This window comes from Actinacidiphila epipremni, assembly GCF_012034175.1.
Classification (GTDB): Bacteria; Actinomycetota; Actinomycetes; order Streptomycetales; family Streptomycetaceae; genus Actinacidiphila; species Actinacidiphila epipremni.
Genome location: NZ_JAATEJ010000025.1, coordinates 1 through 55,547, shown reverse-complemented (window position 1 = coordinate 55,547; position 55,547 = coordinate 1). Strand labels below are relative to the sequence as shown.

Genomic DNA, 55,547 nt, shown 5'->3' with positions numbered 1-55,547 from the left:
GGGCGACCCTGACCCTGCCCCCTCGGTCGTACGTCCGCCGGGTGACCGCGCACGTCGTACCGGCCACGTCACCGGGCCGGGTCGTACGGCCCCGTCGCCCGGCCGGCGGCCCCGGCCGTTAATCCGTTCGCAACCCGCACGCCCCAGGCGTAAGATCGCGCGTCTTGCCCGCCTCCCGGACGGGAGTGCCGCCGACCGGACGGAAACCGGCCGGCCCTCGTCACGTACCGCAGACCAGCGCCGACCAGTCGGAGGCAGAGCCGTGCCCTCGCACGCCCAGAACCAGCGCACCACCCCCGTCCCGTCCGGAGCCGCCGAGGTGCCGGCGGACACCTCCCCCGCGCCCCTGCGGCGCGAGCGAGACCACCTCGCCGCTTCCCGCGCCGCACTGCGGGCCATGCGCGAGGACGTCGAGGCGCTCGACATCAGCGACGTCACCGGCAACTGGGTGGACGCCAAGATCCTCGCCTCCACCATCGACGCCCGTATCAAGGCGCTCGCGGACCTCTCCGACACCCCGCTGTTCTTCGGCCGGCTCGACTACGAGCACGCTCCCGGCGTGGAGCTGGCCGAGGGCGCGCAGGGCGAGAGCTTCTACATCGGGCGCCGGCACGTGCACGACGCCGAGGGCGAGCCGATGGTGATCGACTGGCGCGCGCCGGTCTCGCAGCCCTTCTACCGCGCCTCGCGCGCCGAGCCGATGGACGTGCTGCTGCGCCGCCGGTTCGGCTACACCGGCGGGGAGTTGACCGCGTACGAGGACGAGCACCTCACCGACCCGGGCGAGTCGGAGACCGCGAGCAAGCTGCTCCAGACCGAGATCGAGCGGCCCCGTGTCGGGCCGATGCGCGACATCGTGGCGACGATCCAGCCCGAGCAGGACGAGATCGTCCGCGCCGGGGTCACCGGCACGGTGTGCGTGCAGGGGGCACCGGGCACCGGCAAGACGGCGGTGGGCCTGCACCGGGTGGCGTACCTGCTGTACGCGCACCGTGAACGGCTCGCGCGCACCGGCACGTTGGTGATCGGGCCGAACGCGTCGTTCCTGCGCTACATCGAGCAGGTGCTGCCGGCGCTCGGCGAACTCCACGTCAAGCAGGCGACGGTGGACGACCTGGTCGCCCATGTGCCGGTGCGGGGCGCGGACCCGGCGGACGCGGCGCGCATCAAGGGCGACGCGCGGATGGCGGAGGTGCTGCGGCGGGCGGTGCGGTCGGGCATCCGGATGCCCACGGAAGGGGTCGTGGTGGTGCGCGGCTCGCGGCGGTGGCGCGTACCGGCGTACGAACTGGAGGAGATCGTCCGGGAGATGGCCGAGCGGGACATCCGCTACGGGGCCGCGCACGACGCGCTGCCGCAGCGGATCGCGCACGCGGTGCTGGTGCAGATGGAGCGGGCGGGCGAGGCGCCCGACGACCGGGTGCAGGACGCGGTGGCGCGCAATACCGCGGTGAAGGCGGCGGTCAAGCAGTGCTGGCCGCCGGTGGATCCGGCGAAGCTGGTGCTGCGGCTGCTGTCCGAGCCGGAATTCCTGGCGCAGGCGGCGGAGGGGATCCTCGACGCGCAGGAGCAGCAGACGATCCTGTGGGCGAAGCCGGCGCGGGGGCTGGCGTCGGCGAAGTGGTCGGCGGCGGACGCGGTGCTGGTGGACGAGGCGCGCGATCTCGTGCAGCGCACGCCGTCGCTGGGGCATGTGGTGCTGGACGAGGCGCAGGACCTCTCGCCGATGCAGTACCGGGCGGTGGGGCGGCGCTGCTCGACGGGCTCGGCGACCGTGCTCGGGGACATCGCGCAGGGCACGACGCCCTGGTCGACGGCGAGTTGGGCGGAGGCGCTGCGGCACCTGGGCAAACCGGGCTCGCGCGTCGAGGAGTTGACGCGCGGCTTCCGTGTGCCGCGCGAGGTCATCGCGTACGCGTCCCGGCTGCTGCCGGAGATCGCGCCCGACCTGGCGCCGGCGACGTCGGTACGTGAGGCGGGCGGCGACTTCGCCGTACGGCCGGTGGGCGCGGGCGAGTTGACGGCGGCGGTCGTGGCGGCGTGCGAGGAGGCGCTGGCGCACGAGGGCTCGATCGGGCTCATCGCGGCGGACCCGGACGTGGCCGCGCTGGGTGCCGCGCTGGACGCGGCGGGGCTGGCGTATCTCGCGCCGGGCGAGGAGACGTCCGCGCAGGCGCGGCTCACGCTGGTGCCGGCGTCGCTGGCGAAGGGCCTCGAATACGACTACGTGGTGCTCGCCGAGCCCGCGGCGATCGTCGCGGCCGAGCCGGACCGGCGTACGGGGCTGCGCCGGCTGTACGTGACGCTGACCCGTGCGGTGTCCGGGCTCACGGTGCTGCACGCGCAGGAGCTGCCGGCGGCGCTGGCGGGGTAGCCGCCGGGGGCGGCACCGGGCACGTTTACGCCACGGCGACGGGGGCGTCCAGGGCCTCGCGCCAGGTGCGGACGGCGGTGGGGTCGACCGCGCCGGACCAGCCGCCGGCGCGGACGGCGCCGCCGACGTGGAAGCCGTCGAGGCCGGCCGCGCGCAGCTCCGGGACGTGGTCGAGGAGGAGGCCGCCGCCGACGAGGAGGTGGGGCTCGTAGCCGGGCTCGCCGCCGCGGGCGGCCTCCGCGCACAGCACGTCCATGCCGGCGCCGACGCCCTTCGGGGAGCCCGCGGTCAGGTACGTGTCCAGGCCCGGGAGGCCGGCGAGCTGGAGGCGTACGGCGTCGCGGTCGGCGGCGCGGTCGATGGCCCGGTGGAACGTCCAGTGGCAGCCGTCGAGGACGTCGACGAGGGCGTGCACGGCGTCGAGGTCGGCGGAGCCGCGGTCGTCGAGGAAGCCCAGGACGAATTCGTCGGCGCCTTCCGCGCGCAGGCCCTGCGCGGCTTCGCACAGCGCGTCGAGCTCGCGGGCGCCGCCCGCGCTGAAGCCGTCGGAGAGGCGGAGCATGACCCTGAGGGGGAGGTCGACGGCGGCGCGGATCGCGCCGAAGGTTTCCCGGGAGGGGGTCAGGCCGTCCGCGGCCATGTCGGTGACCAGTTCGAGGCGGTCGGCTCCGCCGGTTTGGGCGGCGATCGCGTCGTCGGGGCCGAGGGCGATGACCTCGAAGATTGGTCTAGACATATGGCTAAGCCTGCCATACGCCTACGCGGCGCGCGAGTCCCGGGGGGTTGCCCTCCCGGGGGGTGCCCTTGCGGGCGGGCTCTGCCCTGCGGGCTGCTGCTTGCTGTCGTCGCGGGACCATCCGCCGGTCCGCGGCTTGTCGCGCAGTTCCCCGCGCCCCCGGATTGGTTGCCCGGCCGCGCTACACCCTGCGGGGTGCCGCTTGCTGTTGTCGCGGGATCGTCCGGCCGTTCTTGGCTGGGCGCGCAGTTCCCCGCGCCCCCGGATTGGTTGCCCGGCGGCGCTGCACCCCGCGAGGTGCCACTTGCTGTTGTCGCGGGACCATCCGCCGGATCTTGGCTTGTCGCGCAGTTCCTCGCGCCCCTGAGGGTGGTGCCCGGCCGCGCTACACCTACGACGCGATCCTCGCGACCCCGCTGGGCATCCGCGACATCGCGCTCGGTGAGGTGGCGTGGGCGCTGCTGCGCGGCACAGCGGTCACTGTCGTCTTCGGCGCCGCGATCTCCGCCTTCGGGCTGGTCCATTCCGCCTGGGCGGTGCTGGTCCTGCCGGGCGCGCTGCTGATCGCGTTCGCCTTCGCCGCGGCGGGCCTGGCCGTGGTCACGTACATCCGCAGCTGGCAGGACTTCCAGCTGGTGCAGTTGGTGATGCTGCCGATGTTCCTGTTCGCGACGACGTTCTACCCGCTGGGCGTCTACGCGCGGCCGGTGCAGATCGCGGTGGAGTGCCTGCCGCTCTACCAGTGCATCGAGTTGGTGCGCGAGCCGTGCCTGGGGCGGATGACGTGGGGGGTGGGGTTCGCCGCGCTCTATCTCGCGGTCTTCGGCGGCGGCTGCCTCGCGCTGGCGCTGCGGCGGCTGGAGCGCTCGCTGCTGCGGTGAGCGCGACGCGCGGCATGGGTGCACCCCCGTGAGCGAACCGGTGGCGTGATTCCGCCACAATGGCCCGCATGCCTCACACCAGGTCCGCCGCGCATCCCCGCCACGACGCCCTGCTCGCCGAGTGGAACCAGCTGCTCCGCCGCTGCCAGGAGGAGGCGGCGCGGGACACCGGCCCGGAGCCGGGCGACGCGCCCGATCCCCAGCCGTACGGCGAGCAGTTGCTGGAGCGGTGGGCAGAACCGCAGCGGCGGTACCACACGGTGGACCACCTCGCGGACGTGCTCGCCCGCGCGACGGAGCTGACCGCCTACGCGCACGACCCCGACACCGTCGCGCTCGCCGTGTGGTTCCACGACGCCGTCTACCGGCCGGACCGCAGCGAGAACGAGGAGCGCAGCGCCCAACTCGCCGAGCGGGCCTTGGCGGAGGCGCGGGTCGGGGCCGAACGCATCGCGGACGTCGCGCGGTTGGTGCGGCTCACGGTGACGCACGACCCGGCGCCCGGTGACGCGGACGGCGAGGTGCTGTGCGACGCCGACCTCGCCGTGCTGGCCGGCGACCCCGCCTCCTACGCCGCATACGCCGCCGCCGTGCGCGCCGAGTACGGCTTCGTGCCGGACCAGGACTTCCGCACCGGCCGGGCCGCGATCCTGCGCCAACTCCTGGACCTGCCGCACCTGTTCCATACGCCCTACGGCCGCGAGCAGTGGGACCGCACCGCCCGCCGCAACCTCACCACCGAGCTGGAACTGCTGGAGGCCTGAGGCCGCGCGGGGTCAACCGGCGGCCCGTACCGCCCGGATGAGGGTCGTGGCGACGGGCGGCTCGCGGTCGCCGCCGGGGTCGCGGACGACCTCGGTGGTGATGCCGGTGAAGCCGCAGCCGGCCAGCAGCTTCTCCCACAGGCCGGGTTCGAGCACCCACCGCCGCCGGGTCGTCAGGCCGCCGCTGAGCGCCCGTACGGACACCTCGGCCGGGCGGACCTGCGACGCGGGCGCGGAGCCGTCCTCGTAGTGGGCCAGCGTCGCGAGGACGAAGACGCCGCCCGGCCGCAGGCCCGAGGTGACGGCGGGCAGCAGGTGCACGGGGTCGGAGAAGTCGGCGGCGCCGAAGCAGGAATAGGCCACGTCGATGCTGCCCGAGGCGGCGGCGAGGTAGGTCGCCGCGTCGCCGTGGACGAAGTCCAACTCCGCGATGTCGCCGTAGCGTTCGCGCCCCTGCGTGACGCGCACCGCCGAGGTGTCGATCGCGGCGACCTGGCCGGCGCCCAGCGCCTGCGCGACGTACGCGGCCCGTTCGCCGTTCCCCGCTCCGAGGTCGGCGACGCAGGCTCCGGCGACGTCACCGAGGATCTCGGCGCCGGGGCCGAGGCGTTGGTACCAGTCCCAGTACAGCCGCTCCTGCGCGGTGGGCCCCGGTGTGGTGAGGGATGTCACGGAAATCACCGCCACATCCTGGCGGATGCCCCGCGCTCAGGTCCGCCACTCGCCGAATTCACCCCGCCGCCGCTGGCCCGTCCGGGTGCACGGCGGCGCGCCGGCGTACTGCGCGGCCGGCGCTCAGACCATGCCGCCGGCCGCGTGCAGCGTCTGCGCGGTGATCCACCGCCCGGCAGCACGCTGTTGACGGTCACCCCGCGCGGCCCCGGCTCCCAGGCCGGCGCCGGCGAGGCACCACGGCACCGGGGCAGCCGCCGGTCAGGCGCGCAGTGCCGCGGTGGCGTACTCCCAGAGCCGGTCCGCGGACCCGGGGTCGAGCGCGTGGGCGGCGACACCGGCCGGGCGGCCCTCCTCGGCGACGGCCCCCGGGCGTACGGTCGGCGCCTGCCGGTTGTCCTCGAAGTAGCTGCCCGTGGCGCCGGCCACCAGGGGCGAGGCGGCCAGTAGGACGGAGGTGGCGGCGCCCTGCTCGGGGGTCTTGTAGTACGGCAGCGGCGTCAGGTTGCCCTCGTCGTCCAGCACGCCGAACGCGCGCATGGTCGCGTCGTCGATGTGCCGCTGGAGGCGGGTGAGGATGTAGCCGGGGTTGAGGGCGTTGGCGGTGATGCCGTCGCCGGCCCAGCGGCGGGCGGCGCCCACCGCGAGCAGCACGTCGGCGGTCTTGGACTGGCCGTAGGCGGCCCAGGGGTCGTACGGGCGGCGGGCGAAGTGCGGGTCGTCGAAGTCGAAGGGGGCGTCCCGGTGGGCGCCGGAGCTGACGACGACGAGGCGGGCGGCGCCGGCCGCGGCCAGCGCCGGGTGCAGGGCGGTGGCCAGGGCGAAGTGGCCGAGGTGGTTGGTGGCCAGCTGCATCTCCCAGCCGGCCGGGGTGAGGGTGCGGGTGGGCAGCGCCATGATGCCGGCGTTCGCGACGAGGATGTCGAGCGGGCCGCGCCAGTCCCGCGCGAAGGCGGCGGCCGAGGCCGGGTCGGACAGGTCGAGGGCGTGCGCCGTGACCCGGCCCGCCCCGGGCACGGCGGCCAGTTCCCGCACCAGCGGGGCGGCGTCGGCCGGGCGGCGGGTGGCGACGGTGACCTGCGCGCCGGCGGTCGCCAGGGCCCGTACGGTCTCGGCGCCGAGGCCGGAGGCGCCGCCGGTGACGACCGCGCGGCGGCCGTGGAGGTCCACACCGCCGATCACCTCCCGCGCGGTGGCGTGCGGGCCGAAGGGGGTGGTGAGCAGGGCGGAGTCGTCGCGGGCGGGGGTGCCGGGCTGGATGTTCGTGGTCATATGTCCACGCTACGGCCGCGCACCCGGACTCCCTATGGTCGGAAGTCCGTTATTCTTTAGCCATCGTCCAGCCCATGCGGCAGTGAGCATAGTGAGCGCAAGAGGCGCAAGAGGCGCAATGGCCGCAAGAGGCGCCGTCAACGCGACGAGGAGGTGCCGTGGATCCGCTGGAGGACGTGCTGACGCTGCTCGACACCCGCGCCCACCTCTCCTCGGGCCTCGCGGCGGCCGGGCGCTGGGCGGTGCGGTTCGAGGCGCCCGACGTCGTGAAATTCAACGCCGTGCGGCGCGGTTCCTGCCTGCTGGAGGTGGACGGGGAGGGAGCGGGGGCCGGCGGGCCGGTCGCGCTGGCGGAGGGCGACTGCTACCTGCTCACCCGCAGCGTGCCCTTCACCCTGCGCGGCGATCCGCACACCGCCCCCGTCCCCGCCGGGCCGCTGTTCGCCCGGGCCGAGCGCGGGGTGGCCCGAGCCGGCGACGGTGACGGCGACGAGGTGTTCCTGCTCGGCGGCGGCTTCACCTTCGGCGCCCGCGCCCAGGAGCTGCTGCTCGACCGGCTGCCGCCCGTCGTCCATGTGCCGGCCGGCACCCCGCACGCCGAGACGGTGCAATGGGCGCTGGCCGCGATCGACCGGGAGCTGGCGCAGCGGCCGATGGCCGCGACGCTGGTGGCCGAGCATCTGGCCGTCGTCATGCTCGTCCATGTGCTGCGGCTGCACCTCGCGCGCGAGCCGCACGCGGTGTCCGGATGGCTGGCCGGTCTCGCCGACCCGGTGGTCGCCGAGGCGCTGGCATGCCTGCACCGCGACCCGTCGCACACGTGGACGGTCGCCGAACTCGCGGGCGCCGCGGCGGTCTCCCGCTCCACGCTCGCGGCCCGCTTCAAGTCGGCGGTCGGGCAAGGGCCGTCGGAATACCTCACGCGGTGGCGCATCGAACTCGCCGCCCGCCAACTGCGGGACGGCGGGGCGACCCTCGCCGCCATCGCCCGCTCGGTCGGCTACGGCTCGGAGAGCGCGCTCAGCGTCGCCTTCCGCCGGGTCCTCGGCACGACTCCCGGCGACTACCGGACGGCCAACTCACCGCGTACGCTGCCGCGTTCGCCCTGACGCTGCCGCTCGCGCCCGCCACCCGGCCCGCGCTAACCCGCCCACGCCCGCAGCTTCTCCGGGTTGCGGACCACCCAGATCCGGGTGACCCGCCCCTCCGCGACGGCGAACGCCGCGACGGTCAGCGGCACTCCGCCGATCTCGGCGACCAGGCCCGGCCGGCCGTTGACGGAACGCTCCACCAGTGTCAGGCCGGTGGCGCGCGAGGCCATGTGGAGCATGTACTCCGCGATCCGCCGGCCGCCCTCGACCGGGCGCAGGACCGCGGACGACAGCCCGCCGCCGTCCGCGGTCATCACCGCGTCGGGGGCGAGGAGTTCGACCAGCGCGGTGATGTCCTGCGACTGCCACGCCTCCTTGACGCGGCGCACCGCCTCCGCCTGGTCCGGCTCGGACGCGGCCCCGACGGCGGGGGCGGCGCGGACCCGGGCCCGTGCGGAGGAGGCGAGTTGGCGGCAGGCGGCGGGAGTGCGGCCGAGGACGGGGGCGATCTCGGCGAAGGGGTAGCGGAAGACGTCGTGCAGCACGAAGGCGACCCGCTCGGCGGGCGTCATGGTCTCCAGCACGACCAGCAGGGCCATGTCCACGGACTCGTCGAGGACGATCTGGTCGGCGGGGTCGGCGGCCTCACCGGACGTGGCGCCGGGCCGGGCCGCCCACTGCGTACGGTCGGGCACCGGTTCGGGCAGCCAGGCGCCGACGTAGCGCTCGCGCCGGGCGCGGGCGGAGCCGAGCAGGTCCAGGCACACGCGGCCGGCCACGGTCGTCAACCACGCGCCGGGCGAGACGATCTGCCGCTGCCGGCCGGGCGGGAGCGCGTACCAGCGCGCGTACGCCTCCTGCACGGCGTCCTCCGCCTCGGCCAGCGAACCCAGCAGCCGATAGGCCACGTTGATCAACTGGCCCCGCTCGGCGGCCACTTCGGCCACTCCTTGCTGCTTCCCGGACTCGCCCATGGCCCGTCCCCCGCCCCTTTCCCGGCTCCCCCTGAGGCGCGCGTCACATGTCGCGCGCCGCCGCCTGACATCGCGGGCTCCCGCGTCGTCGGCCTGGTGAGACCGTAATCGATCCCCTGCCCGAGGGCAGAAGAGAGGGGCGCGTCATGGCCCTTGAGAAGCCGGCGCCACGCAGCCGGACCGTCACCTTCCTGGCGGTCGCGACCGCCCTGCAGACCCTGGCGATCTTCTTCCAGGCCGCCAGCGCGGGCCTGCTGCTGTCCACCTCGTACGGCGAGCACCTGCACAGCGCCGGGGCGCGGGTGATGTACGGGGCGGCGATGCTGTACGTGCTCGCCGCCGTGCTGGCGTGGCGGCCGGGCGGCGGCTCGGCTGCGCCCATTGCGCACGCGTCCGGCTTCCTGGTCCTGGCGTCGATCCAGGTCGTCCTGGGCATCGCGCATGTGCCGTCCGTCCATGTGCCGCTGGGTGTGCTGATGTTCGGCCTGAGCGTCCTGGTGCTGGCCCGGCAGGTGGCGGAGGCGGTACGCGGCCGGGGCGTCAGGGGATGAGGACGACCTTGCCGAGGTTGCTGCGGGACTCGATCATCTCGTGCGCCCGGGCCGCCGCGGCGAGCGGGACCTGCGCGGAGACGCGCGGGCTCAAGGTGCCCGCCCGGTGCAGCTCCCACACGTCGCCGAGCCAGCGCGCGTAGGTCTCGGGCTCGCTGCGGGCGACCGCCGCCATCTGGAATCCGATCGCCGAGGCGCTGCGGACGAGCAGGTCGTACGCGTCGATCGTGCCGCCGCCCGAGCTGAAGGCGACCAGCCGGCCGCGCGGGGCGAGGGCGCGCACCGCCGGGGTGAGCAGGTCGCCGCCCACGCCGTCGAGGACGACGTCGACCGGCTCGCCCCAGGACGCGTCGCCGTAGAGCACGACCTCGTCGGCGCCGAGGGAGCGGACGAAGTCCGCCTTGGCCGCGCTGCTGACGGCGGCGACGACCCGGGAGGCGCCGCCCGCCTTCGCATATTGCAGAGCCAGCGTGCCGACCGCGCCGGCCGCCGCGGTCACCAGCACGGCGTCGCCCGGGCGCGGGTCGGCCGCCTCGTACGCGCCGCGCGCGACCAGGCCGCTGCGGACGAGGGCGACCGCCTCGACGGCGCTCGCCCGCTCGGGCACGGCGGAGGCCATCGGCTCCTGGAGGAGGGCCCGTTCGGCGTAGGCGTGGGAGAAGCACAGGCCGGTGACCCGGTCGCCCGCCGCGAAGCCGGTGACGCCCTCGCCGACCGCCTCGACGGTGCCCGCGACCTCGCCGCCGAGCGGTCCGGGTTGCGCGCCCTCGCGGACCTTGCGCACCGCCGGGAGCGTGACGCCGACCGCCTCGGTACGGACCAGCAGCTCGCCCGGGCCGGGCTCCGGCACGGCGGCGTCCTCGGTGAACAGGACCTCGGGACCGCCGCTGACCTCGTAGCGGACACGACGCATGGGCACCTCCGGTGCGCGGATCGAACGGGGAGAATCCATTGGGTCTCCCAACGGAATGCAGCGTAGGGCAGAGGTCGTTGGGGCGTCCAATGACTTGCCGCTAGCCTGGCACCATGCCTTCCGCCGAGCCGGCGAGACCCGCCGGACAGGACGAGCCCGCCGCGCTGGGCGTGCCCGCCGAGCTGATCGAGCCCGCCACGCAGGGCGCACCCGCCGGCCTGGACGCACCCGCCGGGGAAGCCCGGGCGCCGGGCGCGCTCGCCCACATCCAGTCCCTCCCGAGCTGGCTGGCCGGCCGGGTCGCCGCGCGCGGCCGGAGCATGGTCGCCGACGCGCTCGCCGAGGAGGGCCTGAAGCTGTCGCAGCACGCCGTGCTCGCCGCCGTCGCCGAGCACGGGCCGCTCGCCCAGGCCGAACTCGTGCGCCGGCTCGGCTTCGACGCGAAGGACGTGGTCCTGCTGCTCAACCACCTCCAGGACGCCGGCCTGGTGCTACGGGAGCCCGACCCGCGCGACCGCCGCAAGAACGCGGTGACGGCCACCCCCGCGGGCCTACGCACCCTGGAGCGCTGCGCGCGGCTCGCCGAACGCGCCAACGCCGCGTTTCTCGCTCCGCTCGGGGCGGCGGAGGCCCGGCAGCTGATGGACCTCCTGGGCCGACTGCACGCGGCCCACGACCCGGACCCGCCCGACCGGCACGGCTAGCCCGCCCCCGCGGCACGGGCAGCGCACCGTCATGCCCGGCACCGCGCACGCGCGCGCAAAAGCGGCGCCGAGAGGGACAGCACCGGGCGCCCACCTGCGGCAGCCGGCACCGCCGGGCGCGCCTCAGCCCCTCCCCGCGCCCGGCGCGTATTTGCGGCGGCGCAGCCCCGCGGCCGTCAGGCGGTGGACGAGCTCCTTGCTGCCGACCTCGACCGCGCCCAGGCGCACCGCGTCGGCGTAGCGCTCGGCCGGGATGTCGTAGTGGTCGCGCTCGAAGGCGCGGGGCGGGGCGCCGAGACGGGCGGCGAAGGCGTGCAGCTCGGCGTATGAGGTGTCGCTGACCAGGTGCGACCACATGCGCCCGTGGCCCGGCCAGGTCGGCGGGTCGAGGTAGACGGTCACCGCGGCGCCCCGCCGCCCAGCGCGCCGACCGGCGCGATCGCCTCGCCGCGCTCCTCGCACACCCAGTGCGGGTCCGGGCCGAGTTCGGGCTCGACGGCCAGCGCGTGCGGCGCGGCGCAGTGCGGGCACAGGGGCCAGCGGCCGTAGGTCTCCATGAGGGCGTCCTGGACGTCCTGCGCGACGAGGCCGGGGACGTACGCGGCGCCGTCCGGCCACTGGCCGAGCCACCAGCGGCGGCCCGCCACCGCGTCCTCGACGAGGGACACGACGGCGGGCCCGGCGACGTCGCGCGCGGTGAGGTCGGCCAGGACGCGTGCGCGGGCCGCGTGCAGCACCGCCTCTGCGGGGTCTTCCATGCGCTCCATTGTCCCAAAGCCGGCCGGCAGCCCGGGCCCCGCGCCGCGACGCCCTCCGCCGCGACGGCCCCTTCAAGGGCCCCAGAAGGCCCCAGGAGGCGCCAGGAGGCCGCACGAGCCCGTCCCGGACCCACGAGCCCCACCACCCCCGGAACGCCCCGCACATGCCCGCAGAGCCCCTCGCGCCCCACCCGGCGGCCCCCGCCGCGCCCCGGCAGGCGGACCCGCACCCCCCGCCGGCCCCGTACAGCACCGGCGCACCCCACCGCACGCCCCACCCCCCAAAGCACCCCCACCCCCAGCACCCCCGCCCTCAAAACCCCCACCCTCAAAACCCCCAGCGCACTCCCACCCCACCCACCCCACCGCCAAACCTCCCCCCTCCCCGAGGCAACCCCCGCCCCACCCCGGAGAGTCCCAGGTAGCGGGGCCCTCTCCCGGAACCGTCCGGCGGGCAAACCCGCTTGACGGCCCCCGGGCGTGAAAATACCTTTCACAGGGTGACCCCCAGCGTGAAGGAAAATTTCCCTCCCGGCGTCCGCCCCCTCCGCGGCGCCGCGGACGCGCACGTCATACCCGTCACGCCCCCGGACCCGGGGGCGCTCGCCGCCAAGGTCAGGACGCTCGCGCCGTCCATGACGCGCTCCATGCAGCGCGTCGCGGAAGCCGTCGCGGGCGACCCGGCAGGCTGCGCCCAGCAGACCGTCACCGCGCTCGCGATCCGTACCGGCACGAGCGAGGCCACCGTCGTCCGCACCGCCCGGCTGCTCGGCTACCCCGGCTACCGGGACCTGCGGCTCGCGCTCGCCGCGCTCGCGGCGCAGCAGGCCGCGGGCGCGCCGCCAGCGGTCACCGCGGACATCGCGGTGGACGACCCGCTGCCCGATGTCGTCGCCAAGCTCGCCCACGAGGAGCAGCAGACGCTCGCCGACACCGCCGCCCAGCTCGACATGGCGCAGCTCGACGCGGCCGTGGCCGCGCTGTCCGCCGCCCGGCGGACGGACGTGTACGGCATCGCCGCCTCCGGCCTGGTCGCCCAGGACCTGGCGCAGAAGCTGCTGCGGATCGGGCTGGTGGCGCACGCGCACGCCGACCCGCATCTGGCGGTCACCAACGCCGTGCAGCTGCGGGCCGGTGACGCGGCGGTCGCGATCACCCACTCGGGGACGACGCACGACGTCATCGAGCCGCTGCGGGCGGCCTTCGACCGCGGTGCGACGACGATCGCGGTGACCGGCCGGCCGGACAGCCCGGTCACCGAGTGGGCGGATGTCGTGCTGACGACGTCGAGTTCCCGCGAGAGCGAGCTGCGGCCGGCCGCGATGTCCAGCCGTACGAGCCAACTGCTCGTCGTCGACTGCCTGTTCGTCGGGGTCGCGCAGCGCACGTACGACTCCGCGGCGCCGGCGCTGGCCGCCTCCTACGAAGCGCTCGCCCACCGGCACCGGCCACGCCCGCGACGTGCGTGAACACCGCGGGAACGGCACCGGGCCGGCCCCTCCCGGTGCTGGTTCGCCGGATCATGCAAGGAAATAATGGACTGAGACCGTTTTCCGCGGCTTCCACCCCCTTCCGCCCCCCACTCCCCCCACGCCTCACCCCCACGCCGCACCCGACCGCTGCGAGAAGGATGAACGAGCCGCATATGCCCCAGTACACCGAGCTGCGCCGCGAGTTGGACGCCCTGACCACCGAGGCGTTCCGGCCCGAGCTCGCCGAGATCGACCGGCTGCCGACGCTGGAGATCGCCCGCACGATGAACGCCGAGGACGCCACCGTCCCGGCCGCCGTCGCCGCCCAACTGCCCTCCATCGCCGCGGCGATCGACGGCATCGCCGACCGGATGGCGCGCGGCGGGCGGCTGGTCTACGCCGGCGCCGGCACGGCGGGGCGGCTCGGCGTGCTGGACGCCAGCGAGTGCCCGCCGACGTTCAACACCACGCCCGGGCAGGAGGTGGTGGGGCTCATCGCGGGCGGGCCCGGCGCGATGGTGACCTCGGTGGAGGGCGCCGAGGACAGCAAGGCGCTGGCGGCGACGGATCTGGACGCGCTCGGGCTGACCGCGGCCGACTCCGTCGTCGGCGTCTCGGCCTCGGGGCGCACCCCTTACGCGGTCGGCGCGGTCGAGCACGCCCGCGCGCTGGGGGCGCTGACGGTGGGCCTGTCGTGCAACGCCGGGTCGCCGCTGGCCGCCGCCGCGGACCACGGCATCGAGGTCGTCGTCGGGCCCGAACTGGTCTCCGGCTCCACTCGGTTGAAGGCCGGCACCGCGCAGAAGCTGGTGCTCAACATGCTCTCGACGATCACGATGATCCGGCTCGGGAAGACGTACGGGAACCTGATGGTGGACGTGCGGGCGTCCAACGAGAAGCTGCGGGCCCGTTCCCGGCGCATCGTGTCGCTGGCCACCGGCGCGGACGACACCGCGATCGAGGACGCGCTCACCGCCACCCGGGGCGAGGTGAAGCCGGCGATCCTGACCCTGCTGGCCCGGGTGGACGCCCCGACCGCGGACCGGCTGCTGCACGAGTCGGGCGGGCATCTGCGCAAGGCCCTGGAGTCCGCCCGGCGTTGAGCACCGCCGTATCCGAACGAGGCGGCGCCCCCTTCCCGTTGCGGGGAAGAGGGCGCCGCCTCGTGTCCGTGGACGGTGATCCCGGAAGGGGGATCAGAAGTCCATGTCACCGCCGGGCATGCCGCCCGGAGCAGCCGCGGCGGCCTTCTCCGGCTTGTCGGCGATGACGGCCTCGGTGGTCAGGAACAGCGCGGCGATGGACGCGGCGTTCTGCAGCGCGGAACGGGTGACCTTCGCCGGGTCGATGATGCCCTCGGCGATCATGTCGACGTACTCGCCGGTCGCGGCGTTCAGGCCGTGGCCGATGGGCAGGTTGCGCACCTTCTCGACGATGACACCGCCCTCCAGGCCGCCGTTGACGGCGATCTGCTTGAGCGGGGCCTCCAGCGCGAGCTTCACGGCGTTGGCACCGGTCGCCTCGTCGCCGTCGAGCTCCAGCTTCTCGAAGACCGCGGACGCCTGGAGCAGGGCCACGCCACCACCGGCGACGATGCCCTCCTCGACGGCGGCCTTGGCGTTGCGCACCGCGTCCTCGATGCGGTGCTTGCGCTCCTTGAGCTCGACCTCGGTGGCGGCACCGGCCTTGATGACGGCGACGCCGCCGGCCAGCTTCGCCAGGCGCTCCTGCAGCTTCTCGCGGTCGTAGTCCGAGTCGCTGTTCTCGATCTCGGCGCGGATCTGGTTGACCCGGCCCGCGACCTGGTCGGCCTCGCCGGCGCCGTCCACGATCGTGGTCTCGTCCTTGGTGATGACGACCTTGCGGGCGCGGCCGAGCAGGTCCAGCCCGGCGTTCTCCAGCTTGAGGCCGACCTCCTCGGAGATGACCGTGCCGCCGGTGAGGATGGCGATGTCGCCGAGCATGGCCTTGCGGCGGTCGCCGAAGCCCGGGGCCTTGACGGCGACGGACTTGAAGGTGCCGCGGATCTTGTTGACGACCAGGGTCGACAGGGCCTCGCCCTCGACGTCCTCGGCGATGATCAGCAGCGGCTTGCCGGACTGCATGACCTTCTCCAGCAGCGGGAGCAGGTCCTTGACCGCGGAGACCTTGGAGTTGACGATCAGGATGTACGGGTCGTCGAGCGACGCCTCCATACGCTCCAGGTCGGTGGCGAAGTACGCCGAGATGAAGCCCTTGTCGAAGCGCATGCCCTCGGTGAGCTCCAGCTCGAGACCGAAGGTCTGCGACTCCTCGACGGTGATGACGCCTTCCTTGCCGACCTTGTCCATCGCCTCGGCGATGAGCTCGCCGATCTGGACGTCGGCGGCGGAGATGGAGGCGGTGGAAGCGATCTGCTCCTTGGTCTCCACGTCCTTGGCCTGCTCCAGCAGGGCGGCGGAGACGGCCTCCACGGCCTTCTCGATACCGCGCTTGAGGGCCATCGGGTTGGCGCCGGCCGCGACGTTGCGCAGGCCCTCGCGGACCAGCGCCTGGGCCAGCACGGTCGCGGTGGTCGTACCGTCACCGGCGACGTCGTCCGTCTTCTTGGCGACTTCCTTGACCAGCTCGGCGCCGATCTTCTCGTACGGGTCCTCGAGCTCGATCTCCTTGGCGATGGACACACCGTCGTTGGTGATCGTGGGGGCGCCCCACTTCTTCTCAAGGACGACGTTGCGGCCCTTGGGACCGAGGGTGACCTTGACGGCGTCGGCGAGCTGGTTCATCCCGCGCTCAAGGCCGCGCCGCGCCTCCTCATCGAACGCGATGATCTTAGCCATGTGAAGTGTCCTCCGCGGACTGGGGGTTCCCCCACCGGTGGCGGGGGGCGGTGGTACGGACCGCGTGGCGCCCGCGACGGACGGCCTGCCGGCCACCGGTTCCTTCCCGGCGTCCGGACGGGCCTCACCGACCCGGTCCAGGTGGCACTCTCGTAGTGAGAGTGCTAACGCCAATGATTAGCACTCTCCCCCTGCGAGTGCAAGCGCCCGCGGGGCCCGGGCACGGCGAAGGGCCGCCTCCGTGCGGGAGGCGGCCCTTCGCGGTGGCGTCGCGTCGGTGGCCGAACGCGCCCGAGCCGATCAGCCGGCCAGCCGGACCATGTCCGCCTGCGGCCCCTTCTGCCCCTGCGAGATCTCGAACTCGACTCGCTGGCCTTCTTCGAGGGTGCGGTAACCGTCCATCTGTATCGCGCTGTAGTGGACGAAGACATCCGCACCACCGTCGACCGCGATGAAGCCGTAGCCCTTCTCCGCGTTGAACCACTTGACGGTGCCCTGAGCCATTCCTAACTCCCCTATTACTGGCCCTATCGCGGCCCCGCGCTCCGCGGGCCCGGGTCAGACCTCACCCCCGAGGGGGTGTGCGCCGGAACGCGTCGACCGCGGCTGAATGTATCTGCACGGATGCCGTCCGCAACAGGTCAATTGGACGAGAATTCTTGGCGAGACGCATCGGAAATACCCCGCGAAAAATCGATAATGCGGGACGATTCGGACCGGGCATAAGGTGCACATCGGGCTTATCGCTTGTGACTTTGCCGATAAATCGGCGCAACCGCTGCACAACAGCGCTGCCGGGAGACCTTGCCGCGGGCAACGTTTCCGGCGGCCCCCCGCCGCCTCACACGCGGGCGCCCCACCCGGGGCAAAAGCAGTTCCCGGGTGGGGCGCCGGTTAAACGTCTGACCTTCTGCGGATTCCTGTCACATGCCGCCGAGATCAGCGGGAGATCGGGTGGAGATCGGCCGGAGATCCGCTGGAGATCCGCTTCGGTACGGGAGGCTCAGCCGCCCGCGACCGCCGGAATGATCGACACGCTCGCGCCGTCGGGCACCGCGGTGGCGAGGCCCTCGGAAAAGCGGACATCGTCGTCGTTGACATACACGTTCACGAAACGCCGGAGCTTTCCGGAGTCGTCGAGAACCCGCGCGGAAATACCCGTGTGATTCTTTTCGAGCGACTCGATCACCTCGGCCAGGGTGCCGCCGTCGGCGGACACCTCGGCCTGGCCGCCGGTGTAGGTGCGCAGGATCGTGGGGATGCGGACGGAAGCACTCATGCGAGGCCAGCCTCTCGGAACGCGGCAAGGGTGGGAGAAATGGTCGCGGTCGGCCCGGTGGTCGGGGAGACGGCGTCCAGGGTCTTCAGGCCGTCGCCGGTGTTAAACACGACGGTCTCGGCGGCCGGGTCGAGCTGCCCGGTCTCGATGAGCTTGCGCAGCACACCGACGGTCACCCCGCCCGCGGTCTCGGCGAAGATGCCCTCGGTGCGGGCGAGCAGCTTGATGGCGTCCACGATCTGCTCGTCGGTGACGTCCTCGATCGCGCCGCCGGTGCGCCGGGCGATGTCCAGCACGTACGGGCCGTCTGCCGGGTTGCCGATCGCCAGCGACTTGGCGATGGTGTCCGGCTTGACCGGGCGCACCACGTCGTGCCCGGCCTTGAAGGCCGCCGAGACCGGGGAGCAGCCCTCGGCCTGGGCGCCGAAGATCTTGTACGGCTTGTCCTCGACCAGGCCGAGGGCGATCAGCTCCTTGAGCCCCTTGTCGATCTTGGTGAGCTGCGAGCCGGACGCGATCGGGATGACCAGGTTGTCCGGCAGCCGCCAGCCGAGCTGCTCGGCGATCTCGTAGGCCAGCGTCTTGGAGCCCTCGCCGTAGTACGGCCGCAGGTTGACGTTCACAAAGCCCCAGCCCTCGCCGGCCGGGTCGCCGATGAGCTCGGAGCAGAAGCGGTTGACGTCGTCGTACGTGCCCTTGATCGCGACCAGGTCGCCGCCGTAGACCGCGGCCATGACGACCTTGCCCTGCTCCAGGTCGTCGGGGATGAACACGCACGAGCGGAAGCCCGCACGGGCGGCGGCGGCGCCGACCGCGCCGGCCAGGTTGCCGGTCGAGGAGCAGGACAGCGTCGTGAGGCCGAAGGTGCGGGCGGCCTCCAGCGCGATCGCGACGACGCGGTCCTTGAAGGAGTGGGTGGGGTTGCCGGAGTCGTCCTTGATGTGCAGGCCACCGGTGATGCCCAGCTCGCGGGCCAGGTTGTCGGCCTTGACGAGCTTGGTCCAGCCGGGGTGCAGGTTCTGCTTGTCGGCCACGTCGGCCGGGACCGGAAGCAGCGGGGCGTAACGCCAGATGTTCGCCGGGCCGGCCTCGATCTGCTTGCGCAGGTGCTCCGGGTCGCCGAGCGGCAGGTCGTACGCCACTTCGAGCGGGCCGAAGCACTCCAGACACGCGAAGACCGGGGTCAGCGGATAGCGGGCGCCGCACTCCCGGCACGACAGCGCTGCTGCCGGTCCGAAGGCGTCCCCGTGCGGGTTCGCGGGGGAGGCGTCCTGGGGGGTGGTGGTGCCGGCGACGGTTTGCACAGCCATGATGGCGAGGCCCTTTCTCCTCATCTTCCCCACGGCGTACGTCGCCGCGAGCCGGAATTGGCACCTTCCCCACCTGACCTCGCGGTCGGCGGGAGGGTTGCCGGGGCTTCAACGGGCCGTTCCCTCTGCCCCTCTGGATGAGCGGTATGGCACCGGACGGCACGGCGGTCGGTGCGTTTGTCCCGCCGCGGGACCCCGGCATGCGGGGCGTGGCGGCGTTGTTCAAGACTGTAACCGACAGGGGTCGTAGGTGAGATAGCCGTCCGTACCGCGAGATGCGTCACACACGGGACACACGGGAGCGCACAACGTGCTGGAAGAGGTGGAGCGCTGGCTGGCCGCCCGGTCGTGGTCGGCGGACGAGCGACCGCTCGATCGGCTGCTGGCCGCCAAGCGGACGGCAGGTGCGGCGGGGACGGTCAGTGTGGTATTGCCCGCGCTGAACGAGGAGGCGACGGTCGGCGAGATCGTCGCGACGATCCGCCGCGACCTGATGGCGCCGGGCGCGGCGCTGGTGGACGAGCTGGTCGTCGTCGACTCCGGTTCGACCGACCGTACGGCGCAGGTCGCCGCGGCGGCGGGGGCGGTGGTGGTGCGGCGGGACGCGATCCTGCCGCGGGTGCCGGCGCTGCCCGGCAAGGGCGAGGTGCTGTGGCGGTCGCTGCTGGCCACCAGCGGCGAGATCGTCTGCTTCGTGGACGCCGACCTGCGGGAGTTCGACGCGCGCTTCGTGTCCGGGACCGTGGGGCCGCTGCTGACCGAGCCGGGCGTGCAGCTGGTCAAGGCGATGTACGACCGGCCGCTGGAGACCGGCGGCACGGTGCTGCCGGCCGGCGGCGGCCGGGTCACCGAGCTGGTCGCCCGCCCGCTGCTCAATCTGCACTGGCCGCGGCTGGCGGGTTTCGTGCAGCCGCTCGGCGGGGAGTACGCGGCCCGGCGCTCGCTGCTGGAGCAGCTGCCCTTCCCGGTCGGTTACGGCGTGGAGCTCGGCCTGCTGGTCGACGCGCTCGCCCTGGTCGGCCTGGACGCGCTCGGCCAGGTCGACGTCGGGGTGCGCCACCACCGCCACCAGCACGACGCGGCGCTCGGCCGGATGGCGGCGGCGATCTACCGCACGGCCCACACCCGCCTCGCCCGCGGCCAGCTGGTGCGCTCCCGGCTCACCCAGTACACCCGGGAGACCTCCGGCTTCGTCCCCTCGACCCACCCGGTCGACACCGAGGAGCGCCCCCCGATGCTGGCCGTCCCGGAGTACGTCCACCACCGCGCGGCCTGATCCCCGCAGGCACCCCTGGCGGGACCTCGCACGGGTGGCTCGCGAGGGTGGCTCGCGCGGCTGCCGGACGCGGGTGCCTCGCGCGGGGCGGGAGTGAGGTTTGGGGCGGGGTGTCGGAGGCAAGGCTCAGGGCGTGGATGGAGCAGCACGGGTACTTGTCGCGTCCAACCGCGGCCCGGTTTCGTACAGCGTCGGGGAGGACGGTGAGCTGCGCGGCAAGCGCGGCGGGGGCGGGGTCGTCTCGGGGCTGAGCGCCATCGAGGCGGACAGCTCCTCGCTGTGGGTGTGCGCCGCGCTGGGCGAGGGCGACCGGGAGGCGGTGCGCCGCGGGGTCGGCGAGCCGGGCTCGCGGATGCTCGCGATCGCGCCGGACGTCTTCCACGCCGCGTACAACGACATCGCGAACTCCGTGCTGTGGTTCGTGCACCACATGCTGTACCAGACGCCCCTCGAACCGGTCTTCGACGCCGGGTTCCGCGACCGGTGGGCGGCCTACGAGACCTACAACGCCGCCTTCGCCGACGCGCTCGCCGAGGAGGCCGCGCCCGGGGCCGCCGTCCTCGTGCAGGACTACCACCTGGTCCTGGTGCCCGCGCTGCTGCGCGAGCGGCGCCCGGACCTGAAAATCGGCCACTTCTCGCACACCCCGTGGGCCCCGCCGGACTACTTCCGGCTGCTGCCGGACGACACCGCGGTCGCCGTCCTGGAGGGGATACTCGGCGCCGACCGCGCCGCCTTCCTCACCCGGCGCTGGGCCGACTCCTTCGCCGCGTGCTGCGCGGACCTGCTGGGCGCGGAGGTCTCCGCGGACCGCCGCTCGGTGACGCACCGCGGGCGTACGACCAGGCTGGGCGTGCACGGCCTCGGCGCGGACGCGGACTTCCTGCGCGAGCGCGCGGGCCGCGACGACGTGGTGGAGCGGATGGCCGCGCTGCGGGCCGAGGCGGGCCCGGGCCGCAAGCTGGTGGTGCGGGTGGACCGCACGGAACTGTCGAAGAACATCGTGCGCGGCCTGCTGGCGTACCGCAGGCTGCTGGTGGAGCGGCCGGGCTGGCGCAGCCGGGTGGTGCACGTGGCGTTCGCGTACCCCTCGCGGCAGGATCTGGCGGTCTACCGCGACTACACCGCGGAGGTCTCCCGGGTCGCCGACGAGATCAACGCGGAGTTCGGCACCCCGGACTGGCAGCCGGTGCTGCTGAAGGTGGACGACGACTTCGCGCGCTCGCTGGCGGCCTACCGGCTCGCGGACGTGGCACTGGTCAACCCGATCAGGGACGGGATGAACCTGGTGGCCAAGGAGATGCCGGTGGTCTCCGACAACGGGGTCGCGCTGGTGCTGTCCCGGGAGGCGGGCGCGTACGCGGAGCTGGGCGAGGACGCGATCGTCGTCAACCCGTACGACGTCGAGGCGACGGCGGAGGCGCTGAACGAGGCGCTGACGCTGCCGGACGCCGAGCGGGCCGACCGTACGAAGCGGCTGGCCGCGGCGGCGACGGCGCTGCCGCCGACCCGGTGGTTCGTCGACCAGCTCACGGCGCTGGAGGAGCAGGCGTAGGGAGCGCGCGCAGCCCTGCCACGACCCCGGTCAAGCCCCCGCCGGCTCAGCTCCCGGTGATCGCGTCGGCCAGCGCGTCCAGCAGGGCCACCACGCCCTCGGGCCCGGCCACGACGAGGTCGGCCTGGCTCGTCAGCTCGTGCGGGGACTCCGCGGTGCCGGCGCTGGCCACCAGCAGCCCGGGCAGCCCGCCCTCGCGCAGCTCGCGGACGGCGGCGTAGGCGGCGAGGTCGCCGAGGTCGTCGCCGCCGTAGAGCACGCTCCCGGCGCCGACCTCCCGCAGGTACGCCGCCAGGGCCACGCCCTTGTCGACGCCCGGTGGCCGCAGCTCCAGGACGTAGCGGCCGGGCTCGACCATGAGGTCGTGCTGCGCGGCGAGTTCGGCCAGCGGCCCGCGCAGCGCCTCGAAGGCGGCGTCGGGGTCCTCGGTGCGGCGGGTGTGGACGGCGACGGCCCGGCCGCCCTTGTCCTCGATCCAGGTGCCCCGCCACGCCCCGTTGCGGTCGAGGAAGCCGGGCAGCTCGGCGCGCACCGCCTCGACGCCGGGATGCGCCCCGGCGCTGTGCACCTGCGCGGAGTGCGCGTCCCACCGCTCGGCCCCGTAGTGCCCGAGGACGACCAGGTGCTCCAGCTCCGGTACGCCGGCGAAGCCCCCGTACCGTACGGCGACGCCCGCGGGCCGGCCGGTCACGACGGCGACGGCGGCGACGTGCGGGGCGAGCCGGGTGAGCGCCGGGACGGCGCCGGGGTGGGCTCTGGCCTGCTCGGGGTCGGGGACTATGGGCGCGAGCGTGCCGTCGAAGTCCAGGGCGACGACCGCGCGGCGCGGTTCGGCGAGCAGGGCGGCGAGGGCTTCCTTGCCCTCACCCGTGGTCGGCGTCGGGATCTCGGCGTGGGCCATGCGCCCAACCTACCCCCGCCCCGGCCGCCTAACGCTCGCTTCTGCGCTGCTCGCGTGACGCGCGCAGCCGGTTGACGGTGACGGGGGCGTACGCGGCGGCGCGCGGGTCGTCCAGCAGCGCGTTCAGGAGCTGCAGATACGCCGTCGGGGACATCCCGAGGCGCTCGCGCACCGCGCGGTCCCGCGCGCCCGGGCCGGGCCACGACCGGGACGCGAGGTCCAGTACGGCCCGGTCGCGCGGGGACAGCTCCTGATCGCTCACGTAGGGGCTACTTCCCGGTCTGGGAGACCGCGAACCGCTGGAGGGAGTTGAGCACCTGGGCCGGGTCGCCGTGCACGGCCTTGCCGATGGTCTTCTTGACCTGGTCGGAGACCGGGCCCCAGGAGGTCTTGTTGACCGGGTAGAACACCGCGCGGGGCAGCTGCACCAGGAACTGCCGCATGTCGGCCTCCTTCGGGTCGGCCTGCATCTGGTCCAGGACCGAGGTGGTCACCGGCAGCAGGCCGTACTCGTCGAGGAACTTCCGGGAGTTCTGGGCGCTGTAGACGTAGCGCAGGAAGGCGCTGTCGGCGTCGAGGTGGTCGTCCTTCTGCTTGAAGGCCATCATCCAGTCGGCGACGCCGAGGGTGTCGTTGGCCGGGCCCTTCAGGCCGGGCAGCGGGGCGACACCGACGTCGATGTGCGCGGCCTTGGCCTGGGCGAGCAGCGTGGGGTGGCCGTTGAGCATGCCGACCTTGCCGGCCAGGAAGTCGGCGAAGACGTCCCGGCGGTTGGTGGTGGCGGGGTCGCCGGAGCCGGTCAGGCCCTTGCCGACGAGGTCGTTCTTGAGGAACTTGAAGGCGGTGACGTTCGCGGCGGAGTCGAAGGTGTAGTCGTTGACGGTGTCGGTGTAGCCGCCGCCGGCGCCGAGCATCCACATCAGCGTCTCGGCCTGCGCCTCCTCGGTGCCCAGCGGCAGCCCGTAGGGCTCCTTGACGCCGTCGGCCTTGAGCTTCCTGGCGTCCTTGGCCAGCTCGTCCCAGGTGGCGGGGGCCTTCTTGATGCCGGCGTTCGCGAAGAGCGTCTTGTTGTAGAAGAACAGCCGGGAGCTGGAGACCCACGGCAGCCCGTACTGCACCCGGTTGACGCTGCCGGCGGCGGCGAGCGAGGAGAGGAAGTCGGCCTGCTGGCTGATGGTGAACAGGTCGTCGGCGCTGTAGAGCAGGCCCTTGGCGGCGTAGTCGGCGTAGGAGCCGATCTGCGCGATGTCGGGGGCCTTGCCGGCCTTGACCATGGAGTCGACGGTGTCGTCGACGTGGTCCCAGTCGACGACCTGGACGTCCACCGTGATGTGCGGGTTGTCCTTCTCGAAGGCGTCGGCGACGGAGTCCCAGTAACCGGTGGAGCTGTTGCCGGTCTTGGCGTCGCCGTAGTCGGCGGCGACGACGTGCAGCGTGACGTCCTTGTCCTTGCTCAGCGGTGTGTGGCCGCTGCATCCGCTGAGGGCGGTCAGGGCCAGGGCCGTGCCTATGCCGGCCGCCGCGGCGCCGAGCCGGCGCCCGGGGCCGCGCCCGCGTCCGCGCCCGGGTTCCCCAAGTCTTCGCCGCTGCACGCGCATTCCGCTCATTACCGCTTTACCGCCTTCGAGGATGGATTGTCTGCGGAAGCGCAGAGTCTTCCCCACAGGTTCACCAAGGTCTACACCACTAACGGAATCCCGCATTCAGCGGGTGGCGCCAACGGTGCCCCGCAAACGCTCTGACCAGTACATACACCCGACCGGCCCGGCTACGAAAATTTTCGTCCCGGGAAGGGGGCCGCGACGCGACGGATCTTCTCCGCCGAGTGGACTAGACCTTTTGTGGGATCGCGCGCGAGACTGTCCTCCGTGAGACATGTCATCGCCCTCGATGTGGGCGGCACCGGGATGAAAGCCGCCCTGGTCGCAGCGGACGGGACGCTGCTGCACCAGGACCGCAGGGCCACCGGCAGGGAGCGCGGACCGGACGCCGTCGTCGCCGCGATCCTCGACTTCGCCGCCGACCTGCGCGACCACGGGGCCGCCGTGTACGGCGAGCCCGCGGTGGCCGCCGGGGTCGCCGTGCCCGGCATCATCGACGAGGCCGGCGGCGTCGCCGTCTACGCCGCCAACCTCGGCTGGACGGACGTGCCGCTGCGCGCCCTGCTGTCGGCGCGGCTCGGCGGGGTGCCCGTCGCGCTCGGGCACGACGTACGCAGCGGCGGGCTCGCCGAGGGCCGGATCGGCGCGGGCCGGGGCACCGACCGGTTCCTGTTCGTGGCGCTCGGCACCGGTATCGCCGGCGCGATCGGCATCGACGGCCGGATCGAGGCGGGCGCGCACGGCTACGCCGGCGAGATCGGCCATGTCGTCGTACGCCCCGAAGGACCCGAGTGCGGCTGCGGCCAGCGCGGCTGCATGGAGGCGCTGGCCTCGGCCGGCGCGGTCTCCCGGGCCTGGGCCGCGGCCGGCGGCGGCCCCGGCGCCGACGCGGCGGACTGCGCGCGGGCCGTCGAGGCCGGCGACCCGCGGGCCGCCGAGGTGTGGCGGGACGCGGTCGACGCGCTCGCCGCGGGGCTGGTCACCGGCTTCACCCTGCTCGACCCGCGGGTGCTGATCGTCGGCGGCGGGCTCGCCGAGGCCGGCGACACGCTCTTCGGCCCGCTGCGGGCCGCGGTCGAGTCCCGTATCACCTTCCAGAAACTCCCCCGAATCGCCCCCGCCGCCCTGGGGGACACCGCCGGGTGCCTGGGCGCGGGCCTGCTCGCCTGGGACCTACTCTCCGTGGAGGTAACTGCCTGATGGCCCCCGTAACGACAACGCAGCGCACGGTGCTGGCGGGTGCCCGAGTGGTGCTGCCCTCGGGTGTGGTGGACGGCGGACGCGTCACGGTCGAGGGCACGCGGATCGCCTCCGTGGGCCCGGCCCTGGGCGCGGACACGGTGTCCGGCAACGGCTCCGGGCCGCGGCCCGACGACGTCGTGGTCGACCTGGGCGCGGGGCACCTCGTCGTGCCCGGCTTCGTCGACATCCACAACCACGGCGGCGGCGGTGCGAGCTTCACCTCCGGGACGGCGGAGGACGTCCTCAAGGGCGTGCAGACGCACCGGGAGCACGGCACCACGACGCTGGTCGTCTCCACCGTGACCGAGAGCATGGACTTCCTGGTGCGGCGCGCCGGGATGCTCTCGGAGCTGGTCGAGCAGGGCGACATCGCCGGCATCCACTACGAGGGCCCGTTCATCTCCCCCTGCCGCAAGGGCGCGCACGACGAGAGCCTGCTGCGTGATCCCGACCCGGCGGATGTACGCACCCTCATCGACGCGGCGCGCGGCACCGCGAAGATGGTCACGCTCGCGGCGGAGCTGCCCGGCGGGATCGACTCGGTACGGCTGCTCGCCGAGCGCGGCGTCATCGCGGCGATCGGCCACACCGACGCGACGTACGAGCAGACGGTCGAGGCGATCGACGCGGGGGCGACCGTCGCGACGCACCTCTTCAACGCGATGCCGCCGCTGGCGCACCGGGCGCCGGGGCCGATCCCGGCGCTGCTGGAGGACGAGCGGGTCACGATCGAGCTGGTCAACGACGGTACGCACCTGCACCCGTCGGTGCTTGAGCTGGCGTTCGGCTCCGCCGGGGCGGACCGGGTCGCGTTCATCACCGACGCGATGGACGCGGCGGGCTTCGGCGACGGCATGTACGAGCTCGGCCCGCTGCGGGTCGAGGTCCGCGAGGGCGTCGCCCGCCTGGCCGACACCGGCACGATCGCCGGCTCCACGCTGACCCTCGACACCGCCTTCAAGCGCGCCGTGACCGTCGACCGCCTCTCCCTCCCCGACGCGGTCCGCGCGATCTCCACGACCCCGGCCCGCCTCATCGGCCTCGCCGACCGCACGGGTTCCCTGGAGCCCGGCAAAGACGCGGACCTCGTCGTCCTCACGCCAGACCTCACCGTCACCGCAGTCATGCGCCAGGGCACCTGGATCCTCCACCCTTAGCCTGCGGCTACGCCAGGGGGTGAGCTCGCGGCTGCGCCGCGGGGTGCTTTCGGCTGCGCCGCGGGGCGAGCTTTTCAGAGGCGCGGGGCTGCGCGTCTGCGTCGGACGCCAGCAAACCAGGGGCGCGGGGCTGTATTCGATCTGCGGCTGCCGCCGCGCGGGCGCGACCAGCCAGGGGCCGCGGCTTGCGCCGCGGGGTGCTTTTCAGGGGCGCGGGGCTGCGCGTCTGCGTCGGACGCCAGCAAACCAGGGGCGCGGGGCTGTGTTTGCTGTGCGGCTGCCGCCGCGTGGGCGTCCCGGCCGGGGGCTTGCGGCTGCGCCGCCGGGTATCCACCAGGGGCGCGGGGAACTGCGCGCGCAACCGGCCACCGGCCGGTGGTCCGGATCGAACCGAACAGCCCCTTTCGGACGGTGGCGACGTGCACGCCGGTCCATGGCTGGTCGCGCAGTTCCCCGCGCCCCTAAAAAGCTCACCCCGCGGCGCAGCCGTGCCCTCCGGCAGGTCGCGCCCACGCGGCGGCAGCCGCACACAAATACAGCCCCGCGCCCCTGAAAAGCACCCCGCGACGCAGCCGCAAACCCCCGCCGGTCGCGCCCACGCGGCGCCAGCCGCACAACAAACACAGCCCCGCGCCCCTGGATGCCACCATCCGGCGCAAACGCAGCCCCCGGGCGGGCGCGCCCACGCGGCGCCAGCCGCACAACAAACACAGCCCCGCGCCCCTGGATGCCACCGTCCGGCACAGACGCAGCCCCCGGCCGGGAGCGCCCACGCGGCGGCAGCCGCAGGGCAAATACAGCCCCGCGCCCCTGGATGTCACCGTCCGGCGCAAAGGCAGCGCCGGACTGGGGGCCCGCGCGGCGGCAGCCGCATGGCGAACGCGGGCTCGCGCCGCTGGGCTGCGGCGCAGCCGCGGGTTACTTTTTGACCTGGCCCTGCTTGAGCCAGACCTGGTCGAGGTTGACGCCGCCCTGGTCGGTCTGCTGGAAGCTGAGCGCCAGCGTATTCTCACCCTTCGTCAGGGTTACGTACGCGTACGTCGTGTTGTTCCACGCCTTCGACCAGTCCGTCGAGTGCCCGTAATTCTTCAGCTTCACCGGCGTCGTCCGCGTCTTCCCGTTCACCGCGAGCGACAGCGTCGCATCGTCCCCGGCGTTGCCGTAGTCGATGAAGAACGTGTACGTCCCGTCCTCCGGCACGCTCACCGTCCACGTCGCGCTCGCGCCCACCGCGTTCATGTGGTCGACGTACGTGCCGCCCGCCGCGTTCGCGCCGGGCCACTGCGTGCTGGGTGCCGCGCCGCCGGCGAGCTGGAGGGTGGAGGCGTCGACCTTGTCGGAGGCGAACTGCGTCGGCGTGTCCGAGGGCGTCGACTCGGTCGTGGGCGCGCTGCTCGCGCTCACCGGCGGAGCCGTCGGCTTGTCGTCGGCCTGGTTCTTGTCGCCGGAGCCGTTCATCATCGCCACCGCGATGACCACCGCCACGACCGCGACGACCGCGATCGCCGCGATCAGCAGCCCCTTGCGGTTGCCGCCCTCGCCGCCGCTGCCGCCGCCGTGCCCGGCGCCGCGGTGGCCGCCGTCACCGGGCTGGCCGCCGGGCCCGTACTGCGGCTGCTGGCCGGTGTACTGCGGCGGCCCGCCCACCAGCGGCTGCTGCCCGCGCCCGCCGTACGGCTGCTGCTGCGGCGGGTAGCCGTAGCCCCCCGGCTGCTGGGCCGGCTGCTGCTGGGGCGGCGGGTAGCCGTACCCGCCCTGCTGCTGGACCGGCGCCTGCTGCGGGCTGCGCCGCTCGCCGACCCGCTGCACCTGGTTGAACGCGTTACGGGGCGCGGCCGGCTGCTCGCTGCCGTCCTCGGACCGGTAGAGGTACCCGAACGGGTCGTCGTTCTCCGGCGTGCCGTCTTGTCCGGCCGTCATACCTGTCCACTCCCTCGTACTGCCTTACCGCACATCCGCCGCCACCTTCGCGGGCGCTCACGGCACTGTGGTATGCCGGAACCCTACCGGCCCGGCGGGGACCCGTGCCCAGCCCCGGGGGCGGGCCGACGCTCGGGGCCGGGCCCGCGAGCGGCCCGCGGCACGGGATTCCGGTGCTCCCGTAGGACGCGCCGCCGGGCGCGGAAGGTTCCAGGAAGGTGCCCGCTGTGACCAGCCCCACCCCCCGATGGCTGCCGTGGCGCACCGCGATGGAGCGCGCGCTGTACGGGCCCGGCGGGTTCTTCCTGCGCGAGCGGCCCGCCGGGCACTTCCGCACCTCCGTGCACGCCTCGCCCCGGTACGCGGGGGCCGTCGCCGAGCTGCTGTGCCGGGTAGACGCGGCGCTGGGCCGCCCGGCGGAGCTGGCGTTCGTCGACATGGCGGCGGGCGGCGGCGAGTTGTGCGCCGGCGTGCTGCCCGCGGTTCCTGCCGCCGTGGCGGCGCGGCTGCGCACGTACGCGGTCGAGCTGGCGCCGCGCCCGGCGGGGCTGGACCCGCGCGTCACCTGGGCGGCGGAGCCGCCGCGCGGGGTCCGCGGACTCCTTTTCGCCAACGAATGGCTCGACAATGTTCCGCTGGACGTCACCGAGGCCGGCGAGGACGGCGTCGTGCGGTACGTGGAGGTGCGGGCGGCGGACGGCGCGGAACGCCTCGGGCGCCCGGTGGAGGGCGCCGACGAGCGGTGGCTGCGCCGCTGGTGGCCGGCGGTCTTCGCCGGTGACGTGCCGGGCGCGCGGGCGGAGGTCGGCCGGCCCCGGGACGAGGCGTGGTCCGCGGCGGTGGGCACGCTCACCGCGGGGCTCGCGGTCGCCGCGGACTACGGCCACGTACGCGCCGCCCGCCCCCCGTACGGCACCCTCACGGGCTACCGCGACGGCCGCCAGGTCCCGCCTGTGCCCGACGGCTCCTGCGACCTGACGGCCCATGTCGCGGCGGACTCCCTGCCGGGCGCCCTGCTCGTCCCGCAGCGGGCCGCCCTCCCGGCGCTGGGCCTGACGGCGCCCCGCCCCCCGCTCGCCCTCGCCTCGACCGACCCGGCCGCTTACGTCCGCGCCCTCGCCGCGGCGAGCGAGGCGGCGTCCCTGACGGCCCCGGGCGGCCTGGGCGACTTCACGTGGGCGGTCACACCGGTGACCTCCGCCTGCGCGGAGCTCGCGGCGGCGCTGGGCGCGGCCTGAGCGGGCCCGCGGCTCACAAGCGCCGCCCGCGGCTCAGCCCAGCGCGGCCAGGACGCGCTGCTCGACCTCGGGGTCGAGGCCGAGCGGCGGGCGGTCGGGGCGCTGGTAGGGGCTGCCGCCGATGGACGTGAGCCACGCCCAGGTGTCGGCGACGGTCTGCGTGACGTCCCGGCAGCGCAGGCCGGCGCGCAGCGCCTTGCTCACGTCGCCGCGGTGCAGCGTGTCGTACAGCGGGCCCGGCGGCAGCCACACCGGCAGGTCCGTCCAGGGCTCGATGCCGGCGGCGGTGACGGTCTCCGGGTCGGCCCACACGAATTCGGCGGCGCCGCCGGTCACCGCGGCGCACGCCTCCAGCAGGGAGCGCATCGTGGCGTGGCCGGTCTCGCTGACGATGTTGTACGGGCCGCCGAGGCCTGCCGCCAGGGCGTCCAGCGTCCAGGCGGCGAGATCGCGGACGTCCACGTACTGGATCGGCAGGTCGCGCGGCCCCGGCGCGAGCACGCGCCCGCCGCGCGCGACGCGGTTCAGCCACCACGGCAGCCGGCCGATGTCCTCGTACGGCCCGAGGATCAGCCCGGCCCGCACCAGCAGCGCGGCGTCCCCGAACGCCTCGGTCGCGGCGAGCTCGCCGCCCCGCTTGACCGCGGCGTAGTCCCCGTCGCCGCCCTCGACGACGGGCGCGGACTCGTCCATCCCGGCGCCCGTCGGATACGCGTACACCGACCGGCTCGACACATACCCGTACCCCCCGGCCCGCCCCTTGAGCGCCCCGGCCGCCCGCTCCACCGCCCCCGGCGCCCCCGACCACGTGTCGACGACGACATCCCACTCCCCGCGCCCCAGCCCCGCGAGGTCCCCTTCCCTGTCCCCGACCACACTCCGCGCGACCCCCTCCGGCACGGCCCCCCGCTTCCCCCGGTGGAACACGGTGACCTCCCACCCCCGCGCCACGGCCTCCTCCACCACGGCCCGCCCCACGAACCCCGTCCCACCCAGCATCAGCACACTCGTCATACCCCCCACCCTCCCCCGTTCCGCCCCCGCCGGCTCCCCCTCCCAGCCCAGCCCACAGCGAACACGCGGGCTTCACCCGCGAGGGCAGGCAGACCGGGGGCGCGGGGAACTGCGCGACCGGCCACGGACAAGGGACGATCCCGCGAGGGCGGGACGGGGCAGCCCGGAGGGTGCCGGGGCGGGCCTGAGAGGATATGCGCATGACGGAGACCACGGTCGGGGTCGGCGGCGCAGCCGAGGGTACGGACATGGTGCTGAACATCGGCCCCCAGCACCCCTCCACGCACGGAGTGCTACGGCTGCGGCTCGTGCTGGACGGCGAGCGGATCCGGTCCGCCGAGCCGATCGTCGGCTATATGCACCGCGGCGCGGAAAAGCTCTTCGAGGCCCGCGACTACCGCCAGATCATCATGCTGGCCAACCGCCACGACTGGCTCTCCGCCTTCTCCAACGAACTCGGCGTCGTCCTCGCCGTCGAGCGCATGCTCGGCATGGAGGTCCCGGAGCGCGCGGTGTGGACCCGCACCCTGCTCGCCGAGCTCAACCGCGTGCTGAACCACCTGATGTTCCTCGGCTCGTACCCCCTGGAGCTGGGCGGCATCACCCCCATCTTCTACGCGTTCACCGAGCGCGAGGAGCTGCAGCACGTCATGGAGGAGGTCTCCGGCGGCCGGATGCACTACATGTTCAACCGGGTCGGCGGCCTGAAGGAGGACCTGCCGAACGGCTGGACGGGCCGGGCCCGGGCCGCGGTCGCGGGCGTACGGGCCCGCATGGGCCGGATCGACGACCTCGTCCTCGGCAACGAGATCTTCCGCGGGCGCACCCGCGGCGTCGGCGTGCTCTCCCGCCAGGACGTGCACGCCTTCGGGGTGAGCGGCCCGATCGCCCGCGCCTCCGGCGTGGACTTCGACCTGCGGCGCGACGAGCCGTACCTGGCGTACGGCGAGTTGAGCGACGAGCTGCGGGTCGTGACCCGCGGCGAGGGCGACTGCCTGGCCCGCTTCGAGGTGCTGCTGGAGCAGACGCATGTCGCCCTGGACCTGGCCGACGCGTGCCTGGACCGGCTCGCGGAGCTGCCGCCCGGCCCGGTCAACCAGCGGCTGCCGAAGGTGCTCAAGGCCCCGGAGGGCCACACGTACGCCTGGACGGAGAACCCGCTCGGCCTCAACGGCTACTACCTGGTCTCCAAGGGCGAGAAGACGCCGTACCGGCTGAAGCTGCGCTCCGCGTCGTTCAACAACATCCAGGCCCTGACGGTGCTGCTGCCCGGCACGCTCGTCGCGGACATGGTGGCGATCCTGGGCTCGATGTTCTTCGTCGTCGGCGACGTCGACAAGTAGGCCCGCCGGCTCGCGCGGCCCCCGCCGCCCGGAAGCGCGCAGGGGCGGCAAGGGCGACGCCTACGCCTGGGCCCGCAGCCCCGACATGTCCAGCTGCTCCGTCTCGTCGTGCGCCGTCAGGTCGATGACCTCCGGGTCCCCGGCCTGCGTGTGCTCCTCCGCCGCGAGCGCGGGCTCCACGACGGCCTCCCCGGCCGCCCCCTCGACCTCGACGACCTCCTCGGCCCCTTCGACCTGCGCAGCCTCCGCCGCCGGCGGCAGCGCCTTCTGCGTACCGAAGAAGTCGAACCCCCCGACCGCCCGCTGCGCCCCCGTCGACGAGGACGGCTGCGCATACGGCAGCACCGCCGCAGCCGCCGGGACGAGCCGGTGCTCGCGGGGCGCGGGCCCGCCCGCGGCAGGGGCGGTGCGCGCGTGCGACTCGGCGGTGTGCCGGCCCTGCGGCTCCTCCTCGACGTGCGCCGCGGCCTCCCGGCGGCGGGCCGCCTCGACGGTGGCCTGCGCCTGCTGGCGCGCGGCGTTGCGGGCCAGCTCGCGCAGCGCCTGCTCGGCCTTGAGGAAGGCGGCGGGCCCGACCGGCGAGGTCCCGGTGGTCAGGGCGAGCTGCTGCTGCGGGGTGTCGCCGACCTTGAGCTGGCGGATCTGCCCCAGCGCCCGCGCCCGCTCGGCCTCGGCGGTGGCGTACCGCCGCAGCAGGTCGGCGTGCTCGGTGCGCAGCCGGGCCAGCTCCGAGCGCTTGCCGCGCAGCTTCTTCTCCAGCCGGCCGCGGATCTCCCGCGACTCCTCCAGGTCCGACTCCAGCTCGGCGACCCGCTCCTCCGTGCGCCACTCCTCGCGTACCTGCGCGGCCTCCAGCTCGGCGACCCGGCGGCCGGCGGACCGGTCCCAGGTGCGGGCGAGGACGGCGCCGGCCAGCGCGGTGAGGGCGGTCGCGGCGGTGACGATCCGTATCGCGCCCGTATCCGTGGTGAAGAGCGAGGCGGCGGCGAGCACCACCGCGGTTCCGGTGACGGTCAGCGGCGGCAGCATCCGGTGCAGCGGCTGGGAATGGCGGTGTCGTCCACGGGGCATGGCCAGAAATTTAGCGTGCGGGACGCGTCCGTGGGGCAGCGGGTCGCACTTTTTCCGCGCGATTCCGGCACGGAATGCCGGGCGAATACGACGGGCATTCCCCGCCGCCCGTTTTATCCCTTTTGCCATACGGTCATGCCCCCGCCGCGGCACCCTCGCGGCCTTTCCCGCCCCCGCTTTTTGATCTTGACCTCCCACGTCAAGATCAAAAAGCGCCTTCCGCAAAGGTATTCACCGCCCCGAACACTTAATCGGCTATCGTCCCCGCCGGCCGGCTCGGCGTCCCGTCCGGCGCCGTCACCGGCAGCCCCGCCGCCCGCCACGCCTGGAACCCGCCGGCCAGGTCCGTCACCGCCGTGAGCCCCAGCGTCCGCAGCGAGGCGACGGCGAGCGTGGAGGCGTACCCCTCGTTGCAGATGACCACGACCGGCAGCGCGTACGAGACGGCCTGCGGCAGCCGGTGCGAACCGGCGGGATCCAGCCGCCATTCCAGCTCGTTGCGCTCGACTATCGCCGCGCCCGGGATCGTGCCGTCGCGGTCGCGCAGGGCGCTGTAGCGGATGTCGACCAGCAGCGCGCCGTCGCGGGCGGCCTGCGCCGCCTCCTGCGGCCCGAGCCGGCGGTAGGTGGCCCGCAGCGCGGCGAGGTGGCCGTCGAGGGAAGGCGCCGCCATCACCATTCCTCGGGGCGCTCGACCAGCTCCAGGCGGAAGGTGCTGCCCTTGCGGCTGTAGCGGCGGATGAGCGGCAGCGGCGGGTAGTAGGCGTGCACGGAGACCGCGTGCGTGCTCGGGGAGCGGTTCTCGACCTGGTGCACATGGTGCCGGCCGAACGCCCGCCCCTTGCCCTCGGGCAGCACGCGGCTGCGGTCGAGGCCCTCGGCCAGCTCCAGCGACCGCCAGCCCTCGGAGGGCAGCGCCACCGCCAGTGACTGCTCGGTCAGTTCACCCGCGGCGGTGACGAACACCCCGTACGAGCCCCCGTGGTCGTGCCAGCCGGTCTCGGCGCCGGGCGGCCACCCGATGAGCCACGCCTCGGCCCCGCCGGGGCCCTCCAGCCGCACCCAGGTGCGCCCTTCGGGGTCCAGCGGCAGATTGCGTACGAGGTCGGTGTCCGCGGCGGTGCGCCGCGCGAAGTCCAGCAGCTCGGCGGCGGTGGGAGCAGTGGGAGCGGGGGCAGGAGCAGAGGCAGTGTCGGTCTGCGGCCGGCGTGGGGTGAGCACGGGATAACCACCCTTGGGGTGCGAAGGTGAACGGCGGGCCCTCAGGGCGCGCTGGGCGACGACGCGCTCAGCGCGCGGCCGTACACACGCAACCGGCGTACCGGAGCAGGTCCAGGTGGACCCTCCGGTAAAGGCGCGTTGCGTGGGCGTTCACATCGCGAGGTAACCATGCCCTTACCCCCGCGGTCAACCGGGCTGATCCAACGGCGGGTCCAGCGGCTGATCCAACGGCTGATCCAGCGGCGGGTCTAGCGGCGGGTCGGCTGCGGCCCGTGCGGATGGTTCTGGTCGTGGTCGTCGGGGAGTTTGCAGACGCGTTCGAGGAATATGGCGGCGGCGACCACCGCGACGCCCGCGAGGAAGGCGAGGCCGGAATAGACGGCCTGGTTGCGGCGCGGGTCCATGTCGAGCTTGTACATGATCAGGTAGAGGCACGTGCCGCCGTACATTCCGGCGACCAGCGCCGCGACCAGCGCGCTGGCCTGCGCGAAGACCAGCGCGCGGGCGGCGGCCAGCGGATCGACGCCCTTCGCGCCGGGGCGGCGCTCGCGCTGGGCGCGCAGCCGGGCGCGCAGGGACAGGCCGGTGGCGAGCAGGGCGACCGCGATGAGCGCCAGCACAATGGGCGCGGCGACGGGGACGCCGGGGAGTGTGCCGAGGGTGTCCCACAGCCGCGCGGCGGACCAGGTGATGATCGCCGCGATCACGAACAGCCCCGCCAGCATCCTGACCCGCAGTGTCCTCACCGAGCGCCCGCCTCCACGTACTCCGCCTGCGCCGCCGGCCCGCTCGCGAGGGGAACCCGGGGCATCTTTCCCGCCATGTCCGTCCACGGACGCAACGATTACTCCGGCAGCCGGAGTTCCAGGTCGTCCCGGCGCCGCACGCCGTGCCGGTCCACGGCCGCCAGCAGCTCGGCGACCGTGCCGCGCCCCGGTACCTCGGCCGAGGGATCGACGTCGTACCACGGTACGAGTACGAACGCGCGCTCGTGCGCCCGGGGGTGCGGCAGGGTCAGGGCGGGGTCGTCGGAGCGGGCGCCCTGGTAGGCGACGATGTCGACGTCGATGGTGCGCGGGCCCCAGCGTTCGGTGCGCACCCGGGAGTGGGCCTCCTCGATGGCGTGGGCGCGCTCCAGCAGGGAGGTCGGCGGCAGGGTGGTGCGGATCAGGACGACGGCGTTGAAGTAGCCGGGCTGGCTGCCGGCCGGCACGCCCCACGGCTCGGTCTCGTAGACCGGCGAGACGGCCTTGACCCGCACGCCCGGGGTGTCCTCCAGCGCGTCGACGGCCCCCTGGAGGTTCTCCAGCCGGTTGCCGAGGTTGCCGCCGAGGGAGATGACGGCGGTCTTGGGGTTCTGCAGGGTGCGGTCGGCGGCGTCGACCGCGGCGACCACCGAGGCGGGGACGGGCTGCACGGTGGGGTCTGCGGACTGCTGCGGCCATTCGGTGGTCACGGGCGCCTCCGGGTGATGGTCACGGTCACGTCGTCGAAGGGCACGGAGATCGGGGCGTCGGGTTTGTGGACGGTCACCTCGACCTCCTGCACGGCCTCGTGCCCGAGGCAGGTGTCGGCGATGCGCTGCGCAAGGGTTTCGATGAGGTCGACGGGCTCGCCGGAGACGACGGCCGCGACCTCCTCGGCGACCACACCGTAATGCACGGTCCTGGAGAGGTCGTCACCGGCTGCCGCGGGGGCGGTGTCCAGGCGCAGACGCAGGTCGACGACGAAGATCTGGCCGTCCTCGCGCTCGTGCGCGAACACCCCGTGCCGGCCGAACACCTTCAGCCCGCGCAGCGCCACCGTGTCCCGGGCGTCCCGGCCGCCGTCCCGGGCTTCGCGCGTGTCACCGGTCTGCGTCATGTCCCGCTCACTCCTCGTGTTCCGCCGCGGCGGTCTCGTCGTCCTGCTCGGCCAGCACCGGGGAGCCGTGGTGGACCCACAGCCGCCAGCCCTCCGGGGTGCGGCGGAAGACGTTGGTGGCGACCACCAGGCCGCCCACGAGCGAGCCGGGGTCGTCGTCCTCGGGGCCGCCGGTGAGGATGTTCTCGGTGCAGGTGACGACGGCGGCGTCGCCGTCCACGCCGACCTCGACGTCGGTGAGGAAGAACTGGATGTAGTCGGTGTTGGCCATGATGAGCGCGAAGGACCGCATGACCTCGCGCCGCCCGCGCAGCACCGGCCAGCCGGGGTGGACGACGGCGACGGACTCGGCGAGCGGCCCGTCCAGCACCACCGCCTCCAGCGCGTCGAGGTCGGAGTTCTCGACGGCGTCGTAGAAGGCCTGGTTGGCCCGCTCCACCGCGCGGGCCTCCGCCGTCTTCGGCGTCATGCGCCGGCCCCCAGCGCGCCCGGCCCGGCGCCGGGGCCGGCCTGCGGGCCCGTACCGGAGTCGGCGGCGGCGGACTGGATGGCGCGGGCGACGCGTACGGCGTCGGCGCTGGCGTGGACCTCGTGGACGCGGACGGCCCAGGCGCCCTCGCGGGCGGCGAGCGCAGTCACCGCGGCGGTCGCGGCGTCCCGCTCGCGGGCCGGCGGCGGGTCGCCGGCCTCCCCGGCCAGGACCCGGCCGAGGAAGCGCTTGCGGGAGGCGGCCACCAGCAGCGGCCGGCCGAGCGCCCGCAGGTCGCCGAGGTGGGCGAGCAGGGCCAGGTCGTGCGGGGTCTCCTTGGCGAAGCCCAGGCCCGGGTCGAGGACGATACGGTCCGGGTCGACGCCGCCGGCCACCGCCCGCTCCAGCGAGTCGCGCAGCTCGCCGACGACCTCGGCGAGGACGTCGCCGTAGACGGCCCGGTTGTTCATGTCGATGCTCTGGCCGCGCCAGTGCATCACGACGAACGGCACCCGGGCGGCGGCGACCACCGGGATCATCGCCGGGTCGGCCTGCCCGCCGCTGACGTCGTTGACGAGCCGGGCGCCGGCCTCGACGGCCCGCCCGGCGACGCTGGCCCGCATGGTGTCCACGCTGACCAGCACGCCCGCGGCGGCCAGTTCGCGCACGACGGGGAGCACCCGGCGCAGCTCCTCGGCCTCGTCGACGCGGGCGGCGCCGGGCCGCGTCGACTCACCGCCGACGTCGACCAGGTCGGCGCCCTGCGCGACGAGGTCCAGGCCGTGCTTGACGGCCAGCTCCGGGTCGAACCACCGCCCGCCGTCGGAGAAGGAGTCCGGCGTGACGTTGACCACGCCCATGACCGCGCAGCGGTCCCACCGCGGCAGTCCTACGGGTCCGGCCGGACCCTGCTGGGTACTCATGCGTCCAGCCTAGGGTGTTCCCGGCACGGCTCAGGCGACCGCACTCCGCTTGTTCGCGCCGCCCGGCTCCCGGCCGGCCCCGGCGGCGGCGTGGTCGGGCGGGGCGGCGTAGCCGGTGCGGTGCCGGTGCGGGCGGCGGGCGCGGCTGGGCAGGAAGCGCTGGACGGCGCCGGGCAGCGGCAGCGACAGCGTGACGAAGCCCTCCGCCTGCATGATCGCGAAGCCGATACGGGGCAGGTCGCGGGAGTTGGGGAAGACCAGGAAGCGCGGCACCCACTCCGGCTGGAACTTCGCGTTGAATTTGTACAGCGACTCGATCTGGAACCAGCGCGACAGGAACACCAGCAGGCCGCGCCAGCCGCGCAGCACCGGCCCGGCGCCGATCCGCTCGCCGCGGGCCAGTGCGGAGCGGAACATCGCGAAGTTCAGCGACACCCGCTCGACGCCGAGGGCCGGCGCCTGCTGGAGGGCGGCGACGATCAGCAGCTCGTTCAGGCCCGGGTCGGCGGCGCGGTCGCGCCGCATCAGCTCCAGCGACATCCCGTGCGGGCCCCACGGCACGAAGTGCAGCACGGCCCGCAGATCGCCCAGCTCGGGGTGCGCGGCGCCCGGCTCGGGCTCCTTGTGCGCGGTGACGACGACGCAGTCGCCGTCCACGTCCTCGCCGAAGCGGCCGAGCGCCATGGAGAATCCGCGTTCGGTGTCGGTGCCGCGCCAGGCGTCGGCGGCCAGCCTGACCTGCTGCTTCTCGTCCTCGCCGAGTTCGCTGACCCGCCGTACCCGGCATACATAGCCGGCCCGTTCGATCCGCTTGACCATTTGCCGGACATTGCGCATGGCGCGGCCTTCGAGGGTGAAGGCGGAGGCGTCGACGATGGCCTCGTCGCCGAGTTCCAGCGCGTCCAGGCCGGTCTCGCGGGTCCACACCTCGCCGCCGGTCTCGCTGCACCCGACGACGGCCGGCAGCCACGCGTGGGCGCGGGCCAGCTCCATGAAGCGCTCGATCGCGCCGGGCCACGCCTCGACGTCGCCGATGGGGTCGCCGCCGGCCAGGGCCACGCCGGAGACGACGCGGTAGCACACGGCGGCCTTGCCGCTGCCGGAGAAGACCACGGACTTGTCGCGGCGCAGCGCGAAGTGGCCGAGCGAGTCGCGTCCGCCGTGCCGGGCGAGCAGGGCGCGCAGCCGGGCCTCGTCGGCCTCGCTGAGCTCGGCGACGGGGCGGGCGGGGCGCAGCGCCAGGTAGGCGGTGGAGATCGCGATGAGCAGGCCGAGGCCGCCGAGCGAGTAGCCGACCAGGTCACCGACGCGGTCGCTGGTGTAGTCGACCGGGCCCTCGACGCCGAACAGGCCGAGCAGGACGTGCTCGCAGCGGTCCAGCAGGCCGGGGTTGCCGCGCTCGGAGGCGGGGTGGGCGCTGGTGATGACCAGGCCGAGCGCGAAGGCGAAGGCGCTCAGCGCGACGAAGTTGACCAGCGCGCGCCAGCGGGTGCGCGGGTCGGACAGCGCGGTGAATTCCCCGCGGTTGTGGATCAGCACCCCGAGCAGCGCCAGCGACACGCACACGCCGAACAGCGAGTGCCGGTAGATCAGCTGGGTGGCGGCGCCGACCGGCAGCAGCGCGACGGCGGCCCACCAGGCCCGCTGCTTCCCGCGTTTGAGGGCGTGCGCGAGCATCAGCAGCAGCATTCCGGTGACGACCGAGGTGGCGGCGGCCAGGCTGCTGACGGTGCCGGGGAAGACCGCGGCCAGGTGGTGCATCCGGCCGTTGCGGAAGGCCGGGAAGACCGCGGAGATCACGTCGAGCAGCCCGATCACGGCGGCGGCGGTGCCGATGATCCGGGGCACCGCGGCGGAGCGTACCGGCCACCGGTGCCGCCGTTCGGCCTGCTGCTGCCGGTCAGCCGACATCACACACCACCCGCGGAACCCGTACCTGGCTTTCGCCCTCTAGCACTACAGACATGGGCCACCAAACCACAGCATCACCGGGAAATCACGGGCATACCCCGCAATCTGCTCCAGTACGAATTTTTTGCGCCCTCTAGGACGGGAACCGGGCCGCCCGGGTTCCCTCCCGGAGGACTTCACTGGACGCCGACGCAGAAAGTACACCGCCACGATGGGTCTCACGAGCAAGAAGGTGCTGCTCGCCGCGCTGCTGCTGGCGATCGCGCTGTTCATCGCCACGGTGTGGCTGTGGCCGCGGCTGTCCCGCCGCGGGACGCTGCCCGTACTGGGCAGGGTGGGCGCGCTGCTGGGCACGCAGCTGGCGCTGCTCGCGGCCCTGGGCCTGGCCGCGAACGACTCCTTCGGCTTCTACGCCTCCTGGGCCGACCTGTTCGGCCGGGAGCGGGCACCGGGCGTGGTCATAGACCACACGATGGGCTCACCGCAGGACGGCGGGATGCGGGTCCTCGGCACCGTCCGCACCGACCTGCCCGGCGGGCGGGCGCCGCGCCGCGGCGGGCAGATCCAGCAGATCGCGATCGCCGGCGGGGCGTCGGGAATCACCAGTACGGCGTACGTGTACCTGCCGCCCGAATACTTCCGGCAGCCGTCCGCGCGCTTCCCGGCGGTGCTGGTGCTCACCGGCTACCCGGGGACGGCGGAGTCGCTGTACAAGAAGCTGAAGTACCCGGCGATCGCCGCCCGGCAGGTACGGGCGGGCACCGAGCGCCCGATGGTGCTGGTCATGATGCGGCCCACGGTCGCGCCGCCGCGCGACACGGAGTGCACGGACGTGCCGCACGGGCCGCAGGTCGAGACGTTCTTCGCCAAGGACCTGCCCAAGGCCCTCGGCGCCCGCTACCGGATCGCGCCGGGCGCGCGGAACTGGGGCGTCATCGGCGACTCCACGGGCGGCTACTGCGCCCTCAAGCTCGCCATGAGCGACCCGGGCGCCTACTCGGCGGCGGTGGGCCTGTCCGCGGACTACGGCGCCCCGCAGGACGCCACGACCGGCGACCTCTACGGCGGCGACCCGGCCCGCCGCTGCGCCGCCGACCTGACCTGGCGCCTCCAGCACCTCCCGCACCCGCCGGTGAGCCTGCTGGTGACCTCCAGCCGCCGGGGCGAGCGCAACTACCGCGCGACGGTCCGCTTCATCGCCGCGGCGGGCGCGCCGACCCACGTCTCCTCGATCATCCTGCCGACCGGCGGCCACAACTTCACCACCTGGTCCCGCGAAATCCCCTCCGCCCTCGCCTGGCTCAGCTCACGCCTGGGGGGAGGTCCCGTCAGCCCCGACCGATGATCAAGCTCATCGCCTCCGAGCGCGTGGCCGGGTCACGCAGCTGGCCGCGCACCGCAGAGGTGATCGTCTTCGCGCCGGGCTTGCGCACCCCGCGCATCGTCATGCACATGTGCTCGCACTCCACGACGACGATCACCCCGCGCGGTTCGAGGATCCGCATGAGGGAGTCCGCGATCTGCGTCGTCAGCCGCTCCTGCACCTGCGGCCGGCGGGCGTAGACGTCCACGAGCCGGGCGAGCTTCGACAGCCCGGTGATCTTGCCGCTCGCCGAGGGGATGTACCCCACATGCGCCACGCCCACGAACGGCACCAGGTGGTGCTCGCACGACGACATGACCTCGATGTCCTTGACCAGCACCATCTCGTCGTGCCCGAGGTCGAACGTGGTGGTCAGCACGTCCTCCGGCTGCTGCCAGAGCCCGGCGAATATCTCCCGGTACGCCCGCGCGACGCGCCCCGGCGTCTCGCGCAGGCCCTCGCGGTCGGGGTCCTCGCCCACCGCGTAGAGCAGCTCGCGCACGGCGGCGGCGGCCCGCTTCTCGTCGAACTCGCCGACGGTGCCTTCGCCGTCGAGCGTCACGGGGTCCGTCATGAGGTGCCTCGTTCCTGCTCTGCTCCCGGGTACATGCGGCAAAGGCCGCGGTCCCAGGGTAGAACCCCTGGGCCGCGGCCTTCATTCCGGGATGTCCCCGGACCTGCGACTTCTCCGTTTTCTCCGCTGAGCGCTGCCGCGCTCACCGGCACTCAGCGGCGCTCAGTCGCACTCAGCCGTCGCTGCGCCCGTCCTCCGGCGGTGTGACCGGCTCGGTCGGCGGCTTGGCGGTGGTGATCGCCGCCGGGCCGTTGCCGTTCGCGGCCTGGCTGCCGTTGGTGAGCGCCAGCTCCTTCGGCGAGAGCACCGGGGGCCGGGTGGAGGGCGTACGGCGGGAGGAGCCGGTCCAGGCCGGGCGCGAGGGGCGCTTGACGACCGGGGCGAAGATCTCGGCGATCTCCTCCTTGTTCAGCGTCTCCCGCTCCAGCAGGGCGAGCACGAGGTTGTCGAGCACGTCCCGGTTCTCGACCAGGATCTCCCACGCCTCGTTGTGCGCGCCCTCGATGAGCTTCTTGACCTCCTCGTCCACCAGCCCGGCGACCTCCTCGGAGTAGTCGCGCTGGTGACCCATCTCACGGCCGAGGAAGGGCTCGGAGTCGCTGGAGCCGAACTTGATCGCGCCCAGCCGCTCGGTCATGCCGTACTGCGTGACCATCGCGCGGGCCGTCGCGGTGGCCTTCTCGATGTCGTTGGACGCGCCGGTGGTCGGGTCGTGGAAGACCAGTTCCTCGGCCGCCCGGCCGCCCATCATGTAGGCGAGCTGGTCGAGCATCTCGTTGCGCGTGGTCGAGTACTTGTCCTCGTCGGGCAGCACCATCGTGTAGCCGAGGGCACGGCCGCGCGAGAGGATCGTGATCTTGTGCACCGGGTCGGAGTTCGGCGAGGCCGCCGCGACCAGGGCGTGTCCGCCCTCGTGGTACGCGGTGATCTTCTTCTCCTTGTCCGACATGATGCGGGTGCGCTTCTGCGGACCGGCGACCACCCGGTCGATCGCCTCGTCCAGCACCGCGTTGTCGATGAGCTTCTTGTCGCTGCGGGCGGTCAGCAGCGCCGCCTCGTTCAGTACGTTGCTCAGGTCCGCGCCGGTGAAGCCGGGGGTGCGGCGGGCGACGGCCATGAGGTCGACGTCCGGGGCGATCGGCTTGCCCTTCTGGTGCACGGTCAGGATCTCCAGCCGGCCCTGGAGGTCCGGCGGGTCGACCGCGATCTGCCGGTCGAAGCGGCCCGGGCGCAGCAGCGCCGGGTCGAGGATGTCGGGCCGGTTGGTCGCAGCGATGAGGATCACGCCGCCCTTGACGTCGAAGCCGTCCATCTCGACCAGCAGCTGGTTGAGGGTCTGCTCACGCTCGTCGTGACCGCCGCCGAGGCCCGCGCCGCGGTGCCGGCCGACGGCGTCGATCTCGTCGACGAAGACGATCGCCGGCGCGTTGGCCTTGGCCTGCTCGAACAGGTCGCGGACCCGGCTGGCGCCGACACCGACGAACATCTCGACGAAGTCGGAACCGGAGATCGAGTAGAACGGCACGCCCGCCTCGCCGGCCACGGCCCGGGCGAGCAGGGTCTTGCCGGTGCCGGGGCGGCCGTAGAGCAGCACGCCCTTGGGGATCTTGGCGCCGACGGCCTGGAATTTGGCGGGCTCCTGCAGGAACTCCTTGATCTCCTGGAGCTCCTCCACCGCCTCGTCGCATCCGGCGACGTCGGCGAACGTCGTCTTGGGGGTGTCCTTGGTGATCAGCTTGGCCTTGGACTTCCCGAACTGCATGACGCGCGAGCCGCCGCCCTGCATCTGGTTCATCAGGAAGAGGAAGACCACCACGATCAGCACGAACGGCAGCAGCGACAGCAGGATGCCCACGAAGGCGTTCTGCTTGGACTGGGAGACGGTGTACTTGTCCGGGAGCTGGACTCCCGGGACCTTGCCGTCGACGATCCGCTGCAGGTCCTCGGCGATCGCGGCGCCCTGGTCGCCGATGTAGCTGGCGCGGACCTTGGAGCTGCCCTCGATCTTCTGACCGTCCTTGAGCTGGACCTTGATGGAGTTGTCGTCTCCGGTGGTCAGCTCGGCGGATTTGGCCTTGTTGGTGTCGATCGCGTGCAAGACCGCGCCGGTGTCCACCGTCTTGTAGCCGCCGCCGGATCCGACGACCTGCATCAACACGACCACGGCGAGGACAGCCAGCACGATCCACATGACTGGCCCACGGAAATAGCGCTTCACGTCCATCCATGCGGGGCGAAACCGCCCCGTCCCTCCTGCCACAGTGAGGCACCGCCGCCTGTCAGGGCGGCGTGTGCATCCGGTGTTGTAATGACCCGACCTTCGGACGGTACCCCAGCATTGTCACCCGAAGGCGGCGCCGACTGTTAACCAACCCGCTTTCCAGCTCCAACGCCGGGCAATCGGCTCCAGTTCCCCGCGCGTGCGCAGCCGCCGCCCAGCCCCCGCCCAGCCCCCGCTCAGCCGCCGCTCAGCCCCCGTAGACGTGCGGTGCGAGGGTCGCGACGAACGGCAGATTCCGGTACTTCTCGGCATAGTCCAGGCCGTAGCCGACGACGAATTCATTGGGAATGTCGAAGCCGGTGTACTTGACGTCGATCTCGACCTTGGCCGCCTCGGGCTTGCGCAGCAGCGTGCAGACCTCCAGCGAGGCCGGTCCGCGCGAGCCGAGGTTGCTGATGAGCCAGGAGAGCGTCAGGCCGGAGTCGATGATGTCCTCGACGATCAGCACATGGCGGTCGGCGATGTCGGTGTCGAGGTCCTTGAGGATGCGCACCACACCGGAGGACTTGGTGCCCGCCCCGTAGGAGGACACCGCCATCCAGTCCATGGTGACCCGGCTGGACAGGGCGCGGGCCAGGTCCGCCATGACCATGACCGCGCCCTTGAGGACGCCCACGATCAGCAGGTCCTTGCCCGCGTAGTCCCGGTCGATCTCCGCGGCCAACTCGGCGAGCTTCGCGTCGATGTCCGCCTTGGAGAGGAGCACTTTCTCCAGGTCGGTGCCCATGTCCGTCTCGTTCACTGCCTGGTACGTCCTCAGCTTCTCGGGTCCACGTCGGCGCACGTCGGCGCACCTGCGGGCTACGACGGCGAGAACACCAGTCTGCCATTGGCCCGCCGGACGGCGACGCCCCCCGGCAGGTTGAGGGCCTTCTGCCCGTGCCAGCCGGTCACCAGGCGGTCCACCTCCTCGATGTGCCGGGCGAAGAGGAAGCCGGGCGGCGATCCGGCGGCGATGGCCGCGCGGCGCAGCACCCTGCGGCGTACGGCGGCCGGCAGCGTCGCGAGCCGGCGGACGTCCAGGCTGCCGTCGTCGCCGGCGGCGTCGGCCTGCGCGTCGGCGGCCCACTGGTCGAGGGCGTCGGCGTCGTCCCGGGAGAGCTGGGCGGTGCGGGCCAGCGCCTCGACGACGCCTTTGCCGAGCGACTTCTCCAGCACCGGCAGCGCCTCGTGGCGGACCCGGGAGCGGGTGTAGGCGGGGTCGTGGTTGTGCGGGTCCTCCCACACCGTGATGCCCTGGGCGAGGCAGCCCTGGCGCACGGTGTCGCGGTCCAGCAGCAGGAAGGGCCGCCGGTAGCGCCCGCCGCGGCCGGAGACCGCGGCCATGCCGGACAGCGAGCGGATGCCGGAGCCGCGGGCGAGGCCGAGGAGCACTGTTTCTGCCTGGTCGTCGCGGGTATGACCGAGCAGGACGGCGGAGGCGCCGAACCGGTCGGCGGCGGCGTCGAGCGCGGCGTAGCGGGCGTCGCGGGCGGCGGCTTCGGGGCCGCCCTGCCGGCCGACGGTCACGCCGACCGCGTCCACCGGGTCCAGCCCGAGGGCGCGCAGCCGCCCGGCGACTTCCTGGGCGCGCATGGCGGAGCCGTCCTGCAGCCCGTGGTCGACGGTGACCGCGCCGGACCTGACGCCCAGCCGGGGGCCTTCGAAGGCCAGGGCGGCGGCCAGCGCCATGGAGTCGGCGCCGCCGCTGCACGCGGCGAGCACCAGGGGGTTCGGGTCGGGGGACGAGCCGAGGACGTCGTTCAGGACGCGGCGGACCGCCAGGCGTATCGCCGCGACCGTGGGGTGGGGTCCCATGTCCGGTTCCCTCCTGAGGAGGTTGCCGGCGCCGCCGCTGCCGAAGGAACGACGGGCGCCGTGAGTGCTGGGGGTGCGGGTGCTGCTGTTGCTCTCAGAGGTGTTGCTGGTGCTGCTGTTACTGCTGTGAGCGGGTTCGACGAGAGGTGATGACGCAGGGTATTCAGATGGTGACAGAAGCCCGGGCATTACCCGAGCATCGCACGCCCTACCCTGCGCATACGGTCCCTCGGACGGGTGAACCGCGCGGCACCGGCTCCCCCGAAGGGGGTTCCAGTCCGCCCCGCGCCCGCCCCGCGCCCGTCGCGCGCCCTCGCCCTCGGCCCCCTCGCCCCCCTTCCCCCGGCTACTCGCCCGTGCGCCCGTGCACCCGCGCCACCCACTCGGCCGGCTTGGCGATCTCCGCCTTCGTCGGGAGCGTGTTGGGCGAGGTCCACACCTTGTTGAAGCCGTCCATGCCGACCGCGTCCACCGCCGCCCGTACGAACCGCTCGCCGTCGCGGTACTGCCGCAGCTTCGCGTCCAGGCCCAGCAGCCGGCGCAGCGCCTGGTCGAGCCGGCCCGCGCCCTTGGCCCGGCGGCTGCTGAACTTCTCCCGGATCTCCGCCACGCTCGGCACGACCTCGGGGCCGACGCCGTCCATGACGTAGTCCGCGTGGCCCTCCAGCAGCGACATCACGCCGGTCAGCCGGGCCAGGATCTCCCGCTGCGTCGGGGTCTGCACCAGGTCCACCAGGCTGCGCCCGCCGTCGTCGCCGCCGTCCGCGGCGGCCTCCGCCTCGGCCTCCCCGTGCCTGTCGCCGTCCCTGTCGGCCTCCGGGTCCTTGGGGCCGGCGCCGGTGAAGGACTGCACGGCCTGCCGGACCCGCTCGACGACCGTGGAGGCGTCCAGCTCGGTCTCGCCGAGGAAGGACTGGATCTCGCCCTCGATGTGGTCGCGCAGCCACGGCACCGCGGAGAACTGCGTGCGGTGGGTCTCCTCGTGCAGGCACACCCACAGCCGGAAGTCGTGCGGGTCGACGTCCAGCTCCCGCTCGACCTGCACGATGTTCGGCGCGACCAGCAGCAGCCGGCCGGCCCGCGCCTGCCCCGGCGCGGGCTTCACGGGCCCGGCCGGCATGTCGCGGCTCGGCGGCGCGAAGGTCTCGTACTGCCCCAGCACCCGCGAGGACAGGAAGCTCAGCAGCATCCCCACCTCGACGCCGGTGACCTTGCCGCCCACCGTGCCGAGCACCGCCCCGCCGGGGCCGCCGGGGCGGCGGGCCTGCATCTTGACCAGCAGCGGCTTGAGCACCTCGCGGAAGCCCGCCACGTTGGCCCGCACCCAGCCGGCCCGGTCCACGATCAGCACGGGGGTGCCGTGGGCCGGCGCGTCCTCGCCGTACATCCGGGTGAAGCCGCGGACGTGCTCCTCGGAGTCCCGCGCGTGCCCGCGCAGCTCGGCGACGATCGCCCGCGCCTCCTCCCGGCTCACCTCGGGGCCCGGCCTGGTGAGCTTCTGGGCCGTCGCCACGGCGAGGTTCCAGTCGACCATCTCGCTTCCACCGATGCTCGTCATGTCTTCACGGTACGTTGCCGGTCCGCGCTTTGGGGGGTGCGCACGGGTCCGGGCACGACGCGGGGGCGGGTACGGGCCGTTCCCCGTCCCCGCCCCCACGGCGGCAGCCCGGCTCAGTGGCCCGGGCCGTGCTCCTTGAGGCGGCGGAAGGAGTCCTCGATCTCCGCCTCGGCCTCGGCGCGGCCGACCCAGTCGGCGCCCTCGACGGACTTGCCGGGCTCCAGGTCCTTGTAGACCTCGAAGAAGTGCTGGATCTCCAGCCGGTCGAACTCGCTGACGTGGTGGATGTCGCGCAGGTGCTCCACGCGCGGGTCCGACGCGGGCACGCACAGCACCTTGTCGTCACCGCCGGCCTCGTCCGTCATCCGGAACATGCCGATCGCCCGGCAGGTGATCAGGCAGCCCGGGAACGTCGGCTCGTCCAGGATGACCAGCGCGTCCAGCGGGTCGCCGTCCTGGCCGAGGCTGTTCTCGATGAAGCCGTAGTCGGCGGGGTAGCTGGTCGAGGTGAAGAGCCTGCGGTCCAGGCGGATACGACCGGTCTCGTGGTCCACCTCGTACTTGTTCCGCGAACCCTTCGGGATCTCGATCGTGACGTCGAACTCCAAGGCCGTACTCCTCCATGATCAGCGCATAGTGCGGGTGGTTAAGTGTCTCCCACGCAAGTGGGTGGTCGCGAAAGGGGCTGGTCGGGGGTGCCGCGCATCAGAACGGTGCAGGTCGTGGCGATTTCCGCGGTAATAGGCGCGGTCGCCGCCACGGGCGCGGCGGTGGCCGCGGGGCCGTGGGACGGCGGCCAGCGTACGGCCGAACGCACCTTCGCAACATCGCGCGACGCTGCCGCGTCTCCCGCGAAGCCCGCGGGCAGGCCCGCGCCCTGCGCTTCGGCGGGCGCGGCCGGCGCGGATGCGCCGGACGCGGGTGCCGCGGGTACGCCTGGCGCGGGCGGCGCGGGTGCGCCGGACGCGAGCGGCGCGGGTACGCCCGGCGCGGGCGGCGCGGGTGCGCCGGACGCGAGCGGCGCGGGTACGCCCGGCGCGGGCGGCGCGGGTACGCCGGACGCGAGCGGCGCGGGTACGCCCGGCGCGGGCGCAGCCGGCCCGGCGGCCGGGGACGGCACCGGGACGCCGGGCGGCGCGAGCGCGCGGGGCGCGAGGACGCCGGACGCGGGCGCTGCGGGCGCGCCGGGTGCGGGTACGCCCGGCGCGGGCGGCGCAGGGTGTGCGGGGGAGGGCGGGGAGGCGGCGCCGGCGCCGTTGGCCGGGCCGGTGTTTGTGGCCGCCGGGACGGGGGCCGCGCCGGCCGGGTTGGCCGCGGCGCTGGCGAAGCAATTGGCCGGGCCGATGAGTTCCGCGGGCCTGGGGAGCGTACGGACCGGGGCGGTCGTGGACGTGGCCAGTGGCCAGGTGCTCTACGACCACGACTCCGGCCGGGCGTCCGCGCCCGCCTCGACGACGAAACTGGCCACCTCCGTGGCCGCGCTCGGCCTGCTCGGCGACGCGCACACCCTCACCACCACGGTCGTCGCGACCGGCGGCGACCGCATCGTGCTGGTCGGCGGCGGCGACCCGACACTCACCCTCGACGGCCTCGCCGCCGACACGGCCGCCGCGCTGCGGGCCCGCGGCGAGACATCCGTCCACCTCGGGTATGACACCTCGTACTACTCCGGGCCCGATCTTCACCCGATCGGCGTCAACGACAACGTCGCACGGGTCACCGCGCTCATGGTGGACGAGGCGCGGCTCGACGCCAGCACGAACGGGCCGGCGCCGCGGGCCGCCGACCCGGCGCGGGCTGCTGCGCAGGCTTTCGCCGGCAAATTGCGGGCCCGCGGGATCACGGTGACCGGCGGTTACGAGGAGACCAGCGGGGCCGGGGGGACGCGGCTGGCCGCGCACCACTCCGCTCCGCTCGGGGAGCTGGTCGAGAAGATGCTCACGGACTCCGACAACGATCTCGCCGAGGCGCTGGCGCGGGAGGTGGCCCGGGCGTCCGGGCAGCCGGCGAGTTTCGCCGGGGCGGCGAAGGCGATCCCGGCGGCGCTGCGGCAGTACGGCGTCCCCCTGACGCACTCCGTCTTCACGGACGGCTCCGGCCTCAACCGCGAGGACGCGCTGTCGCCGGCGACGTTGACCCGCATCCTCGCGCTGGCGGCGTCCCCCGCGCACCCCGAGCTCCGCCCGGTGGTGGACGGCCTCCCCATCGCCGCCTTCACCGGCACACTGGCCGCCCGCTTCCCCTCCGACGCCCCCGGCGCCGGCGTCGTCCGCGCGAAGACCGGCACGCTGACCGGCACGAACACGATCGCCGGCCTCACCACCACCCCCTCCGGCCGCACCCTCGCCTTCTCTTTCATGACCCAGCACGCCCCCTCCACCCCCTCCGCCGAATCCGCCCTAGACACCCTCGCCTCCGCCCTATCCGCCCCCTAACACCCCGACCTGCCCCTCCCCGCCGTCCCGCGACCTTCGCCCGGTGAATGGCTGGTCGCGCAGTTCCCCGCGCCCCTGGTTTGCGTACCCTCGCGCGTGGAGCCCGCGCCTGCGGCGCTGGGCGGGCGGCAGGGGGCCATGACTGCGTCGCCGGATGCTTTTCAGGGGCGCGGGGAACTGCGCGAGCAACCCACCACCGGCCGAAGGTCGCGAGACGACCGCAAGGGGCATCCCCGAGGCGTAAGAGGCGCGGGGAACTGCGCGACCAGCCGTCAACCGGCGGATGGGCGCGGGACGACCGCAAGGGGCATCCCCCCAGGCGTAAGAGGCGCGCGGGGGCACCCCGGGGCGAAGAGGCAAGGTCAGGTGGGCTCAGAAGCCGCGGGTGCGCTTCGCGGCGCGGCGGGGGGTCGCAGGGCCAGGGGTGGGCAAGGCGAGGCGGGCGATTTCGTTGCCGAGGTTCACGCCGATCGCCAGCGCGAGCGCCAACGCCGCGGCCCGCGTCAATTGCGTGAAGCCCTGCGACGTATGGTTCTGCGTAATCGCGAGCAGCCCGAAATACGTCGCCGACCCGGGCAGCAGCGGCCCGATCGCCGCCGTCACGTACGGCAGGACGGACACGTACCGGTAGCGCGCCATGAGCTGGCCGAAGAGCCCGACCAGCCCCGCCGCAGCCGCCGTCGCGGCGACCTGGTTGCCGCCCGCCTGCTGGTGGAGCACGCCGAAGACGGTCCACGCCACACCCCCGTTGAGCGTGGCGAGCACGAGCACCGCCCGCTCGCACTGCAACAGCACCGCGAAGGCCAACGTCAGCACCATCGCCGCAACCAACTGCACCCACGGGTGGTCGTACGCCCTGAGCGCCTGGTCCGGATCGAGCTCCGCCCCCACCGACACGCCCACGTACAGCACCAGCGTCACGCCCACCACGATGCCGACGACCAGGTACATCACCTCCAGCAGCCGCGCCGACGCGGTGATGTAGAAGCCGGTCAGCCCGTCCTGGACCGCCGCGACGAGCGCCCGCCCGGGCAGCAGCGCGAAGAGCCCGCCGGTGATGACCGCGGAGGACTGCACGCCCGCCGTCCCGGGAATCCAGTGCGCCTTGTCGACGAGCACGCCCATCGCCGCCGCGGGCATCGCCGCCGCCGCGAACTGGTAGAACTCGGGCAGCCCGCGCCCGGCCAGCAGCCAGGCGAGCCGGTCGCCGAGCATCGCGGCGAGCCCCGCCGCCAGGAAGATGATCAGGTTGCCGCCCACCAGCAGGCTCGCCGCCCCGGCGAGCAGCCCGGCCGCGCCGGTGAGCGTCCAGCTGCCGTACGGGTGCCGGTTGCGCCGGATGTCGGCGAGCCGCCGGTACGCGTCCTCCAGCGTCACCTCACCGGCGGTGATGTCGTCGACGAGGCGGTACACCGCCGCGAGCCGCGTGTAGTCGCTGCCGCGCCTGCGCACCGTACGGGTCGAGGTGAGCGGCGGGTCGGTGAGGGAGGGCTGGTGCGAGATCCCCAGCAGCGTGAACGTCACGTTGGGCTCGACGCGCGCGAGCCCGTACGCGTACCCGACCCCGAGCATCGCCGCCTCGACGTCCTCCGCGCCCTCGCCGCCGGCGAGCAGCAGCTCCCCGATGCGCAGGCTCAGGTCGAGCACGCGCGGTACGGAGACCGCGTGCCCGCCCTCGCGCTCCAGCAGCGCCTCGGGCCCGGGGCGCTCGGTGACCGACAGCCGTACGAAGGTCCGCATCCGGTCCTGCCAGCGCGCATCGCCCGGCGGCAGCGCCCGGTGCGGCTCGGCGCCCTCCGAGGGGTCCTCTGCGGGCCGCGGAGCGCTCACCGCGGCCCCCCGCCGTACGCACCCCCGCGCGGGCCCTCCACGGCCTTCCTCAGCCCTTCTGCGCCCGGTGCCGCCCACCGCGCCCGGCGGCGCCCTGCTCGACGCTCTGCGCGCCCTCGCCGGCTGCCGCGCCCGCAGGCACCGGCTCGCCCGCCCGCTCGCCCTTGCGCCGCGACCGCAGGTACTCGATGCCGAGCGGCACGACGGAGATCAGCACCACCAGGACCAAGATCGCCTCGATGTTGTCCTTGACGAAATCGATCTGCCCGAGCCAGTAGCCCAGCAGGGTGACGCCGGCACCCCACAACGTCCCGCCGAGCACATTGAAGGTGGCAAAGGTGCGGTAGTTCATTCGGCTGACGCCTGCGACGATCGGGGTGAACGTGCGCACGACAGGTACGAAGCACGCCATCACGATCGCCTTGGAACCGTGCTGCTCGAAAAAGGCATGTGCCTTCTCGATGTTCTCCATCTTGAACAGCCGGGACTCCGGCCGCCGGAAGAGGGACGGGCCGACCTTGCGGCCGAAGAGGTAGCCGACCTGCTGTCCCACCACCGCGGCGAGCGCGATCAGCACCGCGACCAGCGCCAACGGCCTGTGCAGCGTCCCACCCGCCACAAGGAGCCCGGTGGTGAACAGCAGCGAGTCGCCGGGCAGGAAGAATCCGATCAGCAGTCCGGACTCGGCGAACACGATCAGCAGGACGCCCCACAGGCCGTATGTGTTGATCAGATGGTCGGGAGAGAGCCAGCTCGGGCCGAGCGCGATGGTCATCACGATCCAAAAGTATCAATGGAGTGTTGATACAAACGTTCCGCAACCCATGTGCGGTGGACTACCTTCTCCGCAGCGTCACCCACGCACTACCGCAAGTCCGGCACGTCTTCTCCGCACGCAGCCCCACGCTAGGCGCCGACACACGCGCCACACGGGCCTCACACAGGCCCCTACGCAAGGCTCCCCCCACGTGTCCCGTCACCGCGTCCGAACCACCTGGCGGCTCCCGTTATGACTCGCGCCATCACTCTGCACGAAGTTTCCAAGTACTACCCGAAGCAGCCGTCGCCGGCAGTGGACAGGTTCTCGCTGGACATCGCACCAGGGGAGTTCCTCGTGCTGCTCGGCCCGTCGGGCTGCGGCAAGTCGACCGTCCTGCGGATGATCGCCGGGCTCGAGGACATCACGACAGGTGAGCTGCTGCTGGACGGCGAATACTCGAACGACCTCGCCCCCGGCGACCGGCGCATGGCGATGGTCTTCCAGAACTTCGCCCTCTACCCGAGCATGACCAGCCGGGAGAACATCGGCTTCCCGCTGCGCTTCGAGATGCCCGGCGAGGAGCACGGGCCGCGCGTCGACGAGACCGCCCGCATCCTCGGCATCGAGGAGATCCTGGACCGCTATCCGGGCCAGCTGTCCGGCGGCGAGCGCCAGCGCGTGGCCATGGGCCGGGCCATTTCCCGGCACCCGTCGGTCTTCCTGATGGACGAGCCGCTGTCCAACCTGGACGCGAAGCTGCGCGCGCACCTGCGCGCGGAGATCGCCCGCCTCACGCACGGCATGGGCGTCACGACCGTGTACGTCACGCACGACCAGGCCGAGGCGATGTCGCTGGGCGACCGGGTCGCGATCATGCGCAGCGGTGTGCTCCAGCAGGTCAGCACCCCGCGGCTGGCCTACCACCTGCCGGAGAACGTGTTCGTCGCCGCGTTCGTCGGCACCCCGCGGATCAACCTGCTCCAGGCCACGGTGATCGCACCGCTGACCGGCGGCATGTGGATCGAGTTCGGCCGGCAGCGGCTCGGGCTGCCGGAGCCGCTGAGCTACGACCACCAGATGCTGCGCATCCAGCAGGGCCGCGACATCATCGTCGGGCTGCGCTCGGAGGCTGTGCGTATTGCGCAGCCGAGCCAGGCGCACGCGGGCGAGGTGGTGCTGTCGGGGATCGTGGAGCACGTGGAGTACCAGGGGCACGAGTCGCTGGTGCATCTCAATACGGGGTCGCGTCCGGCGATCGTGCCGGAGCTGGAGGCGCCGCGTCCGGCGGCGTCGTCGAAGAACGGCTCGCGCCGCGGCGCCTCCTCCGGCGTCGGGCTCGGCAAACTCGCCCAGAAGGCCGCGCGTCGCCTCCAGGCGAGCGTCATGGACCGCGACGGCGCCCCCGGCTCGGCTCCGGCCGAGGGCACGCAGGGCGGCCGGCCGACGCCCGCCCCGGTGTCGGTCATGGACCGCCCGGGCTCCCCGGAGACCCAGACCGGCGACCTGGTCGTCCGCACCGGCCCCGACATCCGCGTCCGCCGCGGCGACCGGGTGCCGCTGCTGGTGGACCTGGCGCATCTGTACGTCTTCGACAACGAGGGCCGCCGCATCTGCCCGGCCCCGACGCACCAGCCCCGCCTGGAGTAGCCGCCGGCCCGGCGCCGGCGCGAGGCCCGGCACGGCGGTGGGTTTCAGCTCCGGCGCGGGGTGAGGCCGGAGTGGAGGGCGTCGCGGAGGCGGGTCAGGCGGGCGATGTCCGCGTCGAGCGCGGCGATACGGCGCCGGACGACCGCGACGCCGACCCCGCCCGGGGCGGTGCCGCAGACGGCCGGGTCGGTGCCGCCGGGGCGCAGCAGGGGCAGCCGGTCGGCGATGCCGCGCAGGTCCTCCACGGTGAGCCCGAGGGCCAGCAGTTCGCGGATGACGCGCAGCCGGGCGACGTCCTCGGGCCCGTAGTCGCGCTGCCCCGCCCCGGTCCGCCGCGGCGGCGGCAGCAGCCCGCGCTGCTCGTAGAAGCGCAGCGCCCTGGGCGTCGTCCCCACCACCGCCGCCGCGTCGCCGATCCGCATGCCGACTGCCCCTCCCGCGCTCAGCGGCGCGCGCTCACCGGCGCCGGCCGTCAGCCACGCGGTGGCAGCTCCACGACGACCGTGCCGAATTGCCGTCCTTCGGTCAGTTCCTTCAACGCGTGAGGCGCCCGATCGATACCTGTGAACCGCGTCAGGGGGTAGCGGATCTCGCCGGCGCGCAGCCACGCCCCGAACTGCTTGGCCCACTCCTCCTCCACCCCGGGGTGCTCGGCGCCGAGGTAGCCGCGCAGGGTGACGCCCTTGAGGATGAGCCGGAAGACGTCGATCTCGACCGGCGCGCTGCCGCCCGTCCCCTCGGCCGCCAACTGCCCCGACAGCGCGCCGATGAGCGCGAAGCGCGCCCCTTGCCGGGCGGCCTTGACCGCGGCGGCCAGTTGCGGCCCGCCGACGTTGTCGAGGAGCACGTCGATGCCGTCCGGCGCGGCCTGCGCGAGCTGCGCGGCGAAGTCCCTTTGCGCCTGGGCGCCTTGGGCGTCCCGCCAGGACCCGGCGGTCAACGCGGCGTCGTAGCCGAGCTCGTCGACGAGCCGCCCGGCCTTCCCCGGTGACCCGGTCGTCCCGATGACCCGCGCGGCGCCCAGCAACCGCGCGATCTGCCCGGCGAGCGACCCGACGCCGCCCGCGGCCCCGGTGACGAGCACGACGTCCCCCTCGCGTACGCCGGTCACCCGGGTCAGCGCCCCGTACGCGGCCGAGCCGGACGCCAGTTGGGCGACGGGGTCGGGCAGCGCCGGATCGACGGCCGCGCACCCGGCCTCGGGCACGAGCGCGTACTCCCGCCAGCCGAGCAGGTGCGACACGACGTCGCCGGCCGCGAACTCGCTCCCCTCGCCCGCGCTCACCACCTCCCCCACCGTGGGCCCGAACAGGACGTCGCCGGGGGCGAGTCCGGGCACGGGCGTGTCCTTCGCGGCGCCGCCGAGGAGGGTGCGCAGCCCGCCGAACACCAGGAACGCCTGGTTACGGACCAGGACCTGGCCGGCGGGCCGCGGCACCTCGACCTCCTCGACGGTGAAGTCCGCGGGCTGCGGCAGCCCTCGGGGCACGGCGGCGAGCCGCACCTCGCGGCTGGTGAGGCTGGTGGTGGGGCGGCTGGAGGGGGCGTTCATGGTCGGACTCTCCCGAGGATGCGCAGACATGACCCGAGCGCATGGATCCGCGCCGGGCCCGCAGACGCTAAGCCCTGACCCGCACGTCAAGGTCAAGCCGCGGGACGCCCTGCCGGGCCGGCTCGGGGCGAAGCTCACCGCGGGGCTCGCAGCCTTGCTCACCGCGGGGCGAACTCGCACCACACGATCTTGCCCGGCGACCGCTCCCCCACGTCCCACTTGTCCGAGAGCGCGTCCACGAGGAAGAGCCCCCGCCCGGACTCCCGCGCCTCCGGCGGCTCATGCACGCCCTGGGCCCTCCGCCCGATCACCGTGGCGGCAACGGCGTCCGCGACGCCCGCCGGCACCCGCGGCCACCCCCCGCCGCTGTCGTGCACCTCCACCCGCAGCACCCCGCCGCCGTCCCGGCGCAACTGGAGCAGGAACCCGCGCCCGGGCGGCACGCCATGCAGTAATGCGTTGGTCGTCAACTCAC

At 73.7% G+C, this 55,547-nt stretch carries 53 protein-coding genes and 1 riboswitch; of the genes, 17 read left to right on the top strand and 36 right to left on the bottom strand.

All coding sequences use genetic code 11. The features are described 5' to 3' along the window. Positions 1 to 262: 262 nt before the first annotated feature. Positions 263 to 2,374 carry a HelD family protein gene (locus HCN08_RS26350; protein WP_407648885.1) on the top strand — a complete coding sequence of 704 codons (2,112 nt, stop codon included), beginning with the start codon at positions 263 to 265 and terminating at the stop codon, positions 2,372 to 2,374. 25 nt (positions 2,375 to 2,399) lie between these two features. Here HCN08_RS26350 and HCN08_RS26345 read toward each other — a convergent pair whose 3' ends face one another. Next, positions 2,400 to 3,110: a copper homeostasis protein CutC gene (locus tag HCN08_RS26345; protein ID WP_167985749.1), complete on the bottom strand. Its 711-nt coding sequence runs from the start codon at positions 3,108 to 3,110 to the stop codon at positions 2,400 to 2,402. A gap of 335 nt (positions 3,111 to 3,445) precedes the next feature. On the opposite strand from HCN08_RS26345, the gene HCN08_RS26340 reads away from it, so the two are divergent. Together HCN08_RS26340 and HCN08_RS26335 are read left to right on the top strand one after the other, a co-directional pair. Then, positions 3,446 to 3,991, top strand: a complete 546-nt coding sequence (locus HCN08_RS26340) for an ABC transporter permease (protein WP_167985748.1) — start codon at positions 3,446 to 3,448, stop codon at positions 3,989 to 3,991. Positions 3,992 to 4,059: 68 nt separating this feature from the next. Further along, a complete protein-coding gene (locus tag HCN08_RS26335; protein WP_167985747.1) occupies positions 4,060 to 4,755 on the top strand; it encodes an HD domain-containing protein in 696 nt (231 codons plus the stop codon). Positions 4,756 to 4,767: 12 nt separating this feature from the next. Here HCN08_RS26335 and HCN08_RS26330 read toward each other — a convergent pair whose 3' ends face one another. Beyond that, entirely contained in the window at positions 4,768 to 5,436 is a 669-nt protein-coding gene (locus HCN08_RS26330) for a class I SAM-dependent methyltransferase (protein WP_167985746.1), read from the bottom strand. Positions 5,437 to 5,688: 252 nt separating this feature from the next. Then, complete coding sequence (locus HCN08_RS26325) at positions 5,689 to 6,699, bottom strand: SDR family NAD(P)-dependent oxidoreductase (protein WP_167985745.1); 1,011 nt, start codon at positions 6,697 to 6,699, stop codon at positions 5,689 to 5,691. A gap of 158 nt (positions 6,700 to 6,857) precedes the next feature. Here HCN08_RS26325 and HCN08_RS26320 point away from each other — a divergent pair, with 158 nt between their 5' ends. Further along, positions 6,858 to 7,808, top strand: coding sequence for an AraC family transcriptional regulator (locus HCN08_RS26320; protein ID WP_167985744.1), 951 nt, complete (start codon positions 6,858 to 6,860; stop codon positions 7,806 to 7,808). Between the two features lie 32 nt (positions 7,809 to 7,840). Here HCN08_RS26320 and sigJ read toward each other — a convergent pair whose 3' ends face one another. Further along, complete coding sequence (sigJ, locus tag HCN08_RS26315; RefSeq protein WP_167985743.1) at positions 7,841 to 8,764, bottom strand: RNA polymerase sigma factor SigJ; 924 nt, start codon at positions 8,762 to 8,764, stop codon at positions 7,841 to 7,843. Positions 8,765 to 8,910: 146 nt separating this feature from the next. Here sigJ and HCN08_RS26310 point away from each other — a divergent pair, with 146 nt between their 5' ends. Beyond that, a complete protein-coding gene (locus tag HCN08_RS26310) occupies positions 8,911 to 9,315 on the top strand; it encodes a hypothetical protein (protein ID WP_167985742.1) in 405 nt (134 codons plus the stop codon). Here the strand turns inward: HCN08_RS26310 and HCN08_RS26305 are convergent. Beyond that, positions 9,305 to 10,228: a quinone oxidoreductase family protein gene (locus HCN08_RS26305; RefSeq protein ID WP_167985741.1), complete on the bottom strand. Its 924-nt coding sequence runs from the start codon at positions 10,226 to 10,228 to the stop codon at positions 9,305 to 9,307. The genes HCN08_RS26310 and HCN08_RS26305 overlap by 11 nt on opposite strands. Positions 10,229 to 10,341: 113 nt before the next feature. Here HCN08_RS26305 and HCN08_RS26300 point away from each other — a divergent pair, with 113 nt between their 5' ends. After that, positions 10,342 to 10,932: a MarR family winged helix-turn-helix transcriptional regulator gene (locus HCN08_RS26300; RefSeq protein WP_167985740.1), complete on the top strand. Its 591-nt coding sequence runs from the start codon at positions 10,342 to 10,344 to the stop codon at positions 10,930 to 10,932. Between the two features lie 123 nt (positions 10,933 to 11,055). Here the strand turns inward: HCN08_RS26300 and HCN08_RS26295 are convergent, their stop codons facing one another. Continuing rightward, positions 11,056 to 11,334 carry a DUF4031 domain-containing protein gene (locus tag HCN08_RS26295; RefSeq protein WP_167985739.1) on the bottom strand — a complete coding sequence of 93 codons (279 nt, stop codon included), beginning with the start codon at positions 11,332 to 11,334 and terminating at the stop codon, positions 11,056 to 11,058. Beyond that, positions 11,331 to 11,690, bottom strand: a complete 360-nt coding sequence (locus HCN08_RS26290) for a hypothetical protein (RefSeq protein ID WP_167985738.1) — start codon at positions 11,688 to 11,690, stop codon at positions 11,331 to 11,333. Before HCN08_RS26290 ends, HCN08_RS26295 begins: the two co-directional genes overlap by 4 nt. A 500-nt stretch (positions 11,691 to 12,190) precedes the next feature. On the opposite strand from HCN08_RS26290, the gene HCN08_RS26285 reads away from it, so the two are divergent. Both HCN08_RS26285 and murQ read left to right on the top strand, forming a co-directional pair. Beyond that, positions 12,191 to 13,159: a MurR/RpiR family transcriptional regulator gene (locus tag HCN08_RS26285; RefSeq protein WP_167985737.1), complete on the top strand. Its 969-nt coding sequence runs from the start codon at positions 12,191 to 12,193 to the stop codon at positions 13,157 to 13,159. A 176-nt stretch (positions 13,160 to 13,335) separates the two neighbouring features. Next, on the top strand, positions 13,336 to 14,265 hold the full coding sequence (gene murQ, locus HCN08_RS26280) for an N-acetylmuramic acid 6-phosphate etherase (protein WP_167985736.1): 930 nt from the start codon (positions 13,336 to 13,338) through the stop codon (positions 14,263 to 14,265). 93 nt (positions 14,266 to 14,358) lie between these two features. Here murQ and groL read toward each other — a convergent pair whose 3' ends face one another. The 4 genes from groL to thrC form a co-directional block, all read right to left on the bottom strand. Continuing rightward, a complete protein-coding gene (groL, locus tag HCN08_RS26275; protein ID WP_167985735.1) occupies positions 14,359 to 15,981 on the bottom strand; it encodes a chaperonin GroEL in 1,623 nt (540 codons plus the stop codon). A 300-nt stretch (positions 15,982 to 16,281) separates the two neighbouring features. After that, positions 16,282 to 16,485 carry a cold-shock protein gene (locus HCN08_RS26270; RefSeq protein ID WP_009339379.1) on the bottom strand — a complete coding sequence of 68 codons (204 nt, stop codon included), beginning with the start codon at positions 16,483 to 16,485 and terminating at the stop codon, positions 16,282 to 16,284. A gap of 499 nt (positions 16,486 to 16,984) precedes the next feature. Further along, the gene (locus HCN08_RS26265; RefSeq protein WP_167985734.1) at positions 16,985 to 17,260 is read right to left on the bottom strand and encodes a MoaD/ThiS family protein; all 276 of its coding nucleotides are present in this window, start codon (positions 17,258 to 17,260) and stop codon (positions 16,985 to 16,987) included. Next, positions 17,257 to 18,570, bottom strand: a complete 1,314-nt coding sequence (gene thrC / locus HCN08_RS26260; protein WP_240970466.1) for a threonine synthase — start codon at positions 18,568 to 18,570, stop codon at positions 17,257 to 17,259. Before thrC ends, HCN08_RS26265 begins: the two co-directional genes overlap by 4 nt. A gap of 17 nt (positions 18,571 to 18,587) precedes the next feature. Next, positions 18,588 to 18,714: riboswitch (SAM riboswitch) on the bottom strand. A 166-nt stretch (positions 18,715 to 18,880) separates the two neighbouring features. Between thrC and HCN08_RS26255 the strand changes: the two genes are divergently transcribed. After that, positions 18,881 to 19,846, top strand: coding sequence for a glucosyl-3-phosphoglycerate synthase (locus HCN08_RS26255; RefSeq protein ID WP_167985732.1), 966 nt, complete (start codon positions 18,881 to 18,883; stop codon positions 19,844 to 19,846). 133 nt (positions 19,847 to 19,979) lie between these two features. After that, positions 19,980 to 21,401, top strand: coding sequence for an alpha,alpha-trehalose-phosphate synthase (UDP-forming) (locus HCN08_RS26250; protein ID WP_167985731.1), 1,422 nt, complete (start codon positions 19,980 to 19,982; stop codon positions 21,399 to 21,401). 46 nt (positions 21,402 to 21,447) lie between these two features. Here the strand turns inward: HCN08_RS26250 and otsB are convergent, their stop codons facing one another. From otsB to HCN08_RS26235, 3 genes are read right to left on the bottom strand one after another with little or no spacing between them, the layout of a single operon-like run. Then, positions 21,448 to 22,302, bottom strand: a complete 855-nt coding sequence (otsB, locus tag HCN08_RS26245) for a trehalose-phosphatase (protein WP_167985730.1) — start codon at positions 22,300 to 22,302, stop codon at positions 21,448 to 21,450. A 28-nt stretch (positions 22,303 to 22,330) separates the two neighbouring features. After that, complete coding sequence (locus HCN08_RS26240) at positions 22,331 to 22,564, bottom strand: DUF3263 domain-containing protein (RefSeq protein WP_167985729.1); 234 nt, start codon at positions 22,562 to 22,564, stop codon at positions 22,331 to 22,333. A gap of 7 nt (positions 22,565 to 22,571) precedes the next feature. Then, positions 22,572 to 23,909: an extracellular solute-binding protein gene (locus HCN08_RS26235; RefSeq protein WP_322974680.1), complete on the bottom strand. Its 1,338-nt coding sequence runs from the start codon at positions 23,907 to 23,909 to the stop codon at positions 22,572 to 22,574. Positions 23,910 to 24,170: 261 nt separating this feature from the next. Here HCN08_RS26235 and HCN08_RS26230 point away from each other — a divergent pair, with 261 nt between their 5' ends. Then, on the top strand, positions 24,171 to 25,103 hold the full coding sequence (locus HCN08_RS26230) for an ROK family protein (RefSeq protein WP_167985728.1): 933 nt from the start codon (positions 24,171 to 24,173) through the stop codon (positions 25,101 to 25,103). After that, entirely contained in the window at positions 25,103 to 26,302 is a 1,200-nt protein-coding gene (nagA, locus tag HCN08_RS26225; RefSeq protein WP_167985727.1) for an N-acetylglucosamine-6-phosphate deacetylase, read from the top strand. The genes HCN08_RS26230 and nagA overlap by 1 nt, the downstream gene beginning before the upstream one ends. A 918-nt stretch (positions 26,303 to 27,220) precedes the next feature. Here nagA and HCN08_RS26220 read toward each other — a convergent pair. Then, a complete protein-coding gene (locus HCN08_RS26220; protein WP_167985726.1) occupies positions 27,221 to 28,222 on the bottom strand; it encodes a carbohydrate-binding protein in 1,002 nt (333 codons plus the stop codon). A 269-nt stretch (positions 28,223 to 28,491) separates the two neighbouring features. Here HCN08_RS26220 and HCN08_RS26215 point away from each other — a divergent pair, with 269 nt between their 5' ends. Further along, positions 28,492 to 29,460 (top strand): SAM-dependent methyltransferase, encoded by a 969-nt coding sequence (locus tag HCN08_RS26215; protein WP_167985815.1) that lies wholly within the window; start codon positions 28,492 to 28,494, stop codon positions 29,458 to 29,460. A 33-nt stretch (positions 29,461 to 29,493) separates the two neighbouring features. Here the strand turns inward: HCN08_RS26215 and HCN08_RS26210 are convergent, their stop codons facing one another. Further along, a complete protein-coding gene (locus tag HCN08_RS26210) occupies positions 29,494 to 30,474 on the bottom strand; it encodes a Rossmann-fold NAD(P)-binding domain-containing protein (RefSeq protein ID WP_167985725.1) in 981 nt (326 codons plus the stop codon). A 200-nt stretch (positions 30,475 to 30,674) separates the two neighbouring features. On the opposite strand from HCN08_RS26210, the gene HCN08_RS26205 reads away from it, so the two are divergent. Continuing rightward, on the top strand, positions 30,675 to 31,817 hold the full coding sequence (locus HCN08_RS26205) for an NADH-quinone oxidoreductase subunit D (RefSeq protein WP_167985724.1): 1,143 nt from the start codon (positions 30,675 to 30,677) through the stop codon (positions 31,815 to 31,817). Positions 31,818 to 31,877: 60 nt separating this feature from the next. Here HCN08_RS26205 and HCN08_RS26200 read toward each other — a convergent pair whose 3' ends face one another. The 9 genes from HCN08_RS26200 to HCN08_RS26160 form a co-directional block, all read right to left on the bottom strand. Further along, positions 31,878 to 32,888: a hypothetical protein gene (locus HCN08_RS26200; protein WP_167985723.1), complete on the bottom strand. Its 1,011-nt coding sequence runs from the start codon at positions 32,886 to 32,888 to the stop codon at positions 31,878 to 31,880. Between the two features lie 247 nt (positions 32,889 to 33,135). Continuing rightward, complete coding sequence (locus HCN08_RS26195) at positions 33,136 to 33,561, bottom strand: rhodanese-like domain-containing protein (protein ID WP_167985722.1); 426 nt, start codon at positions 33,559 to 33,561, stop codon at positions 33,136 to 33,138. Then, complete coding sequence (locus HCN08_RS26190) at positions 33,561 to 34,109, bottom strand: cupin domain-containing protein (protein ID WP_167985721.1); 549 nt, start codon at positions 34,107 to 34,109, stop codon at positions 33,561 to 33,563. Before HCN08_RS26190 ends, HCN08_RS26195 begins: the two co-directional genes overlap by 1 nt. Positions 34,110 to 34,357: 248 nt before the next feature. Beyond that, positions 34,358 to 34,855, bottom strand: coding sequence for a DUF3180 domain-containing protein (locus HCN08_RS26185; RefSeq protein WP_167985720.1), 498 nt, complete (start codon positions 34,853 to 34,855; stop codon positions 34,358 to 34,360). Positions 34,856 to 34,953: 98 nt separating this feature from the next. After that, complete coding sequence (gene folK, locus HCN08_RS26180; protein ID WP_167985719.1) at positions 34,954 to 35,565, bottom strand: 2-amino-4-hydroxy-6-hydroxymethyldihydropteridine diphosphokinase; 612 nt, start codon at positions 35,563 to 35,565, stop codon at positions 34,954 to 34,956. Continuing rightward, positions 35,562 to 35,972, bottom strand: a complete 411-nt coding sequence (gene folB / locus HCN08_RS26175) for a dihydroneopterin aldolase (protein ID WP_167985718.1) — start codon at positions 35,970 to 35,972, stop codon at positions 35,562 to 35,564. The genes folK and folB overlap by 4 nt, the downstream gene beginning before the upstream one ends. A 7-nt stretch (positions 35,973 to 35,979) precedes the next feature. Next, positions 35,980 to 36,441 (bottom strand): nuclear transport factor 2 family protein, encoded by a 462-nt coding sequence (locus tag HCN08_RS26170; RefSeq protein WP_167985717.1) that lies wholly within the window; start codon positions 36,439 to 36,441, stop codon positions 35,980 to 35,982. Beyond that, positions 36,438 to 37,364, bottom strand: coding sequence for a dihydropteroate synthase (gene folP / locus HCN08_RS26165; protein ID WP_167985716.1), 927 nt, complete (start codon positions 37,362 to 37,364; stop codon positions 36,438 to 36,440). Before folP ends, HCN08_RS26170 begins: the two co-directional genes overlap by 4 nt. Before the next feature lie 30 nt (positions 37,365 to 37,394). After that, positions 37,395 to 39,275 carry a phosphatidylglycerol lysyltransferase domain-containing protein gene (locus HCN08_RS26160; RefSeq protein ID WP_167985715.1) on the bottom strand — a complete coding sequence of 627 codons (1,881 nt, stop codon included), beginning with the start codon at positions 39,273 to 39,275 and terminating at the stop codon, positions 37,395 to 37,397. A 211-nt stretch (positions 39,276 to 39,486) separates the two neighbouring features. Here HCN08_RS26160 and HCN08_RS26155 point away from each other — a divergent pair, with 211 nt between their 5' ends. Further along, entirely contained in the window at positions 39,487 to 40,620 is a 1,134-nt protein-coding gene (locus HCN08_RS26155; RefSeq protein WP_167985714.1) for an alpha/beta hydrolase, read from the top strand. Here the strand turns inward: HCN08_RS26155 and folE are convergent. From folE to HCN08_RS26125, 6 genes are all read right to left on the bottom strand, one after another. Then, entirely contained in the window at positions 40,604 to 41,212 is a 609-nt protein-coding gene (gene folE, locus HCN08_RS26150; protein WP_167985713.1) for a GTP cyclohydrolase I FolE, read from the bottom strand. The genes HCN08_RS26155 and folE overlap by 17 nt on opposite strands. Positions 41,213 to 41,384: 172 nt before the next feature. After that, a complete protein-coding gene (ftsH, locus tag HCN08_RS26145) occupies positions 41,385 to 43,436 on the bottom strand; it encodes an ATP-dependent zinc metalloprotease FtsH (RefSeq protein ID WP_167985712.1) in 2,052 nt (683 codons plus the stop codon). A 244-nt stretch (positions 43,437 to 43,680) separates the two neighbouring features. After that, entirely contained in the window at positions 43,681 to 44,220 is a 540-nt protein-coding gene (gene hpt, locus HCN08_RS26140; protein WP_167985814.1) for a hypoxanthine phosphoribosyltransferase, read from the bottom strand. Between the two features lie 74 nt (positions 44,221 to 44,294). Next, complete coding sequence (gene tilS, locus HCN08_RS26135; protein ID WP_167985711.1) at positions 44,295 to 45,290, bottom strand: tRNA lysidine(34) synthetase TilS; 996 nt, start codon at positions 45,288 to 45,290, stop codon at positions 44,295 to 44,297. Between the two features lie 346 nt (positions 45,291 to 45,636). After that, positions 45,637 to 46,848, bottom strand: a complete 1,212-nt coding sequence (locus HCN08_RS26130; RefSeq protein ID WP_167985710.1) for a zinc-dependent metalloprotease — start codon at positions 46,846 to 46,848, stop codon at positions 45,637 to 45,639. Positions 46,849 to 46,961: 113 nt separating this feature from the next. Beyond that, complete coding sequence (locus HCN08_RS26125; RefSeq protein WP_033173553.1) at positions 46,962 to 47,456, bottom strand: inorganic diphosphatase; 495 nt, start codon at positions 47,454 to 47,456, stop codon at positions 46,962 to 46,964. 777 nt (positions 47,457 to 48,233) lie between these two features. Between HCN08_RS26125 and dacB the strand changes: the two genes are divergently transcribed. Further along, complete coding sequence (gene dacB, locus HCN08_RS26120; RefSeq protein WP_407648883.1) at positions 48,234 to 49,283, top strand: D-alanyl-D-alanine carboxypeptidase/D-alanyl-D-alanine endopeptidase; 1,050 nt, start codon at positions 48,234 to 48,236, stop codon at positions 49,281 to 49,283. A gap of 372 nt (positions 49,284 to 49,655) precedes the next feature. Here dacB and HCN08_RS26115 read toward each other — a convergent pair whose 3' ends face one another. Continuing rightward, positions 49,656 to 51,251, bottom strand: a complete 1,596-nt coding sequence (locus HCN08_RS26115; RefSeq protein ID WP_407648890.1) for a threonine/serine exporter family protein — start codon at positions 51,249 to 51,251, stop codon at positions 49,656 to 49,658. Beyond that, positions 51,163 to 51,891 carry a DedA family protein gene (locus HCN08_RS26110; protein WP_167985708.1) on the bottom strand — a complete coding sequence of 243 codons (729 nt, stop codon included), beginning with the start codon at positions 51,889 to 51,891 and terminating at the stop codon, positions 51,163 to 51,165. Before HCN08_RS26110 ends, HCN08_RS26115 begins: the two co-directional genes overlap by 89 nt. A gap of 231 nt (positions 51,892 to 52,122) precedes the next feature. Here HCN08_RS26110 and HCN08_RS26105 point away from each other — a divergent pair, with 231 nt between their 5' ends. Beyond that, on the top strand, positions 52,123 to 53,520 hold the full coding sequence (locus HCN08_RS26105) for an ABC transporter ATP-binding protein (RefSeq protein WP_167985707.1): 1,398 nt from the start codon (positions 52,123 to 52,125) through the stop codon (positions 53,518 to 53,520). A gap of 44 nt (positions 53,521 to 53,564) precedes the next feature. On the opposite strand, the gene HCN08_RS26100 is transcribed toward HCN08_RS26105, so the two are convergent. The 3 genes from HCN08_RS26100 to HCN08_RS26090 all read right to left on the bottom strand — a co-directional run. After that, positions 53,565 to 53,942: a MerR family transcriptional regulator gene (locus tag HCN08_RS26100; protein WP_167985706.1), complete on the bottom strand. Its 378-nt coding sequence runs from the start codon at positions 53,940 to 53,942 to the stop codon at positions 53,565 to 53,567. 50 nt (positions 53,943 to 53,992) lie between these two features. Then, positions 53,993 to 55,072 carry an MDR family NADP-dependent oxidoreductase gene (locus tag HCN08_RS26095; protein WP_167985705.1) on the bottom strand — a complete coding sequence of 360 codons (1,080 nt, stop codon included), beginning with the start codon at positions 55,070 to 55,072 and terminating at the stop codon, positions 53,993 to 53,995. Positions 55,073 to 55,230: 158 nt separating this feature from the next. After that, a partial coding sequence (locus HCN08_RS26090) for an ATP-binding protein (RefSeq protein WP_167985704.1) occupies positions 55,231 to 55,547 on the bottom strand: 317 nt, incomplete at its 5' end.

What these genes read in the sequence shown, in the direction of transcription:
- HCN08_RS26345 (WP_167985749.1), bottom strand. Translation starts at nt 3,110, where the DNA reads ATGTCTAGACCAATCTTCGAGGTCATCGCCCTCGGCCCCGACGACGCG.
- HCN08_RS26220 (WP_167985726.1), bottom strand. Translation starts at nt 28,222, where the DNA reads ATGACGGCCGGACAAGACGGCACGCCGGAGAACGACGACCCGTTCGGG.
- HCN08_RS26130 (WP_167985710.1), bottom strand. Translation starts at nt 46,848, where the DNA reads ATGACGAGCATCGGTGGAAGCGAGATGGTCGACTGGAACCTCGCCGTG.
- HCN08_RS26170 (WP_167985717.1), bottom strand. Translation starts at nt 36,441, where the DNA reads ATGACGCCGAAGACGGCGGAGGCCCGCGCGGTGGAGCGGGCCAACCAG.
- HCN08_RS26270 (WP_009339379.1), bottom strand. Translation starts at nt 16,485, where the DNA reads ATGGCTCAGGGCACCGTCAAGTGGTTCAACGCGGAGAAGGGCTACGGC.
- HCN08_RS26300 (WP_167985740.1), top strand. Translation starts at nt 10,342, where the DNA reads ATGCCTTCCGCCGAGCCGGCGAGACCCGCCGGACAGGACGAGCCCGCC.
- ftsH (WP_167985712.1), bottom strand. Translation starts at nt 43,436, where the DNA reads ATGGACGTGAAGCGCTATTTCCGTGGGCCAGTCATGTGGATCGTGCTG.
- HCN08_RS26210 (WP_167985725.1), bottom strand. Translation starts at nt 30,474, where the DNA reads ATGACGAGTGTGCTGATGCTGGGTGGGACGGGGTTCGTGGGGCGGGCC.
- HCN08_RS26325 (WP_167985745.1), bottom strand. Translation starts at nt 6,699, where the DNA reads ATGACCACGAACATCCAGCCCGGCACCCCCGCCCGCGACGACTCCGCC.
- HCN08_RS26095 (WP_167985705.1), bottom strand. Translation starts at nt 55,072, where the DNA reads ATGAACGCCCCCTCCAGCCGCCCCACCACCAGCCTCACCAGCCGCGAG.
- HCN08_RS26215 (WP_167985815.1), top strand. Translation starts at nt 28,492, where the DNA reads ATGGAGCGCGCGCTGTACGGGCCCGGCGGGTTCTTCCTGCGCGAGCGG.
- nagA (WP_167985727.1), top strand. Translation starts at nt 25,103, where the DNA reads ATGGCCCCCGTAACGACAACGCAGCGCACGGTGCTGGCGGGTGCCCGA.
- otsB (WP_167985730.1), bottom strand. Translation starts at nt 22,302, where the DNA reads ATGGCCCACGCCGAGATCCCGACGCCGACCACGGGTGAGGGCAAGGAA.
- murQ (WP_167985736.1), top strand. Translation starts at nt 13,336, where the DNA reads ATGCCCCAGTACACCGAGCTGCGCCGCGAGTTGGACGCCCTGACCACC.
- HCN08_RS26160 (WP_167985715.1), bottom strand. Translation starts at nt 39,275, where the DNA reads ATGTCGGCTGACCGGCAGCAGCAGGCCGAACGGCGGCACCGGTGGCCG.
- sigJ (WP_167985743.1), bottom strand. Translation starts at nt 8,764, where the DNA reads ATGGGCGAGTCCGGGAAGCAGCAAGGAGTGGCCGAAGTGGCCGCCGAG.
- groL (WP_167985735.1), bottom strand. Translation starts at nt 15,981, where the DNA reads ATGGCTAAGATCATCGCGTTCGATGAGGAGGCGCGGCGCGGCCTTGAG.
- HCN08_RS26290 (WP_167985738.1), bottom strand. Translation starts at nt 11,690, where the DNA reads ATGGAAGACCCCGCAGAGGCGGTGCTGCACGCGGCCCGCGCACGCGTC.
- HCN08_RS26195 (WP_167985722.1), bottom strand. Translation starts at nt 33,561, where the DNA reads ATGGCGGCGCCTTCCCTCGACGGCCACCTCGCCGCGCTGCGGGCCACC.
- hpt (WP_167985814.1), bottom strand. Translation starts at nt 44,220, where the DNA reads ATGGGCACCGACCTGGAGAAAGTGCTCCTCTCCAAGGCGGACATCGAC.
- HCN08_RS26265 (WP_167985734.1), bottom strand. Translation starts at nt 17,260, where the DNA reads ATGAGTGCTTCCGTCCGCATCCCCACGATCCTGCGCACCTACACCGGC.
- HCN08_RS26335 (WP_167985747.1), top strand. Translation starts at nt 4,060, where the DNA reads ATGCCTCACACCAGGTCCGCCGCGCATCCCCGCCACGACGCCCTGCTC.
- HCN08_RS26100 (WP_167985706.1), bottom strand. Translation starts at nt 53,942, where the DNA reads ATGCGGATCGGCGACGCGGCGGCGGTGGTGGGGACGACGCCCAGGGCG.
- folB (WP_167985718.1), bottom strand. Translation starts at nt 35,972, where the DNA reads ATGACGCAGACCGGTGACACGCGCGAAGCCCGGGACGGCGGCCGGGAC.
- HCN08_RS26200 (WP_167985723.1), bottom strand. Translation starts at nt 32,888, where the DNA reads ATGCCCCGTGGACGACACCGCCATTCCCAGCCGCTGCACCGGATGCTG.
- HCN08_RS26305 (WP_167985741.1), bottom strand. Translation starts at nt 10,228, where the DNA reads ATGCGTCGTGTCCGCTACGAGGTCAGCGGCGGTCCCGAGGTCCTGTTC.
- HCN08_RS26155 (WP_167985714.1), top strand. Translation starts at nt 39,487, where the DNA reads ATGGGTCTCACGAGCAAGAAGGTGCTGCTCGCCGCGCTGCTGCTGGCG.
- tilS (WP_167985711.1), bottom strand. Translation starts at nt 45,290, where the DNA reads ATGGGACCCCACCCCACGGTCGCGGCGATACGCCTGGCGGTCCGCCGC.
- HCN08_RS26205 (WP_167985724.1), top strand. Translation starts at nt 30,675, where the DNA reads ATGACGGAGACCACGGTCGGGGTCGGCGGCGCAGCCGAGGGTACGGAC.
- HCN08_RS26235 (WP_322974680.1), bottom strand. Translation starts at nt 23,909, where the DNA reads ATGAGCGGAATGCGCGTGCAGCGGCGAAGACTTGGGGAACCCGGGCGC.
- folE (WP_167985713.1), bottom strand. Translation starts at nt 41,212, where the DNA reads ATGACGGACCCCGTGACGCTCGACGGCGAAGGCACCGTCGGCGAGTTC.
- HCN08_RS26310 (WP_167985742.1), top strand. Translation starts at nt 8,911, where the DNA reads ATGGCCCTTGAGAAGCCGGCGCCACGCAGCCGGACCGTCACCTTCCTG.
- folP (WP_167985716.1), bottom strand. Translation starts at nt 37,364, where the DNA reads ATGAGTACCCAGCAGGGTCCGGCCGGACCCGTAGGACTGCCGCGGTGG.
- HCN08_RS26105 (WP_167985707.1), top strand. Translation starts at nt 52,123, where the DNA reads ATGACTCGCGCCATCACTCTGCACGAAGTTTCCAAGTACTACCCGAAG.
- thrC (WP_240970466.1), bottom strand. Translation starts at nt 18,570, where the DNA reads ATGGCTGTGCAAACCGTCGCCGGCACCACCACCCCCCAGGACGCCTCC.